This is a genomic window from Pseudomonas sp. P42, from assembly GCF_017973755.1.
Taxonomy (GTDB): domain Bacteria; phylum Pseudomonadota; class Gammaproteobacteria; order Pseudomonadales; family Pseudomonadaceae; genus Aquipseudomonas; species Aquipseudomonas iridis.
In genome coordinates, this window is the sequence record NZ_JACOPU010000001.1 from 970,276 (window position 1) to 1,026,533 (window position 56,258).

Annotated in this window: 54 protein-coding genes and 1 tRNA gene (2 of these 55 only partly in view); 39 read left to right on the plus strand and 16 right to left on the minus strand. The window is 59.9% G+C overall.

The window, feature by feature from the left end:
• The 5 genes in view from H8B20_RS04355 to H8B20_RS04375 are tightly spaced (at most 31 nt apart) and all read left to right on the plus strand, a layout consistent with a single transcriptional unit that may run on beyond the window.
• Nucleotides 1-939: the 3' portion of an ABC transporter permease gene (locus H8B20_RS04355; protein ID WP_042558684.1), read on the plus strand. The gene continues 39 nt to the left of window position 1, outside the view; 939 of the gene's 978 nt are visible here — the last part of the coding sequence; the start codon falls outside the window, past its left edge; the stop codon is at nt 937-939.
• A 3-nt stretch (nt 940-942) separates the two neighbouring features.
• On the plus strand, nt 943-1,962 hold the full coding sequence (locus H8B20_RS04360; protein WP_042558685.1) for a LacI family DNA-binding transcriptional regulator: 1,020 nt from the start codon (nt 943-945) through the stop codon (nt 1,960-1,962).
• A gap of 24 nt (nt 1,963-1,986) precedes the next feature.
• Nucleotides 1,987-2,904, plus strand: a complete 918-nt coding sequence (gene rbsK, locus H8B20_RS04365; protein WP_200614693.1) for a ribokinase — start codon at nt 1,987-1,989, stop codon at nt 2,902-2,904.
• Entirely contained in the window at nt 2,901-3,305 is a 405-nt protein-coding gene (gene rbsD, locus H8B20_RS04370) for a D-ribose pyranase (protein ID WP_210622444.1), read from the plus strand. The genes rbsK and rbsD overlap by 4 nt, the downstream gene beginning before the upstream one ends.
• 31 nt (nt 3,306-3,336) lie before the next feature.
• A complete protein-coding gene (locus H8B20_RS04375; RefSeq protein ID WP_150594720.1) occupies nt 3,337-4,365 on the plus strand; it encodes a nucleoside hydrolase in 1,029 nt (342 codons plus the stop codon).
• Between the two features lie 30 nt (nt 4,366-4,395).
• On the opposite strand, the gene H8B20_RS04380 is transcribed toward H8B20_RS04375, so the two are convergent.
• Nucleotides 4,396-4,602: a hypothetical protein gene (locus tag H8B20_RS04380; protein WP_042558689.1), complete on the minus strand. Its 207-nt coding sequence runs from the start codon at nt 4,600-4,602 to the stop codon at nt 4,396-4,398.
• 132 nt (nt 4,603-4,734) lie between these two features.
• Between H8B20_RS04380 and H8B20_RS04385 the strand changes: the two genes are divergently transcribed.
• Both H8B20_RS04385 and H8B20_RS04390 read left to right on the plus strand, forming a co-directional pair.
• Nucleotides 4,735-5,040 (plus strand): hypothetical protein, encoded by a 306-nt coding sequence (locus H8B20_RS04385; RefSeq protein ID WP_042562020.1) that lies wholly within the window; start codon nt 4,735-4,737, stop codon nt 5,038-5,040.
• A 165-nt stretch (nt 5,041-5,205) separates the two neighbouring features.
• Nucleotides 5,206-5,523 carry an I78 family peptidase inhibitor gene (locus H8B20_RS04390; protein ID WP_210622445.1) on the plus strand — a complete coding sequence of 106 codons (318 nt, stop codon included), beginning with the start codon at nt 5,206-5,208 and terminating at the stop codon, nt 5,521-5,523.
• A gap of 72 nt (nt 5,524-5,595) precedes the next feature.
• Here H8B20_RS04390 and H8B20_RS04395 read toward each other — a convergent pair whose 3' ends face one another.
• Nucleotides 5,596-5,808 carry a cold-shock protein gene (locus tag H8B20_RS04395; protein WP_007905882.1) on the minus strand — a complete coding sequence of 71 codons (213 nt, stop codon included), beginning with the start codon at nt 5,806-5,808 and terminating at the stop codon, nt 5,596-5,598.
• A gap of 287 nt (nt 5,809-6,095) precedes the next feature.
• The gene (locus tag H8B20_RS04400; protein ID WP_042558691.1) at nt 6,096-6,398 is read right to left on the minus strand and encodes a hypothetical protein; all 303 of its coding nucleotides are present in this window, start codon (nt 6,396-6,398) and stop codon (nt 6,096-6,098) included.
• 370 nt (nt 6,399-6,768) lie between these two features.
• Between H8B20_RS04400 and thrS the strand changes: the two genes are divergently transcribed.
• From thrS to H8B20_RS04450, 10 genes are all read left to right on the plus strand, one after another.
• Nucleotides 6,769-8,691 (plus strand): threonine--tRNA ligase, encoded by a 1,923-nt coding sequence (thrS, locus tag H8B20_RS04405; protein ID WP_210622446.1) that lies wholly within the window; start codon nt 6,769-6,771, stop codon nt 8,689-8,691.
• A complete protein-coding gene (infC, locus tag H8B20_RS04410) occupies nt 8,691-9,242 on the plus strand; it encodes a translation initiation factor IF-3 (protein WP_176469887.1) in 552 nt (183 codons plus the stop codon). The genes thrS and infC overlap by 1 nt, the downstream gene beginning before the upstream one ends.
• Nucleotides 9,243-9,301: 59 nt before the next feature.
• Nucleotides 9,302-9,496 (plus strand): 50S ribosomal protein L35, encoded by a 195-nt coding sequence (rpmI, locus tag H8B20_RS04415; RefSeq protein ID WP_002553160.1) that lies wholly within the window; start codon nt 9,302-9,304, stop codon nt 9,494-9,496.
• Between the two features lie 28 nt (nt 9,497-9,524).
• A complete protein-coding gene (gene rplT, locus H8B20_RS04420) occupies nt 9,525-9,881 on the plus strand; it encodes a 50S ribosomal protein L20 (protein WP_042558693.1) in 357 nt (118 codons plus the stop codon).
• A gap of 108 nt (nt 9,882-9,989) precedes the next feature.
• Entirely contained in the window at nt 9,990-11,006 is a 1,017-nt protein-coding gene (pheS, locus tag H8B20_RS04425) for a phenylalanine--tRNA ligase subunit alpha (RefSeq protein WP_003226365.1), read from the plus strand.
• 26 nt (nt 11,007-11,032) lie between these two features.
• Nucleotides 11,033-13,411, plus strand: coding sequence for a phenylalanine--tRNA ligase subunit beta (gene pheT / locus H8B20_RS04430; RefSeq protein ID WP_210622447.1), 2,379 nt, complete (start codon nt 11,033-11,035; stop codon nt 13,409-13,411).
• Between the two features lie 3 nt (nt 13,412-13,414).
• Complete coding sequence (gene ihfA / locus H8B20_RS04435; RefSeq protein WP_002553164.1) at nt 13,415-13,717, plus strand: integration host factor subunit alpha; 303 nt, start codon at nt 13,415-13,417, stop codon at nt 13,715-13,717.
• Nucleotides 13,698-14,054 (plus strand): MerR family transcriptional regulator, encoded by a 357-nt coding sequence (locus H8B20_RS04440; protein ID WP_003179985.1) that lies wholly within the window; start codon nt 13,698-13,700, stop codon nt 14,052-14,054. Before ihfA ends, H8B20_RS04440 begins: the two co-directional genes overlap by 20 nt.
• A gap of 89 nt (nt 14,055-14,143) precedes the next feature.
• Nucleotides 14,144-14,220, plus strand: a tRNA-Pro gene (locus H8B20_RS04445).
• Between the two features lie 112 nt (nt 14,221-14,332).
• Nucleotides 14,333-14,560, plus strand: coding sequence for a YceK/YidQ family lipoprotein (locus tag H8B20_RS04450; protein ID WP_215729189.1), 228 nt, complete (start codon nt 14,333-14,335; stop codon nt 14,558-14,560).
• 46 nt (nt 14,561-14,606) lie between these two features.
• On the opposite strand, the gene H8B20_RS04455 is transcribed toward H8B20_RS04450, so the two are convergent.
• Nucleotides 14,607-15,152: an NADAR family protein gene (locus H8B20_RS04455; protein ID WP_228732627.1), complete on the minus strand. Its 546-nt coding sequence runs from the start codon at nt 15,150-15,152 to the stop codon at nt 14,607-14,609.
• 202 nt (nt 15,153-15,354) lie between these two features.
• Nucleotides 15,355-15,633 (minus strand): hypothetical protein, encoded by a 279-nt coding sequence (locus tag H8B20_RS04460; RefSeq protein ID WP_042558709.1) that lies wholly within the window; start codon nt 15,631-15,633, stop codon nt 15,355-15,357.
• Between the two features lie 153 nt (nt 15,634-15,786).
• Here H8B20_RS04460 and H8B20_RS04465 point away from each other — a divergent pair, with 153 nt between their 5' ends.
• From H8B20_RS04465 to H8B20_RS04475, 3 genes are all read left to right on the plus strand, one after another.
• Nucleotides 15,787-16,116, plus strand: a complete 330-nt coding sequence (locus tag H8B20_RS04465) for a hypothetical protein (RefSeq protein ID WP_210622449.1) — start codon at nt 15,787-15,789, stop codon at nt 16,114-16,116.
• Nucleotides 16,117-16,196: 80 nt separating this feature from the next.
• The gene (locus H8B20_RS04470) at nt 16,197-16,649 is read left to right on the plus strand and encodes an anti-virulence regulator CigR family protein (protein WP_210622450.1); all 453 of its coding nucleotides are present in this window, start codon (nt 16,197-16,199) and stop codon (nt 16,647-16,649) included.
• 118 nt (nt 16,650-16,767) lie between these two features.
• A complete protein-coding gene (locus H8B20_RS04475; RefSeq protein WP_210622451.1) occupies nt 16,768-18,579 on the plus strand; it encodes an ABC transporter ATP-binding protein in 1,812 nt (603 codons plus the stop codon).
• On the opposite strand, the gene H8B20_RS04480 is transcribed toward H8B20_RS04475, so the two are convergent.
• The 3 genes from H8B20_RS04480 to H8B20_RS04490 form a co-directional block, all read right to left on the minus strand.
• Nucleotides 18,576-19,520 carry an alpha/beta hydrolase gene (locus H8B20_RS04480; protein WP_047300510.1) on the minus strand — a complete coding sequence of 315 codons (945 nt, stop codon included), beginning with the start codon at nt 19,518-19,520 and terminating at the stop codon, nt 18,576-18,578. The two genes, H8B20_RS04475 and H8B20_RS04480, sit on opposite strands and share 4 nt — an antisense overlap.
• 112 nt (nt 19,521-19,632) lie before the next feature.
• Nucleotides 19,633-20,631 carry an NAD(P)H-quinone oxidoreductase gene (locus tag H8B20_RS04485; RefSeq protein WP_210622452.1) on the minus strand — a complete coding sequence of 333 codons (999 nt, stop codon included), beginning with the start codon at nt 20,629-20,631 and terminating at the stop codon, nt 19,633-19,635.
• Nucleotides 20,632-20,692: 61 nt separating this feature from the next.
• The gene (locus H8B20_RS04490) at nt 20,693-21,883 is read right to left on the minus strand and encodes a YbfB/YjiJ family MFS transporter (protein WP_210622453.1); all 1,191 of its coding nucleotides are present in this window, start codon (nt 21,881-21,883) and stop codon (nt 20,693-20,695) included.
• A 110-nt stretch (nt 21,884-21,993) separates the two neighbouring features.
• Here H8B20_RS04490 and H8B20_RS04495 point away from each other — a divergent pair, with 110 nt between their 5' ends.
• Both H8B20_RS04495 and H8B20_RS04500 read left to right on the plus strand, forming a co-directional pair.
• Nucleotides 21,994-22,869, plus strand: a complete 876-nt coding sequence (locus H8B20_RS04495; protein WP_210622454.1) for a LysR family transcriptional regulator — start codon at nt 21,994-21,996, stop codon at nt 22,867-22,869.
• Nucleotides 22,870-23,120: 251 nt separating this feature from the next.
• Nucleotides 23,121-23,570, plus strand: coding sequence for a hypothetical protein (locus H8B20_RS04500; protein ID WP_210622455.1), 450 nt, complete (start codon nt 23,121-23,123; stop codon nt 23,568-23,570).
• Nucleotides 23,571-23,616: 46 nt separating this feature from the next.
• Here H8B20_RS04500 and H8B20_RS04505 read toward each other — a convergent pair whose 3' ends face one another.
• Nucleotides 23,617-24,339 (minus strand): pirin family protein, encoded by a 723-nt coding sequence (locus H8B20_RS04505; protein ID WP_115146722.1) that lies wholly within the window; start codon nt 24,337-24,339, stop codon nt 23,617-23,619.
• 220 nt (nt 24,340-24,559) lie between these two features.
• Here H8B20_RS04505 and H8B20_RS04510 point away from each other — a divergent pair, with 220 nt between their 5' ends.
• Nucleotides 24,560-25,510: a GlxA family transcriptional regulator gene (locus H8B20_RS04510; protein ID WP_210622456.1), complete on the plus strand. Its 951-nt coding sequence runs from the start codon at nt 24,560-24,562 to the stop codon at nt 25,508-25,510.
• A gap of 90 nt (nt 25,511-25,600) precedes the next feature.
• Nucleotides 25,601-27,070 carry an ATP-binding protein gene (locus tag H8B20_RS04515; RefSeq protein ID WP_210622457.1) on the plus strand — a complete coding sequence of 490 codons (1,470 nt, stop codon included), beginning with the start codon at nt 25,601-25,603 and terminating at the stop codon, nt 27,068-27,070.
• Here H8B20_RS04515 and H8B20_RS04520 read toward each other — a convergent pair.
• Nucleotides 27,035-29,959 (minus strand): ATP-binding protein, encoded by a 2,925-nt coding sequence (locus H8B20_RS04520; protein ID WP_210622458.1) that lies wholly within the window; start codon nt 29,957-29,959, stop codon nt 27,035-27,037. The two genes, H8B20_RS04515 and H8B20_RS04520, sit on opposite strands and share 36 nt — an antisense overlap.
• A 134-nt stretch (nt 29,960-30,093) precedes the next feature.
• The gene (locus tag H8B20_RS04525; RefSeq protein ID WP_042558722.1) at nt 30,094-30,525 is read right to left on the minus strand and encodes a helix-turn-helix domain-containing protein; all 432 of its coding nucleotides are present in this window, start codon (nt 30,523-30,525) and stop codon (nt 30,094-30,096) included.
• Between the two features lie 212 nt (nt 30,526-30,737).
• Between H8B20_RS04525 and H8B20_RS04530 the strand changes: the two genes are divergently transcribed.
• From H8B20_RS04530 to ycaC, 5 genes are all read left to right on the plus strand, one after another.
• Nucleotides 30,738-31,661 carry a LysR family transcriptional regulator gene (locus tag H8B20_RS04530; protein ID WP_047300519.1) on the plus strand — a complete coding sequence of 308 codons (924 nt, stop codon included), beginning with the start codon at nt 30,738-30,740 and terminating at the stop codon, nt 31,659-31,661.
• A 161-nt stretch (nt 31,662-31,822) separates the two neighbouring features.
• Nucleotides 31,823-32,239, plus strand: coding sequence for a DoxX family protein (locus tag H8B20_RS04535; protein ID WP_042558724.1), 417 nt, complete (start codon nt 31,823-31,825; stop codon nt 32,237-32,239).
• Entirely contained in the window at nt 32,232-32,858 is a 627-nt protein-coding gene (locus H8B20_RS04540; RefSeq protein ID WP_042558725.1) for an antibiotic biosynthesis monooxygenase, read from the plus strand. The genes H8B20_RS04535 and H8B20_RS04540 overlap by 8 nt, the downstream gene beginning before the upstream one ends.
• A gap of 31 nt (nt 32,859-32,889) precedes the next feature.
• Nucleotides 32,890-34,728, plus strand: a complete 1,839-nt coding sequence (locus H8B20_RS04545; RefSeq protein WP_210622459.1) for an amidohydrolase — start codon at nt 32,890-32,892, stop codon at nt 34,726-34,728.
• 71 nt (nt 34,729-34,799) lie between these two features.
• Entirely contained in the window at nt 34,800-35,423 is a 624-nt protein-coding gene (ycaC, locus tag H8B20_RS04550) for an isochorismate family cysteine hydrolase YcaC (RefSeq protein WP_042558727.1), read from the plus strand.
• A gap of 85 nt (nt 35,424-35,508) precedes the next feature.
• On the opposite strand, the gene H8B20_RS04555 is transcribed toward ycaC, so the two are convergent.
• Both H8B20_RS04555 and H8B20_RS04560 read right to left on the minus strand, forming a co-directional pair.
• Nucleotides 35,509-36,936, minus strand: a complete 1,428-nt coding sequence (locus H8B20_RS04555; protein ID WP_210622460.1) for a mechanosensitive ion channel family protein — start codon at nt 36,934-36,936, stop codon at nt 35,509-35,511.
• Between the two features lie 63 nt (nt 36,937-36,999).
• Nucleotides 37,000-38,016 carry an alpha/beta hydrolase gene (locus H8B20_RS04560; protein ID WP_210622461.1) on the minus strand — a complete coding sequence of 339 codons (1,017 nt, stop codon included), beginning with the start codon at nt 38,014-38,016 and terminating at the stop codon, nt 37,000-37,002.
• Nucleotides 38,017-38,148: 132 nt separating this feature from the next.
• Between H8B20_RS04560 and H8B20_RS04565 the strand changes: the two genes are divergently transcribed.
• On the plus strand, nt 38,149-39,048 hold the full coding sequence (locus H8B20_RS04565; protein WP_210622462.1) for a LysR family transcriptional regulator: 900 nt from the start codon (nt 38,149-38,151) through the stop codon (nt 39,046-39,048).
• A 71-nt stretch (nt 39,049-39,119) separates the two neighbouring features.
• Here the strand turns inward: H8B20_RS04565 and H8B20_RS04570 are convergent, their stop codons facing one another.
• From H8B20_RS04570 to gspG, 3 genes are all read right to left on the minus strand, one after another.
• Complete coding sequence (locus tag H8B20_RS04570) at nt 39,120-39,683, minus strand: hypothetical protein (RefSeq protein ID WP_210622463.1); 564 nt, start codon at nt 39,681-39,683, stop codon at nt 39,120-39,122.
• 75 nt (nt 39,684-39,758) lie between these two features.
• A complete protein-coding gene (locus H8B20_RS04575) occupies nt 39,759-40,946 on the minus strand; it encodes a type II secretion system F family protein (RefSeq protein ID WP_042558732.1) in 1,188 nt (395 codons plus the stop codon).
• Nucleotides 40,947-40,960: 14 nt separating this feature from the next.
• Nucleotides 40,961-41,389, minus strand: coding sequence for a type II secretion system major pseudopilin GspG (gspG, locus tag H8B20_RS04580; protein ID WP_042558733.1), 429 nt, complete (start codon nt 41,387-41,389; stop codon nt 40,961-40,963).
• A 207-nt stretch (nt 41,390-41,596) separates the two neighbouring features.
• On the opposite strand from gspG, the gene H8B20_RS04585 reads away from it, so the two are divergent.
• From H8B20_RS04585 to H8B20_RS04625, 9 genes are all read left to right on the plus strand, one after another.
• Nucleotides 41,597-42,205: a lytic transglycosylase domain-containing protein gene (locus H8B20_RS04585; protein ID WP_042558734.1), complete on the plus strand. Its 609-nt coding sequence runs from the start codon at nt 41,597-41,599 to the stop codon at nt 42,203-42,205.
• Nucleotides 42,206-42,407: 202 nt separating this feature from the next.
• Nucleotides 42,408-48,242: a manganese-oxidizing multicopper oxidase MnxG gene (mnxG, locus tag H8B20_RS04590; RefSeq protein WP_210622464.1), complete on the plus strand. Its 5,835-nt coding sequence runs from the start codon at nt 42,408-42,410 to the stop codon at nt 48,240-48,242.
• Nucleotides 48,243-48,462: 220 nt separating this feature from the next.
• The gene (locus tag H8B20_RS04595; RefSeq protein WP_210622465.1) at nt 48,463-50,385 is read left to right on the plus strand and encodes a YncE family protein; all 1,923 of its coding nucleotides are present in this window, start codon (nt 48,463-48,465) and stop codon (nt 50,383-50,385) included.
• A 13-nt stretch (nt 50,386-50,398) separates the two neighbouring features.
• Nucleotides 50,399-51,049: an SCO family protein gene (locus tag H8B20_RS04600; protein WP_047300530.1), complete on the plus strand. Its 651-nt coding sequence runs from the start codon at nt 50,399-50,401 to the stop codon at nt 51,047-51,049.
• Complete coding sequence (locus tag H8B20_RS04605) at nt 51,046-51,666, plus strand: SCO family protein (RefSeq protein WP_210622466.1); 621 nt, start codon at nt 51,046-51,048, stop codon at nt 51,664-51,666. The genes H8B20_RS04600 and H8B20_RS04605 overlap by 4 nt, the downstream gene beginning before the upstream one ends.
• 9 nt (nt 51,667-51,675) lie before the next feature.
• Entirely contained in the window at nt 51,676-53,226 is a 1,551-nt protein-coding gene (locus H8B20_RS04610) for a cytochrome c/ABC transporter substrate-binding protein (protein WP_210622467.1), read from the plus strand.
• Nucleotides 53,227-53,241: 15 nt separating this feature from the next.
• Nucleotides 53,242-54,003 (plus strand): SurA N-terminal domain-containing protein, encoded by a 762-nt coding sequence (locus H8B20_RS04615; RefSeq protein WP_210622468.1) that lies wholly within the window; start codon nt 53,242-53,244, stop codon nt 54,001-54,003.
• Nucleotides 54,004-54,223: 220 nt separating this feature from the next.
• Nucleotides 54,224-54,757 carry a response regulator gene (locus tag H8B20_RS04620; protein ID WP_042559804.1) on the plus strand — a complete coding sequence of 178 codons (534 nt, stop codon included), beginning with the start codon at nt 54,224-54,226 and terminating at the stop codon, nt 54,755-54,757.
• Between the two features lie 83 nt (nt 54,758-54,840).
• Nucleotides 54,841-56,258 carry the 5' portion of a GspE/PulE family protein gene (locus tag H8B20_RS04625; RefSeq protein WP_210622469.1) on the plus strand. 289 nt of this gene lie beyond the right edge of the window, so 1,418 of the gene's 1,707 nt are visible here — the first part of the coding sequence; the start codon lies at nt 54,841-54,843; its stop codon lies beyond the right edge, outside the window.

A 56,258-nucleotide genomic window follows, 5' to 3' on the forward strand; every position in this document is an offset into this window, starting at 1 on the left:
TTTTACGGACTGGGCACCTATCTGGGGCTGGCCGGTGCACTGCTGGCGATGATTGCGCTGTTCTCGGTCTTGAGCAGCCACTTTCTGTCCTATAACACTTTCAGTACGCTGGCCAACCAGATTCCCGACCTGATGGTGCTGGCCGTCGGCATGACCTTCGTGTTGATCATTGGCGGTATCGATCTGTCGGTGGGCTCGGTGCTGGCGCTCGCGGCATCAACGGTCAGCGTGGCCATGCTCGGTTGGGGTTGGAGCGTGTTGCCGGCGGCGTTGCTCGGTATGGCGGTCGCGGCATTGGCGGGCACCGTCACGGGTTCGATTACCGTGGCCTGGCGCATTCCTTCGTTCATCGTTTCTCTCGGTGTACTGGAAATGGCCCGTGGTCTGGCTTACCAGATGACCGGTTCGCGCACGGCTTATATTGGGGATTCGTTCGCCTGGTTGTCGAACCCGATCGCTTTCGGTATTTCTCCGTCGTTTATCATTGCCTTGCTGGTGATTTTTATTGCGCAGGCGGTTTTGACGCGCACGGTGTTCGGTCGTTACCTGATCGGTATCGGTACCAACGAGGAAGCGGTGCGGCTGGCGGGGATCAATCCAAAACCTTACAAAATTCTGGTGTTCAGCCTGATGGGCCTGCTGGCCGGTGTCGCCGCGCTGTTTCAGATTTCTCGACTGGAAGCAGCGGACCCTAATGCTGGCTCCGGTCTGGAGCTGCAAGTGATTGCCGCGGTGGTGATCGGCGGCACCAGCCTGATGGGTGGGCGCGGTTCGGTCATCAGCACTTTCTTTGGCGTCCTGATCATTTCCGTACTGGCGGCCGGTCTGGCGCAGATCGGTGCCAGCGAGCCGACCAAGCGCATCATCACCGGTGCGGTGATTGTGATCGCGGTCGTGCTCGATACCTATCGCAGCCAACGCGCCAGTCGGCGGGCTTGAAACATGGCGACAATCAAGGATGTGGCGGCGCTCGCGGGGATTTCCTACACGACCGTGTCTCACGTGGTGAACAACACACGACCGGTCAGTAAGGAGGTCCGGTTGAAAGTCGAGGCGGCCATCAAGAGTCTCGATTACGTGCCGAGTGCGGTGGCGCGCTCGCTGAAGGCCAAAACCACTGCAACCATTGGCTTGCTGGTGCCCAACAGTCTCAACCCGTACTTCGCCGAGTTGGCGCGGGGCATCGAGGATTACTGCGAGCGTAATGGCTACTGCGTGATCCTCTGCAACTCAGATGACAACCCGCAAAAGCAGCGCAGCTACTTGCGTGTCCTGTTGGAAAAGCGTGTCGACGGCTTGATCGTCGCGTCGGCCGGCGGTGACAGTGGTCTGGCGCAGGGGCTGGCCGGGGTAAAGACGCCAATGGTGATTGTCGACCGTGGACTGGATGGCGTGGATGCCGATCTGGTGCGCATCGACCATGAGTACGGCGCTTACCTCGCCACCCGTCATCTGTTGGAGCTTGGCCACCGCGATATCGCAACCATTGGCGGCCCTGCGAGCACCAGCGTGGCGCAAATGCGTCAGGCCGGTTTTTGCCGTGCGCTGAAAGAGGCGGGCATTGAAGTGTCGCCAGCGCGCATGCTTGAGAGCGATTTCACCAGCACCGGCGGTTATAACGCAGCGACGACGCTGCTTGCGAGCGACCCGCCGAGCGCGATTTTTGCCGGGAACGACATGATTGGCATCGGGGTGCTGCGAGCGGCGGCTGAACGCAAGGTGCGAGTGCCGAGCGAGCTGTCGGTGATCGGCTTTGACGATATCCAGATGAGCCGTTACGTGTACCCGGCCCTGACCACCGTCGGCCAGTCGATCCTGCAGTTGGGCGAGATGGCGGCTGAAGTACTGCTGCGAAGGATTGCTACCCCAGGCCTGGTCACTGATCAACGGATCGTGACCCCGAGTATTGTCTTGCGCGAATCGACTGCGCCGCTGTCCGGCGTGTTCACCGAGTACCGCTGAAACCGAATTGACGAGTAGTGATGTATGCCAGCAAATGTAGTGGTAATAGGCAGCCTGAACATGGATCTGGTCACCCGTGCGCCACGGCTGCCCCGTGGCGGTGAAACGCTGATCGGACATTCCTTTGCCACCGTCTCTGGTGGCAAGGGCGCCAACCAGGCGGTGGCTGCCGCGCGCCTTGGTGCGCAAGTGGCGATGGTTGGCTGTGTAGGCAGCGATGACTATGGCGTGCAGTTGCGCGAAGCGTTGCTGGCCGAGCAGATTGACTGTCAGGCGGTCAGCGTTGTCGAGGACTCCAGTGGCGTGGCGCTGATCGTGGTCGATGACAACAGTCAGAACGCGATCGTGATTGTCGCCGGTGCCAACGGCGCCATGACGCCGGCGGTGATCGACCGCTTCGATGCCGTGTTGCAGGCCGCCGACGTTATCATCTGCCAGCTTGAGATTCCGGATGCAACCGTGGGCCATGCGCTCAAGCGTGCGCGTGCGCTGGGCAAGACCGTTATCCTCAATCCTGCTCCTGCCAGCCGTCCATTGCCGGCAGACTGGTTCGCAGCCATCGACTACCTGATTCCCAACGAAAGTGAAGCCGCTGCCTTGAGCGGGCTGCCGGTTGATTCGCTGGAAACTGCAGAAAGCGCGGCAAGTCACCTGATCGCGATGGGCGCAGGAAAGGTCATTATCACCCTTGGTGCTGAGGGCTCGTTGTTCGCCAACGGCAAAGGTTTCGAGCATTTCCCGGCGCCGAAAGTGAAGGCGGTCGATACCACGGCAGCGGGGGACACTTTCGTCGGTGGTTTTGCCGCTGCCCTGGCCGCTGGCAAGTCCGAGGCCGAAGCGATCCGCTATGGGCAGATTGCCGCCGCTCTTTCGGTTACTCGCGCTGGCGCGCAGCCTTCCATTCCAACCATGTCCGACGTACAGGCCTTTAAACCCGCATGAAAAAGACTCCTTTGCTGAATGTCGCGCTGTCGCGACTGATCGCATCTCTGGGCCATGGCGACATGGTGGTGATTGGTGATGCCGGCTTGCCGGTGCCGCCGGGTGTCGAGCTGATCGACCTGGCGCTGACCCATGGTGTTCCGGACTTTGTCAGCACCCTGAAAGTCGTGTTAAGCGAGATGCAGGTAGAAAGCCATGCGTTGGCCAAGGAAATCTTCGACAAGCAACCGACTGCGTTGACTGCGCTCGACGAGTTGAATGAAGAAGGTGCACTGGGTCGTCGCGATCTGCTCAGTCATGAGCAATTCAAGGTTCTTAGCCGACAGGCACGGGCGGTTGTTCGTACAGGCGAATGTCAGCCGTACTGCAACATCGTTCTGGTGGCTGGTGTAACGTTCTAACTTTCGATTTCACATGCACAAGGAATGCGCCATGCAACGCTATGCTCAAAAACTGCACCAACTGCTCCGGAGTCTGCTGCTTTTGTCCCTGATATCTGCAACCGGCGCTCACGCGGCGGAAAAAATCGACCTGATTATCGACACCGATCCGGGTGCCGACGACGTGGTCGCCTTGCTGTTCGCGCTGGCCTCGCCAGACGAGCTGAATATCCGTGCGCTGACCACCGTGGCCGGCAACGTGCGCCTCGACAAGACTTCGCGTAACGCACGCCTGGCTCGCGAATGGGCGGGGCGCGAGGATGTACCCGTCTACGCTGGCGCGCCGAAGCCGCTGATGCGCACGCCGATCTACGCCGAGAACATCCATGGCAAGGAAGGCCTGTCGGGTGTCACTGTGCACGAACCGAAAAAAGGTCTGGCTGAAGGCAGTGCGGTCAATTACCTGATCGATACCCTCAAACAAGCCAAGCCACACAGCATCACCATCGCCATGCTTGGCCCGCAGACCAATCTTGCGCTGGCGTTGATTCAGGAGCCCGAGATTGTGCAGGGCATCAAGGAAGTGGTGATCATGGGTGGCGCGCACTTCAACGGCGGCAACATCACCCCGGTGGCAGAATTCAACCTGTTTGCCGATCCGCAAGCTGCTGAAGTGGTACTCAAGAGCGGCGTGAAGCTGACCTATCTGCCACTGGACGTCACCCACAAGATTCTTACCAGCGATGCGCGCTTGAAGCAGATTGCTGCGCTCAACAACAACGCGAGCAAAATTGTCGGCGACATCCTCAACGAGTACATCAAAGGGGATATGGAGCATTACGGCATTCCGGGTGGCCCGGTGCATGACGCTACTGTCGTGGCTTATCTGCTCAAGCCAGAACTGTTCACTGGTCGCTCGGTAAACGTCGTGGTTGATAGTCGTGAGGGGCCGACTTTCGGTCAGACCGTCGTCGATTGGTATGACGGTCTCAAGGCTCCGAAGAATGCATTCTGGGTGGAAAATGGCGACGCTCAAGGTTTCTTCGATCTGCTGACCGAACGCCTGAAACGCCTGAAGTAATACCCCGCCCGCAGGTGCCAGCCTGCGGGTTTATCCCCCCAGCGCGTGCTCGGTCTGTTCGATCGGGTACCGTTCGAAAATCTGCTTGATGAATTGCTGGGCCGCTTCAGTGCCCAGCTCTTTGACCAATAGATCGATACCAATAAGCGCCAACTCTTCAGTGGACCCCGGGCTGTAGGAGCTGTGTCCGTCTGCCCATTTGGCTTTGATGTCGGCGTCGATGCTTACACTGGTCATGATGAGGCTCGAAAAGTCGGGAAGTCTGTGCGCCGAGTTAACCATTTTGTCGGGCATTTGGCACTGCGACTTAGGCATGAGCGGAGTGCTATGCGACACTTGGTCTTTTCCGGCGAATCCAAGGACAGTGCTGTGCAGATCGATTTGAATACCCCTGACGGCCTTACGCTTGATGCTGTGCGTCGATTGCTGGCATCGGCCAGCGATGATGAACACACGCAGTTGCGAGTGACCAAGGGCGGTATGGCTTACATCTCTTCTGGTGTGACGGGCGGGCAGGACATCGATGGCTTGTTGTTTCGCCTGGAAACCTGGGCCAAGGGGTCGGGTTACGTTGGCAATGTCGCGGCCAGTGACGAAGTGTGGGTAATGCAGATTTTCAACGCGCTCAAGGACAACTGGCCGAATCCGCCATATGACTACATCGACGTTTACTGAGCTCGTTAATATTCAGTCACGATTGATTGATGAGTGGCCCGCGCCGCTCAGGCACACTCGGCGTTTTTCCGATTGTGTGGCCGGGTGATGGCATTTGTCATGAAACCAAACGCCGGATCGGCGGTCGCACGATCTCAGCTAACTATTTGAAAACAAGGAGGCTTCATGCCTTTGAAGTTCGCATCACTGGGTGCACTAATGGCCGTTGCCATGTTGGCCGGTTGCAGCACAACCTCCAGCGAGTCGGCAAAGGATCCTGTGGCGACCGAAGCCGGTCATAGCCGCTGTGAAGCAACGGCAGCGGAATTCGCCATTGGCAAGAAAGCTTCGCCCGCCCTGTTGGAGCAGGCCCGTGCCAAGGCCGGTGCGCAAAACGCCCGCTTCCTCAAGCCAGACGACATGATCACTCTGGAATACCGCTCTGATCGCTTGAACCTGAATACCGACAGCAGTCTCGTGGTTAATCGCGTCAACTGCGGCTGATAGCCGGCAGCTTTTGTTTCAGGCATAAAAAACCCCGTCACATGGACGGGGTTTTTTTAGTGCGCGTAGAAATTACTCTGCGCGAACCTGTGCAGCTTGCATACCCTTTTGGCCTTTCTCAGCCACGAAGGAAACGGTCTGGCCTTCTTTCAGGCTTTTGAAACCGTCGCTTTCGATAGCTTTGAAGTGTACGAACAGGTCGTCACCGCCACCTTGAGGAGTGATGAAGCCGAAGCCTTTTTCATCGTTGAACCACTTAACGGTGCCGGTTTGGCGATTAGACATGGTGTATCTCCAAGAAACATATATTTTTCAGTACTGTGCTGCTCAGGCCAACTGGGCACACCGGGATATCATAGTCGAAATGTTCGCTTTGTAACCCCCCGGACGTGCTGTTTGCCTACCCGTCGAGTTTTCTTTACTGCCTGTTTCGGCTCAAAGCCCCGGATTTAAAGGCTTTTGGTCGAAAGTAAAGACTATAAAAAAACCTGTAAAACCTGCATAAATCGGTCAGAAAAGCTCAAAAGCAGAGCAATTTCTCAGGTTTCAGACTGCTCAAAATGAATTTTTTGTCACTTTTTCGCCGGGGTGTTGGCCTTACATTTGGCAATCTGGCCCAGTGCTTTCTGTTGCAATTCAGGCGTTGCCTTGTTGTCCATCAAAGCCTGAATGTCGCTAGCGGGATAAGACTTGATGGCATCAGCGCCGCACGCGCAGTGAGCCTTCGCCGCTGCAGCGCCGATTTGAGGCGTTGCGGCCTGGGAGCATTGCGCCATGTATTTATCACGCTCGCCCTTTGGCCAGTCTGCGTGAGCGCTCAGCGGCAGCAGCAGAACAATAGGGGCGACTACCGCGAACAGGGTATTCAGACGCATGTGAGGATGCTCCTTGTGGGTCAATGTCTTGTTATCTGATGGCTGAATGGCCAATCAAGTTCAGCACTCTGGCATAAAACGGACGATTTGCCTCTCGGCAAGGCGAGAGTACATCGGCGACCGTTCATCTGTGCTAGCATGCCCGACTCGGGCGTTTGCAGGCTCCGGATGACCTCTAGTCCCGGCAGCGGCAGCGTACGAAAATCCCGATTTGAATCCCAGTCACTCTGGTTCGGTTTCCGGTTGGCCGCAAGGCTCCTGCCGCTGTAAGGCAGGCGTTCGTCATTGAATGGCCTGGATCGGATCTTGTACTGGCTCATCCCAACCCACGTGACCTTTGGTAGGGGTCACCACTAGGAGAGGAGGCGCCATGCCAACTATTACTCTTCCCGACGGCAGTCAACGTTCATTCGATCACCCGGTTTCCGTAGCCGAGGTCGCCGCATCCATTGGTGCTGGTCTTGCCAAGGCCACTGTGGCCGGCAAGGTCAATGGCCAACTGGTCGACGCCAGTGACATCATCGACAGCGATTCGACGCTGCAAATCATCACGCCAAAGGATGAAGAGGGGCTGGAGATCATTCGCCACTCTTGCGCCCACTTGGTAGGCCATGCGGTCAAGCAGCTGTATCCGACGGCTAAAATGGTCATTGGCCCGGTTATTGACGAAGGCTTCTATTACGACATCGCCTTCGAACGTCCTTTTACTCCGGACGACATGGCTGCCATCGAGCAGCGCATGCAGCAGTTGATCGAAAAAGATTACGACGTCATCAAGAAAGTCACTCCGCGCGCTGAAGTGATCGAAGTGTTCAAGGCTCGGGGCGAAGACTACAAGCTGCGCCTGGTCGAAGACATGCCGAACGAGCAAGTCATGGGTTTGTACTATCACGAAGAGTACGTCGACATGTGTCGCGGCCCTCACGTGCCGAACACACGTTTTCTGAAGTCTTTCAAGCTGACCAAGCTGTCCGGCGCTTACTGGCGCGGCGATGCCAAAAACGAGCAATTGCAGCGCGTTTACGGCACTGCATGGGCTGACAAGAAACAGTTGGCAGCCTACATCCAGCGTATCGAAGAAGCCGAAAAGCGCGATCACCGCAAGATCGGCAAGCGCCTGGGCCTTTTCCACACTCAGGAAGAGTCCCCGGGTATGGTGTTCTGGCACCCGAACGGCTGGACTCTGTACCAGGTGCTTGAGCAGTACATGCGCAAGGTGCAGCGTGACAACGGCTACCTTGAGATCAAGACGCCACAAGTCGTTGACCGCAGCCTGTGGGAGAAATCCGGGCATTGGGCCAACTACGCCGACAACATGTTCACCACTCAGTCGGAAAACCGTGACTACGCCATCAAGCCGATGAACTGCCCGTGCCACGTGCAGGTGTTCAATCAAGGCCTGAAAAGCTACCGCGAACTGCCGATGCGTCTGGCCGAATTCGGTGCTTGCCACCGTAACGAGCCATCGGGTGCGCTGCACGGCATCATGCGTGTGCGTGCGTTTACTCAGGACGATGCCCACATCTTCTGCACCGAAGAGCAGATGCAGGCCGAGTCTGCTGCGTTTATCAAGCTGACCATGGACGTTTATCGCGACTTCGGCTTCACCGATGTCGAAATGAAGCTGTCCACTCGTCCGGAAAAACGCGTTGGCTCCGACGAATTGTGGGATCGCGCAGAAGTCGCATTGGCCGCAGCCCTTGACAGTGCGGGTCTTGCGTACGATCTGCAGCCGGGTGAGGGCGCGTTCTACGGTCCAAAGATCGAGTTCTCGCTCAAAGATTGCCTTGGCCGTGTCTGGCAGTGTGGTACCCTGCAGCTCGATTTTAACCTGCCTATCCGTCTGGGAGCCGAATACGTCTCCGAAGACAACAGTCGCAAGCACCCGGTAATGTTGCACCGGGCGATCCTTGGATCCTTCGAACGATTCGTCGGAATCCTGATCGAGCACTACGAGGGTGCATTCCCTGCGTGGCTGGCTCCGACCCAGGCAGTGATCATGAACATCACTGACAAACAGGCCGATTTTGCCGCCGAGGTTGAAAAAACTCTCAACGAAAGCGGTTTTCGTGCCAAGTCTGACTTGAGAAATGAAAAGATCGGCTTTAAAATCCGTGAGCATACTTTGCTCAAGGTTCCCTATCTCTTGGTTATTGGGGATCGGGAAGTCGAGATGCAGACTGTCGCTGTGCGTACTCGTGAAGGTGCTGACCTGGGCTCGATGCCCGTCGCCCAGTTCGCTGAGTTTCTCGCGCAAGCGGTTTCCCGGCGTGGTCGCCCAGATTCGGAGTAATTACTATTAAGCGTGAAATGAGACAAGATAAACGAGCTGCACCGAAAGCCCCGATCAACGAGAATATCTCGGCACGCGAGGTTCGGTTAATTGGGGCTGAAGGTGAACAGCTTGGGATTGTGTCAATTGAAGACGCGCTTCTTAAGGCTGAAGAGGCCAAACTGGATTTGGTGGAAATTTCCGCCGATGCAGTACCCCCTGTTTGCAAACTGATGGACTACGGCAAATCGATCTTCGAGAAGAAGAAGCAGGTTGCCGCAGCCAAGAAAAACCAGAAGCAGATTCAGGTTAAAGAAATCAAGTTTCGTCCAGGGACGGAGGAAGGGGATTACCAGGTAAAACTGCGCAACCTGGTACGTTTCCTGAGTGATGGGGACAGGGCCAAGGTATCCTTGCGATTCCGCGGCCGTGAGATGGCCCACCAGGAGCTGGGGATGGAACTCCTCAAGCGAGTTGAAGGTGACTTGCTCGAGTACGGTTCGGTCGAACAGCATCCTAAGATGGAAGGACGCCAACTGATCATGGTCATCGCCCCGAAAAAGAAGAAGTAATCAATAGGGCACGGCAGGCCTTCTGATTATGTTTATCAACTGAATGCGGAGTACCGAACATGCCAAAGATGAAAACTAAAAGTGGTGCTGCTAAGCGGTTTCTGAAAACTGCTAACGGTATCAAGCACAAGCACGCTTTCAAGAGCCACATCCTGACTAAAATGTCGACCAAGCGTAAGCGTCAACTGCGCGGTAGCAGCTTGCTGCATCCGTCGGACGTCGCAAAAGTCGAGCGCATGCTGCGCCTTCGTTAATTTTAGTCAAGAATAGAGGAAGTAACTCATGGCTCGTGTAAAGCGTGGCGTCATGGCGCGTAAGCGCCACAAGAAAATTCTGAAACTTGCTAAAGGCTACTACGGTGCACGTTCGCGCGTATTCCGTGTTGCCAAGCAAGCGGTTATCAAGGCTGGCCAATACGCCTACCGTGACCGTCGTCAGAAAAAACGTCAGTTCCGCGCTCTGTGGATCGCTCGTATCAATGCTGGTGCTCGTGTTAACGGTCTGTCCTACAGCCGTTTCATCGCTGGCCTGAAAAAAGCGTCCATCGAGATCGACCGTAAGGTTCTGGCTGATCTGGCAGTGAACGAAAAAGCGGTGTTTGCTGCGATTGTCGAGAAAGCTAAAGCCACCTTGGCTTAAGTACCCCCGACAATCACCCGGCCTCACTTTCGTGGGGCAGGTGGTAAACGTCTTAAATAGGGGAAGAGCCTTCAAGCTCTTCCCCTATTTTGTATCTGGAGTCTGTACATGGAAAACCTGGATGCGCTGGTCTCTCAAGCACTAGAGGCTGTGCAAAGCGCTGAAGATATCAATGCCCTGGAGCAAATCCGGGTTCAATACCTTGGCAAAAAGGGTGAATTGACTCAGGTGATGAAGACCCTGGGGAATTTGCCGGCAGAAGAGCGTCCGCAAGTCGGCGCCCTGATCAACGTTGCCAAGGAACGTGTTACAGGCGTTCTCAATGCGCGCATGGCCCTGTTTGAAGAAGCCGAACTGGCTGCCAAGCTGTCTGCCGAGTCCATTGACGTGACGCTGCCGGGCCGAGGCCAGACCTCTGGTGGTCTGCATCCCGTTACCCGGACTCTGGAACGTGTTGAACAGTTCTTCACTCGCATCGGCTACGGCATTGCCGAAGGCCCTGAGGTCGAAGACGATTACCACAACTTTGAAGCGCTCAACATCCCAGGCCATCACCCGGCCCGGTCGATGCATGACACCTTCTATTTCAACGCCAACATGTTGCTGCGCACTCATACCTCGCCGGTACAGGTCCGCACCATGGAATCGAAGCAGCCGCCGATCCGCATTGTCTGCCCAGGCCGTGTGTACCGCAGCGACTCCGATATCACCCACTCGCCGATGTTCCACCAGGTCGAAGGCCTGCTGGTCGATCGCGACATCAATTTTGCCGATCTCAAAGGCACCATCGAAGAATTCCTGAGGGTGTTTTTCGAGAAAGAGCTGGCCGTACGTTTCCGTCCTTCGTACTTCCCGTTCACCGAGCCATCCGCTGAAGTCGACATGGAATGCGTGATGTGCAGCGGTAAAGGCTGCCGTGTCTGCAAGCAGACTGGCTGGCTGGAAGTGATGGGCTGCGGCATGGTTCATCCGAACGTGTTGCGTATGTCCGGCATCGACCCGGAAGAGTTCTCCGGCTTTGCCTTCGGCATGGGCGTCGAGCGTCTGGCCATGCTCCGTTACGGCGTGAACGACTTGCGTCTGTTCTTCGACAACGACTTGCGGTTCCTCGCGCAATTTCGCTAGTCGTAACGAATTCTTAGGAGAGCAGGATGAAATTCAGTGAACAATGGCTGCGTGGCTGGGTTAGCCCGCAGGTAGATCGTGACGAGCTGGTTGCTCGTCTGTCGATGGCCGGTCTTGAGGTCGATAGCGTTACGCCGGCCGCCGGCGTATTCAGTGGTGTGGTCGTGGGCGAGGTGTTGAGCACCGAGCAACACCCTGATGCCGACAAATTGCGCGTTTGCCAGGTCAGCAATGGCGCGGAAACCTTTCAGGTTGTTTGCGGTGCGCCAAACGTGCGCCCGGGCCTGAAGATTCCGTTCGCCATGATTGGTGCCGAGCTGCCGGGCGACTTCAAGATCAAGAAGGCCAAGCTGCGTGGCGTCGAGTCCAACGGCATGCTGTGCTCGCAAGCCGAATTGCAAGTCGGTGAAGGCAACGACGGCCTGATGGAGCTGCCGGCTGATGCCCCGGTGGGTGAAGATTTCCGTGTGTATCTGGATCTGGAAGACGCCAGCATCGAGGTCGATCTGACCCCTAACCGTGGCGACTGCCTGTCCCTGGCTGGTCTGGCCCGTGAAGTTGGTGCGCTGTATGCCGCTCCAGTCACCCGTCCAGCGGTGCTTGCCGTGCCAGCCGTGCACGACGAAGTGCGTTCGGTAGAAGTGCTGGCGCCGGCCGCATGCCCGCGTTATCTGGGGCGTGTGATCCGTAACGTCGACCTGTCCAAGCCAACGCCGCTGTGGATGGTTGAACGTCTGCGTCGCGCTGACGTGCGCAGCATCGATGCCGCCGTCGACATCACCAACTACGTGATGCTTGAGCTGGGTCAGCCGCTGCACGCATTCGATCTCGCCGAAATCAATGGCGGCATCCGCGTGCGCATGGCCGAAGAGGGCGAGAAGCTGGTGCTGCTCGATGGTCAGGAAGTCAGCCTGCGTAGCGATACGCTGGTGATCGCCGACCACACGCGTGCTCTGGCAATTGCCGGTGTGATGGGTGGCGAACACAGCGGTGTCTCTTCGACCACCCGCGATGTATTCCTTGAATCCGCGTTCTTTGATCAGATCGCCGTCGCTGGCAAGGCTCGTTCATACGGCCTGCACACCGACGCGTCGCATCGCTACGAGCGTGGCGTCGACTGGCAGCTGGCCCGTGAAGCCATGGAGCGTGCCACTGGCCTGCTGCTGGAAATCACTGGCGGTGAAGCCGGCCCGATCATCGAAACCGTCAGCGAGCAGCACCTGCCGTCGATCGCGCCGATCACCTTGCGTGCGCAGCGCATCACCCAGATGCTCGGCATGGAAATGGATTCGGCACAGGTCGAGCGTCTGCTCAGCGCCTTGGGGCTGAACATTACTGTTGATGGAGCAGGGCAGTGGCGCGTAGAAGTGCCAAGCCATCGCTTCGACATCAGCCTGGAAGTTGATCTGATCGAAGAGCTGGCCCGTCTGTACGGTTACAACCGTTTGCCGGTTCGTTACCCGCAAGCGCGTCTGGCGCCACAAGCCAAGGCTGAAGCGCGTAGCGATCTGCCGGAACTGCGCCGCTTGCTGGTCGCACGTGGTTATCAGGAAGCAATCACTTACAGCTTCATCGATCCAAGGCAGTTCGAACTGTTCAACCCGGGCGTCGAGCCGCTGTTGCTGGCCAACCCGATCTCCAACGACATGGCTGCCATGCGTTCTTCGTTGTGGCCAGGTCTGGTCAAGGCTCTGCAGCACAACCTGAACCGCCAGCAAGATCGCGTGCGACTGTTCGAAAGCGGGCTGCGTTTCGTCGGTCAGCTCGAAGGTCTGAAGCAAGAGCCGATGCTGTCCGGTGTTGTCTGCGGTAGCCGTCTGCCGGAAGGCTGGGCGCAAGGTCGCGACACCATAGATTTCTTCGACGTCAAGGCTGACGTGGAAGCAGTGCTGGGCTTCGCCGGTGCACTGGATTCGTTCACTTTCGCTCCGGGCAAACACCCAGCGCTGCACCCGGGTCAAACCGCGCGCATTGAACGGGAAGGGCGTGAAGTCGGTTTCATCGGCGCCATCCACCCGGAATTGTCGAAAGCGTTGGGTCTGGACCGTCCGGTCTTTGTTTTCGAACTGGTTCTGGCTGAAGTGGCACTCGGTAAAATGCCGAAATTCCACGAGTTGTCGCGCTTTCCTGAAGTGCGTCGTGACCTTGCACTGATCGCGCACAAAGACGTTGCAGCCTCGGCTGTACTGGACGTAATCCGTGAAAATGCAGGCGAATGGCTCACAGATCTCAGGCTGTTTGACGTATATCAGGGTAAAGGTATTGATCCTGATAGAAAAAGCCTTGCAGTTGGCTTGACCTGGCAGCATCCATCGCGCACTCTTAATGACGATGAGGTGAATTCGACGACGCAAAATATCCTCACCTCGCTCGAACAAAGGTTGAACGCCACGTTAAGGAAGTGACGTATGGGGGCTTTGACGAAAGCTGAGATGGCGGAACGTCTATATGAAGAGCTGGGCCTGAACAAGCGGGAAGCCAAGGAATTGGTGGAACTGTTTTTCGAGGAAATCAGGCACGCTCTTGAAGACAACGAGCAGGTCAAATTGTCCGGTTTCGGCAATTTCGACCTTCGGGACAAACGCCAGCGGCCTGGCCGCAACCCGAAAACGGGGGAAGAAATCCCGATCACGGCTCGCCGTGTGGTCACCTTTCGTCCAGGGCAGAAGTTGAAGGCCCGAGTTGAGGCTTATGCTGGAACCAAGTCATAACGACGAACTACCCGTCATCCCGGGCAAACGCTACTTCACCATCGGTGAAGTCAGCGAGCTGTGTGCCGTAAAGCCACACGTGCTGCGCTACTGGGAGCAGGAGTTTCCTCAGCTCAACCCCGTCAAACGCCGCGGAAACCGCCGGTATTATCAGCGACAGGACGTGCTGATGATCCGGCAGATCCGCGCGCTCCTTTACGATCAGGGGTTCACCATCGGCGGCGCACGCTTGCGTCTGTCCGGCGATGAAGCCAAAGACGACACCACCCAATACAAGCAAATGATCCGCCAGATGATCGCCGAACTCGAAGATGTGCTGGTGGTGCTCAAGAAATAAAAAGCTGTGTTTGAATACTTCCAGTTTTCAAATGCTTGCGATATATTCTTGAGCGTTCTTCGAGGTGAGGAACGAGATGCAGAACCAGTCGGGGCGTAGCGCAGTCCGGTAGCGCACTAGCATGGGGTGCTAGGGGTCGAGTGTTCGAATCACTCCGTCCCGACCATATTTCCTGAGTAAAATCAGAAACTTAAGCCGATCAATCAGATCGGCTTTTTTGTGCCTGCGCAAAACTGATCTGCGCCGTGAAGTAATAAGGACGTTACGTGTTTCGAACAATGATTCTTCTGGTTTTTATCGCCGGTTTAGGCGGATGTGCGGCAACCGCTATGCGAATGGATTACGACAAGCATCGCTGTCCCTACATTGGTGTGCGGTTTGATTGGTGGTTAGTGGGCACTTCCAAAGGGAAACTGATCCCGTTTTTACTAATCGATGCACCGTTTTCATTAGTGGTCGATACGGTATTTTTCCCCTTCGAATATCAATACAGCTGCAACCTGTGAGCTGCGTTGACTCGTCCGTCTCGAGATAAGTTCTGGCAGGAGGGAGTCATTGCCCATCGCGTACCTGCATTAACGCAAACCCCAAGAGATTCAAGCCCTGCCAAAGATTTGGATTATTAGCGTCCGCGTGATCCTGGGCGAGTCCAATGCCCCAAATGTTATCAACCGGGCTCGCTTCAACGATAATGCAAGAACCGGTGTCCTTGAGGAAATTGTTCAACTCCGGGTTTTGCGAAAACTTTGCTTTGTTCGCGCGCACAACAATCTCATATCGATGTTGCAGCCAATCCTGCTCGTTAAATCCGGAGATCTTGCGGCCCAGAGCTTTGGCTGCATTGGGGGTGGGGGCCTGAAGTATTTGGGCGCGAGTTTCCTGATCACCAAACAGAACTGCTTTCTCGGCCATCATGTAGTGTTCGGCGGTTGGGTAGCGTTGCCCATCAACAATGAATTCGGCGATATACCATTGGCTGAAGCATGACGCGGTAACGCCCTTTTTGCCGGGTTGGTGCCCCCAGAAAAAAGTAAATTCCATGTTCTCTGCGCAGTTGAATCGGGAGCGCAGGTCTTCGAGGTATTTAGAGTCGTGCAATGGGTCTTCCTTGGTGAAGAGGCGTCGAGATGAGCATTTAAGTTGTATGCGTAGCCCTGCAGGGCGCATCAATAGGCCCCTCTGATGACATCAGAGGCGGATTTAATAACAGCAGACAGCCGCTATTCAAGCTTAGGTGAAGCTTGATGCAAGGATCGTCGAGCCTTGGGTGGACAATCGCGAACAGCCCATTAAACGGACGCTACTGTTTTGGCTCTTTCTTCATGTCCTCCGAATCACTTGAAGTCGCAGCATCCTTTTCCGTTTCATGCGCCTGCGCGCCGGCATTACCTCCTGAAGACTCCTCGCCCTTTTTGTTCGCCTTATCATCATGTGCGCTCGAGCTCTTCGAGTGATTGACGCCCGGCAGGGCATTCGGTGGGGCGGCAGATTCAGCAGTGTTCTTCTCTGTTGCCGAGGCGCTCATCGGACCAATCATGAGCAGGCTGGCAAGCGATAGCAGCGCAATTTTCTTGTTCATCATCTAAGCCTTCACGCGAGGGGATGTACTGGTTTGGAGGTGCGAGAGAAGCAAAGGTGCAGGGTGCTGGACGAGTGGTAGGGCAAATTGCTGGCCCCCGAGTGCTATTTTCATCGTCAAACTGTCCTTTTTTCATAAGGTTAGGTTGGCTATATGCGGACGATTGTCATGACCGTTGCAACGCTTTCCCTGGCTGTCTTTGCTTCAGGACTCCAAGCGAAAGAGTTAAGCAAAGGCCATCGTTTTGCCTGTAACTGGGGGGCGGATATCGCTGCAGGCGCACAGCGATCCAAGCTGTCAGGCATCTCTTTGTATGGCGCGCGCAAGCAGTTGCAGGTGCGCAAATTCCAGCAGCCGTGGATGCGCATGACCGCGATGGGGATTACCGAACAAACCTATAACAGCACCTCTAAACTCAAGCCAGCGGCGGTCAAGCAGACCTACTATGAGCAATGTGTGCGCCACGAACTGGCTCAGCGTTAAGAACGAATCAGCGCGGCCAACGACTGTGGGGGGCCCGATCTACTATCCTGTGAATCACGCCATTGTCTGAGGGTACGGATATGTTCGGATCAACTCGATGCATTGCAGGTGTGATGTCGCTGGTTCTGGTCGCGGGCCCGATGGCCGCGCTCGCGGATCCCGGCAACGGTAAGGGGCAGGGCAATAGCAAAGGCAACCCGCACAGTGCACAAGAGGCAGGAAACAAAGGCAAAAACGCTGACCATGGGGATCGCAGCCATGGCCCGGCGATCGACCGCAGCCAGGTCATCGGCTTGGTCGGTGGATACCGTGATTATTGGCAACCCGGCCCTGCATTGCCCCCGGGAGTCCAGAAAAATCTCGCGCGTGGCAAACCGTTGCCTCCGGGTATTGCGAAGAAACTCGACAATCGTCTGCTCGACCACCTTCCGTACTACGACGGCTACCAATGGCAGCAAGCCGGTACGGATCTGATACTGGTTGCCCTCGCCACTGGCCTCATCTATGAAGTCCTCAACGGCGCGTTCGAGTAAGCGCTTGCAGCATCGAGCCCGACTTTTTCAGGTCGGGCTTTTTCTTGCCTCGAAGATTCGTAACGTCGGCGCTCGAGTACCATGACGCACTCTCATCCCTTGCCGAGCTCGATGCCCTATGCCTGTTTTATCGCGCGTCATTTCGTTACTCGACCAGGCGCAGCGTGCCTTGCGCCTGGTTTGGGGCACGTCGCGCAGTTTGTTTCTGGGACTGGTGCTGGCGACATTGGTTGCCGGTGTGTTGCCAGCGCTGGCGGCGTGGTTGGGTCAACGGATTGTCGATGCGGTGGTGACGGCGATGCAGTTGCATGCGCAGCAGGGCGATGCGCCGTTGTGGCCGGTGTTGCGTTACGTGCTGATGGAGGCCGGGGTGTTGGCGTTGATGTCCGCAACGCAACGGGCGCTGTCCGTGCAGCAGTCGCTGTTGCGGGTGCAGTTGGGGCAGAAGGTCAATACGTTGATTCTGGAGAAGGCGCAGACCCTGTCACTGGTGCAGTTCGAGAACTCCGAGTTCTACGACAAGCTGGTGCGCGTACGCCGCGAAGCCTCGACCCGGCCCCTGGCATTGGTCATGAAATCACTGGGGCTGGTCCAGAACCTGATCATGTTGATCAGCTTCGGTGTGCTGCTGGTGCATTTTTCACCGTGGGCGCTGGTCTTGCTGGTGATTGGCGCGCTACCGGTGTTCTTTGCGGAGGCGCACTTTTCCGGCGATGCCTTTCGGCTATTCACCCGTCGGGCGCCGGAGAGCCGCCAGCAAAGTTACATCGAAACCTTGCTGTCCCACGAGGCGTACATCAAGGAGGTCAAGCTGTTCGGGTTCGCGCCGCTGCTTTTACAACGGTACCGAGACACGTTCGCCAGACTGTACGCCGAAGATCGGCAATTGACGTTGCGTCGCGATGGCTGGGGCTTTGGTCTTGGATTGCTCGGCACGGCGGCGTTTTATGTGGCGTACGCCTGGGTTGTGATCGATGCCGTGCACGGCAATATCAGTCTGGGCCAGATGACCATGTATCTGGTGTTGTTCAAGCAGGGGCAGGGCGCGGTCAGCAGCAGCTTGAGTGCGATCAGTGGGCTGTACGAAGACGGCCTCTACCTGTCGAATCTTTACGAGTATCTCGCTGAGCCGGTGTTGGCCGATAGTGGTCATCTCACCGCTGGCGTGCGACAGGGCGATGGTCTGCGTTTTGAAAACGTCGGCTTCCGTTATCCGGGCGCTACCCGCGCGGCACTGGAGGGCATCGACCTGCATCTTGTACCCGGCAAAAGCATGGCGCTGGTGGGTGAAAATGGCTCAGGCAAGACCACACTGATCAAATTGCTGACGCGACTCTATCGGCCTGATCAGGGGCGCATTCTGCTCGATGGCAGCGATTTGCAGGATTGGGAGGAGACCACGTTACGTCGACGTATCGGGGTGATCTTCCAGGATTACATCCGTTACCAGTTCACCGTCGGTGAAAACATTGGGGTTGGCGACACTTCGGCATTCAGTGATGAACAGCGCTGGAAAGACGCTGCTGCCGAAGGCATGGCTGCGCGCTTCATTGAGGGGCTGGAACGCGGTTACGCCACACAATTGGGTCGCTGGTTTGCCGGCGGTCAGGAGTTGTCGGGTGGGCAGTGGCAAAAGATTGCTTTGTCGCGGGCGTACATGCGCCGTGAGGCCGATATCCTGATCCTCGACGAGCCGACCTCGGCCCTCGATCCGGCGGCGGAGGCGGCGGTGTTTGAGCATTTCAGCCAGCACACCGAAGGTCGCATGACGTTGCTGATCTCGCACCGATTTTCCAGTGTGCGCAATGCTGATCACATCATTGTGCTGGAACAGGGACGGATTCTGGAGCAGGGCGACCACGACGATTTGATTGAGACTGCCGGGCATTACGCGCAGCTCTTCGATTTACAGGCTCGCGGTTACCGTTAGGAGTCGCGTGCGCTGCGCAGCGGCGCTGGCCCCGCGACACGTGGCAAAGGTTTGGTCTGCATCAAGGCGTCGAGCGCCTTGCGATAATTCTGCCCGCCCAGCGCCATGCTGTTGTTGTGCGTAGCGCCGGGTACCAACAACAAGCGTTTGGGTTGTTGAGCAGCGTTGAACAGTTGCTCGCTGAAACGCGGCGGCACGAACGCATCGGCCATGCCATGCACCACCAGCAACGGCATGTGAATGTCAGCGATCTTGTCGATGGAATCGAATTTCTGCGACAGCAGCCAGCGCACCGGCAGCGAGGTGTTGGCCACGGCGGCAGCCACATCCGCCAGGGAGGTGAAGGTGGATTCGATCACCAAGCCGCGCACCGGAAGCGGCGTCTTGTCGCGCGCGGCGTCCTGGCCAAGTTCGGCGGCCAGATCAACCGCCACCGCACCACCCAGGGAGTGGCCGTAGATCAGGCGTTTGTTCGGATCCGGTTGCAGCAGTTTGAAGCGCTCCCACGCCACCCGCGCATCTTCGTAAACGCTGCCTTCGGACGGCAGATCCCCCTTGCTCTGGCCGAATCCGCGGTAATCGATGGCCAGTACCGAGTAGCCCGCCGCGCGCAATTGCTCGATGCGGAACAACTGCCCGGTGAGGTTCCAGCGCACGCCATGCAGATAGAGGATCGCCGGGGCGTTGGCTTTTTCCGCCGGCCACCACCAGGCATGAATGTTTTCCCCGGCCTTGAAGCTCTTGGGTTGCAGATCGAGTTCCTGCACGCTGCCCGGCAAACCGCGATACCAGCCGGCAGTCCCCGGCTCGATGCGAAACAGCAGTTTGCGCTCGGTATGTTCCAGCACGGCACAACTCGTCGGCACGCCGATAATCAAAGCGGCCATGCAGGCGAACGCCAAGCGGCGACGGCGCAGACGAGTCATGAAGGACAGGAACATTAAACGTTTCACCACGGCGCAGACAAAGAACGCTTTTTACCAGATGCCTCGGTCTGCGCGCGATATTTTCGACCACCGCCCGTACGCAACAATTACAAAATGCTGCAACGGCTCAATTCACCTTCAGCACGATCTTGCCGATATGATCGCCGGCCTCCATGTGCGCATGGGCCTGTGCCGCCTCTTCAAGTGCATAAACCTTGTCGATGATCGGCAGGCAGCGACCGGCACTCAGCACCGGCCAAACGTGCTCGCGCAACTGATCGGCAATGGCCGATTTCTCCGCCGCAGTGCGCGCGCGCAACAGCGACCCGGTGACCACCGCGCGTTTTCCCAGGATCGCCAGCAGATCGACGTCGTTTGCCTTGCCGCCACCAAGAAAGCCCAGCATCACCAATCGCCCGTCCATCGCCAGAGCGCTGACGTTACTGTTGAAGTAGGAGCCGCCCATGATGTCGAGAATCACATTCACACCCTGGCCAGCGGTTTTCTCGGCGATTACCGCAGCGAAATCCTCTTCGCGGTAGTTGATCGGTTGGCCGCCGAACTTGCTGATCGCTGCGCATTTTGCCGGACTACCGGCCGTGGCGAAGGCTTCGATGGCGAATTCGCGACAAAGCATCAGCGCCGTGGTGCCGATGCCGCTGGTACCGCCATGGATGAGCGCGCGTTGCCCTCGGCTGGCGCCGCCGAGACCGAACAGGTTTGCCCACACGGTAAAGAAGGTTTCCGGAATCGCGGCGGCCTGCACCCAGTCGAGTCCATCGGGAATGGGCAGGGTCTGGCCGGCTGGAACGCAGCAATATTCGGCGTAGCCGCCGCCATTAGTCAAAGCACACACGCGGTCGCCGAGGGCAAACAGGTTGACACCAGCGCCGAGTGCCACGACTTCGCCGGCCACCTCCAGGCCTGGGATCGGGTTCATTCCGGGCTTCATCGGGTACTTACCGGCGCGCTGCAAGGCATCCGGCCGGTTGATGCCGGCAGCGTGCACGCGGATCAGCACCTCGCCTTCGGCAGCCACCGGCAACGGCACGCGCTTGGGTTGCAGAACTTCAGGGCCACCGGGTTGGGTAATTTCGATTCGGGTCATTTCATTGGGTAACGTCATGTCGACTCCTGTGATTAAAGGTTCTGTAGATGGGAGCGTGGTTTAAAGGCAATGATTCCCTTCAGTGAGTGCAAACACGCGATTCAATGGAAGAGGGCAGCCACCTCATTGCCTGCTCCAGCAACAACGCCACTGCAATCGCGCCAGCGGCAATCGCGAACAACAACGTGTGATGTCCACCCGAGGCATTGAACATCGCCGAATAGGCAAACCCGGCCAGTGCCTGGAACGTGGCAAACGATACGGTGGCCCGGCTCCAGGCGATTTGCTGGCGATGATGTTCAGGAATCAATTCGTGCACGCGGGCCAGAGCCAGTGGCACGATGCCGGGCGGGAATGAACCGAGAATCATCGCCAGCGCTGCCAGGGCTATAAATGAGTGGACAGTCGCCAGCAGCCCGAGCGTGATCGCCTGCACCACCAGGACCACACGAATGCTCGTCCGCGCCCCCAACTTGTCCGCCAGAAAGCCATAAGTCACCGGTCCGACAATCGCGCCCAACCCGTACATCACCCATACCAGCGCGCCGACGCGGGCTCCGGCTCCGAGCCCGCGCGCCACGTAATCCACCAGAAACACCATGGCTGGCACCAGACCTGCGGCCATGAAGGCGTATTGCGCGAACAGCAAATACACGCCCGGTGGGGTTGGCTGAACCGCCGCGCGCTCTTGGGTCGCAACCGGATGCGGCAAGTCAGCAGGCCAGCCGAACCAGCTCACCGCGGTCAACAGCAACGACAATGCGCCCAGCCCTAGCCAGGTTGATTGAAGGCCCAGGCTCAACAGTGGCGGGACAATCGTCCCGGAGCCGGCAATCCCCAGGCCGATGCCAAGGAAGATCGCGCCGCTGGCCAGTCCTTTTCGGGCTGCCGGTACATGCGGCAACACCGTCGCTGCCACCAACACCATGATCGCGCCACCGGTAATTCCCGATAGCAACCGCCAACCAAAAAACCAACTCACCGACAACGGAAACGCACAGGCAAAAAATGCAGCGGTGACCAACAGCATCATCAGCCGTAACGCATTTTTATTGCCGAGGTAGCGTGCGATTGGCCGCCCGAGCAGGGCGCCGATCAGGTAGCCGACCAGATTGGCCGCGCCGAGATAGACCACATCGTGGGCGGAAAACCACTGCGCCTGAATCAGCGCGGGAATCAGCGGGGTGTAAGCAAAGCGTGCCAGACCGATGCTGACCAGACTGGCGCAGAGTCCGGCGAAGATTGCCGATGCTGAGGATGACGTACGCATGAGCGCGATCTCAAGAAGGTTTATGGCGCCCAGCATATCGGCTATGTTTGCTGCATTCGCGCAGCGAATTGGCTGCGCAGCGATGCAAATCTGCATCACAAGGGGGCAGGATGAATTGGGACGATGCACGGGTATTTCTCGCGGTTTGTCGTGAATCGACATTGCGTGGCGCGGCGCGGGTTCTGGGCGTGGATCAGGCCACCGTCGGGCGGCGGATCACGGCGCTGGAAAAGTCCCTCAGCGCGACGCTGTTCTTGCGTACTTCTGAGGGTTACGCGCTGACGGCTGTCGGCGAGGCGGCGCTCAAGAACGTGGAGAAAATGGAGCACTCGGCGCTGGAGCTGGAGCGGCAGATACAGGGGCTGGATGATCGCCTGACCGGTAACGTGCGGGTCAGCACCACCGACTCGCTGGCCATCGACTTTCTGATCCCGGCCATCGCCCGTCTGCACCAGCAGCATCCGGACGTACGCGTGCAACTTGATGCCTCGACGCAGATCCTCAGCCTGGCCAAGCGCGAGGCGGACATCGCCGTGCGTAATACCCGACCTGACAATCCGGACCTGATCGCACGGCGGATTGCCCGATGGCCGGTGGGGTTGTTCGCTTCACAGGCCTATATCGACACTCATGGCGTTCCTGTTCCCGGCGCGGCTTTCGAGGGGCATGACCTGGTGGTTTACCAGCCGTATCTGCAGAACAACAAGGACATGACGCTGGTTGCCGAGCCGCTGCATCGCGGGCGTATCGTCGCCAGTCTCAGTTCAAGCTTATTGGTGCGTCGCTCGATTGCGGCGGGTCTGGGGGTAGGAGAAATCCCGGTGTACATGGGCGAACACGATGGTTTGGTCAGGCTCTGGCCAGAGCGTAATCGTCCGCAGCCGTATGAAGTATGGCTGGTGACCCATGCGGATTTACGCCACACCGCACGGGTTCGGGCGGTGATCGAGCAGATTGTCGAAGGGTTTGCGCTGGAGAATGGGTGAGTGTCTGGCGTGTTTTGGAGAAGCTACGTTGCCCGACGAAACGGCCTACAACTTAGGCAGAATCCGCTGGCTTGCGGGCTTGGTTGATGGGCTCTATTGTTGCTGCAACTCACCGCGATAGACATCACGCTTGTGAGTGATCACCCAGGGATGGGTAACGGTAACCCAGGAAGGGGATCGGATTGAAAGCCAGTGAGTTACATCAATATCCAGTCAGTGAGACATCGAGCAAAGGTCGGAATACTCAAGTCATGAGCACGGTAAGCCGCGAAGAATTCAATGCGAGGATCGAGACCATTGAAACCAGAATGGACGCTCGAATCGATGGTGTACGCGCAGAAATCCGCTCGTTCCTTGCAATTCAGAATGAGCGGGACAAGACGCGAGATCAGACTCAAATTGAACGAGACAAGACTCAAGTTGAAAGAGACAAGCGTTACGACCTGATTTCGCAGGATATGCGAAAAATTTCCCGGGGAGCTGAGGAAGCCGCGAGGCAAGGGGCTACCGTCAAGGCTAATGTCTGGGCAGCCACTGTCGTCCAGTTGCTTGGAATCGTTGCCATCGTCGCAGGGGCCTACTACGCGAACCAAGCCAACATGTATGTCGCGATACAAACCACCCTGGCAGCGGTTCAAGCGGGCAAGGATATCCACGCACCGTCACCGCTGGCATTACCCTCACTTACACCACCGCCATAAAAACGGCTTTCATGAGAAGGCCGTTTTTTTTGGTCGTCAAGCAACCTCATGGCATCTGCGGCAACTCCTGCGGCCGCAAGTCGAACACCAGCACCTCGGCATCCACGCCATTGCTCAACGTCAGCGCTTGTTCTTCGCGAACCCGCACGCCGTCACCTTCCTGCAATCGCTGGCCGTTCAGTTCAACACTGCCGCGCGCCACATGCACGTAGGCGTAACGATTGGCGGGCAGTTCCAGCGTAGCGCTCTCTTTGCCATCGAATAGTCCGGCAAACACTCGCGCATCCTGGCGTACTTTCAGCGAACCGTTGCTGCCGTCAGGCGAAATGATCAATTGCAGCCGCCCGCGTTTTTTCTGGGTGCTGAAGTGCTCCTGCTGATAACGCGGTTTGGCGCCGCTGACTTCCGGCACGATCCAGATTTGCAGGAAGTGCACAGGTTTGGTTGCCGAATGGTTGAACTCACTGTGCGCCACACCACTGCCGGCGCTCATCAGTTGCACGTCGCCGGGGCGGATCACGGAACCGGTACCCAGAGTGTCTTTATGTTCCAGTGCGCCTTCGAGCACGTAGGAGAAGATCTCCATGTCGCGATGCGGATGCTGGCCGAAACCTTTGCCGGCGGCAACGCGGTCATCGTTGATTACCAGCAGGTCGGAAAAGCCCTGTTCACGCGGATCGCGATAGCTGGCAAAGGAAAAGGTGTGGAACGACTTCAACCAGCCATGATTGGCGAGGCCACGATCGGAGGCTTTGCGAAGAGTCAGCATAATGAAATCTCCTGGCGGGACGTGAATTCGTCCGAGTGAGGAGAAGCTTACTGTTAACCGTACGGTTCAATAAGTAGCTGAAAGCTGAAAGACTGTCGCAATCAGGTTGACAGTTTTGCCCGCCAGTTCACGCATTCTTTTGCGCCGTGCAGCGCGCGCTTGGCCATAATGCTCACCCTGACCTTCGCGTTTATTCTTTTTTGATCAGTGATGTAAAACCATGAAAACCGTGGCAATGGTGTTGTTCCCCGACTTTCTGCTGCTCGATATGGCCGGCCCGATGGAAGTGTTTTCGGTTGCCAATCGTTTTCTGGAAGCAGAATCACACTATCAACTGATTACCCTCGGAACAGAACGCGGCCCGCTGCGCGCCTCCAATGGCGTATGCGTGCACGCTGACCTGCTTATCGGTGACAACGACGAGCGCTATGACTTGCTGCTGGTGCCGGGTGGCCCGGGGGCCTATAACGAAAAATTCCCGACGCTGTTCGCCTGGTTACCCGGGGCCGTGCAGCGCGCCGAGCGTTTTGGCTCGATCTGCACCGGCGCTTTCGTGCTGGGCCATGCCGGATTGCTCGACGGTTATCGCGTGACCACGCACTGGAACTACACCGAACGCCTGATCAAGGGATTCCCGAAAGCCAATGTGACGACCGATCAGATTTACGTCGAAGACCGCAATCTGATTACCTCGGGCGGCGTTACTGCGGGTATCGATCTGGCGTTGGCCGTGGTCGCCCGGGATCATGGCAAGAAAATCGCTCAGGACGTGGCCAAAGTTTTACTGGTGGTGATGAAGCGGCAAGGCGGCCAAGCGCAGTTCAGCCCGTTGATGGCTGCTGTGGCTCCGCAGGAAACCCCCGTCACCCGGGTGCAGCACTATGTGCTGGAACACCTCGACGAGGTGTTTACCGTCGAGCGCATGGCGGGGCTGGCGAACATGAGTGCGCGGCATTTCGCCAGGGTGTTCGCCCGTGACGTCAACATGACGCCGATGGAGTTTCTGCAAAGTGCGCGTATCGACTGTGCACGTCATTTGCTCGAAACCAGCGATCTGCCGCTGAAAACCGTGGCCTATAAAAGCGGTTTCGGCAGCGTGCGGCACATGCGTTCGCTATTTGCTGAAAAACTCGGCCTGACCCCTGCGCAGTACCGCGAACAGTTCAGCTAGAGCGGTTCTGTCCGTCCAGGGCACCCGGATGTCCGTGCGACGTCCTGTGTAGCGGTTGTGCCGTCATCTGAGGCTGCCAAGATAGTTGGCATGGATAATTTCAACGATGTGAACACGGCGGCGGTGCTGCGTTTCGGCCCTTACGCGTTTCATTTGCGCCAGCGGCTGATCCTCGACGGGGATCGGCAATTGCGCATGGGCGGTCGCGCGCTGGACATTCTTCAGTTGCTGGTCGAGCGGGCGGGGCAGGTGGTCAGCAAGGAGCAATTGATTGCTCGGATCTGGCCAACGTCGGTAGTCGAAGAGATCAACTTACGCGTACACATTGCTGCACTGCGGCGGGCGTTGGGCGATGGTCAGGATGGTCAGCGTTATATCGTCACTGTGCCGCAACGCGGGTACAGCTTTATCGCCCCGGTGCATTACGACAGCGTGCCGCAAGCAGTCTTCGAAGGGCTGCAACCAGCGCAGCACAACTTGCCCGCGCGGCTGACCCCGGTCACCGGCCGCGATGCACTGATTGGGGGCATGGTGCGGCGCCTGCCGCTGTGTCGACTGATGACTGTCACCGGGCCTGCCGGTGTCGGCAAGACCACCGTAGCGCTGCGCGTGGCGGAGTTACTGCTGCAACACTTTCGTGATGGCGTGTGGTTGGTCGATCTGGCGCAGATCGATGTCGAAATCCCCTTGCTGGAATACCTGTTGCGCACCCTCGATGGCGATTTCGCCACGCTGTGCGCGCGTCATGCATTGCTGGTGCTGGACAATTGCGAACACCGGCGCGAGGCCTGTAAGGCAATGGTCGAGACGCTGCTGGACGCCGCGCCGCAACTGACGATTCTCGCGACCAGTCGCGAGATCTTGCAGGCCAGCCTGGAAACCGTTCAACCGTTATTACCGCTGACTTTTCCTAACAGTTCGGCAGTCGATTGTGTTGCGCAGGCCATGGGCTATCCGGCGGTGCAGCTATTTGTCAGCCGCGCCCGGGCTCGACAGCATGATTTCAGTTTGCGCGAACAGGATCTGCCCACCGTACGCGAGATCTGTCGTCAGCTCGATGGCCTGCCGCTGGCGATCGAACTGGCGGCTGCGCAGATCGGCGCACTGGCGTTGGTCGGATTGCACGCGCAGTTGGCCAACGGTCTGCAATTGCTCAACCACGGCCGGCGCACGGCGGTGCCTCGTCATCAATCCATGCAGGCCGCACTCGACTGGAGTTATCAACGCTTGAGCGAGCAGGAACAGCGCGTGCTGCAACGCTTGTCGGTGTTCAAACTGGCCTTCACTTTGGAGGCCGCTCAGGGCGTGATCATTTGCCCAATGCTGTCTGCGTCGCAGCTGGCGGCGATCATCGAACGGTTGGTGCATACGTCATTGTTGGCGGTGGAGCAGGGCGCTGGCGCGGGTAGATACCGGATGCTCAATACCACCCGGCGTTATGCCCGCGAGCAACTTGAGCGCAGTGGTGAAGGCATTGAACTGGAGCGTCGACATGCGCGCTTTATCAGTCGTGTGCGTCATGCGTCAGGGGAGCACGGGATCGCGCAATTCGTCGAGTAACTGGCGCACTTTCCGCAGGTCCGGCGTGGCATAGCCTTCGGTGAAACGTTGATAGATCGGCGTCAGCAGATCCAGCGCTTCGAGATGACGGGATTGACGTTGCCAGAGCTGGGCGAGCGAGGTGGCGCTGCGCAATTCCCAGGCCAAGGCACCTTGGGTGCGGGCGATGGACAGGGCTTGATGCAGGATGGCTTCTGCCTCCTGAACATTTGCGGTGACTGAGCTGGCCTCTTCGCGAGCAGGCTCGCTCCCACAGGGATTTGGGGGGTACGCAGAATTTGCGTTTAACACGAAACCATTGTGGGAGCGAGCCTGCTCACGAGGGCGTCCGCTCGGACGCCCTGAGTCATCAACCATTAACGCATTCGCCCGAGCCCGCAAAATCTCCGCCGTACTCCAACCCGCATCACCGGCCAGCGCCCGCGTCAGCAAATCATCATCAACAAATCGCTCATCCAGCGTCACCATGATTTCCCGCACCAGCCCGCTGCCATCCATCGGCAAGGGCATAGTGGTTTCGGCGTCGATCACCTGCGCGTAGTGCAGCGCCCAGCGATAAAACAACAGCACCGAATGCTTCTGCGATTGCTCAAGCAACAGATGCAACAGTGCCCGGGCGTTTTGCTTGTCACCGTTGTAATGGGCGATCAGGCAACTGGCCAGTGCCAGGGTGTAGCAAATCGAGGTGCCGTGATTGATCTGCACGGCAATGTCCAATGCCTGTCGTGCCGTGCGCCACGCTTGCTCGGGAAATCCTTGCAGCCACAGCACCCGGGCGAGCACGGTCAGTGAGGCGACACTCTGGTCGTATTGCACGCCAAAACCATGGGTAAAGCGGTTGAGATGACCGCTGTGCGCCATGCGCTCGAGCACTTGCTCGGCATGAATGCGCGCCTGTGGCTGGTCGCCGGCGTAATGCAGGGCCAGCACCCGCAAGCGGTGCGTGCTGAGCGACAGCAACGGGTCGTCCTGCGGGCCTAGGCGGTCGAATTGTTCGCTCTGCTCCAGCGCCATCCGGTAGCGCCCACAACTGAGGTTGACCGCCAGATGGCCGGAGATTGCGCGCAGTTGGCCGGCGATGTCAGCGTGTGCGTGGGCCAGTTGGCGGGCGTCGACAAAAGCGCCGATAGTCTCCGGGGTGGCGCCCCAGGTGTGATAGCAGGCACTGCCCAAGGCCAGTTTCAGGGCGATTTTCAGATGCGGGCAGGGGGCGCCAAGTTCATCCAGCAGGCGCAACGCCCGCCGCACGTAATCGCCATATTCCTTGAGTAGCGACAGCTCCTGCCACAACGGCGCCGAGGCTGCGGTCAGCTCAATGGCCAGATTATCCGGCCCGGCTCTGTTCAGGCTCCACTCCAGCGCTGCGCGCAAATCCTCCAGACCTCGGGCATAGCGCCCGATCCACAACGCAGTGGGGGTGTTTTCCCAGTGCGATTGCGCCTGATGCATCAGGGCCAGACAGCGTTCGGCGTGGCGCTGACGAGTCTCATCGAGTTCAGCCGCGACATCGAGTTTTTCCAGGGCATAGCGGCGTGTCGTATCGAGCAGGCGATAGAACACCTCTTCATCACCCACCTCGACACTGAGCAAGGATTTGGCCACCAATTGCGTGATCGAGGCGAACACCGCAGCGGGGTCGATCTGCTGCCCGGCGATGACGGCCGCCGCCGACTCCAGGGTAAACCCGCTGCGAAACACACCGAGTCGACGCAAGCAGGTTTGCTCGCAGCGATCGAGCAGGTTGAAACTCCAGTCCAGCGTGGCACGCAACGTCAGGTGGCGCTCAGCGCTACTCTGGTCACCCGCCGTCAAGGGTGGCAAACGGCCCTGCAAGTGCGTCAACAAGCCGTCCAGTCCCAGTTCGGCGACTTGCGCCGCCGCCAGTTCCAGCGCCAGTGGAATACCGTCCAGTCGGTGGCAAATCTCGATGGCTTGCGGCAACTGGGCATCGCTCAATTCAAAGCTTTCCTGCGCCTCGGTCGCCCGTTCGACAAACAGCTGCAACGCGGAAAAACCCAGCGCCTGGGCCCGGTCAAGTTCGACAGGCAATGGTGGGTAATCGAGGGTTTCCAGACGTTGCACAAATTCGCCTTCCGCTCGCAGGCTTTCGCGACTGGTGGCAAGAATATGCACCTGTGCCGCGCCGCGCAGAATGCTTTCACTGAGCGCTGCAACGGCGTCGATCAGGTGCTCGCAGTTGTCGAGCACCAGCAGCATCTGGCGCTGGCGCAAACCATTGACCAGACACACCAGCGGATCGCCATCGAGCAGCGACAGCTCGAGCAGGGCCGCCAGGTGCGAGCAAATCAGCTGTGGGTCGTTGAGCGGCGCCAGATCCACCAGTCGAATGCCGTCGCGGTAATGCCCGATCAACTGTTCAGCCACGCGCAAGGCCACCGTGGTTTTACCGATGCCGCCGGGGCCGACCAGGGTAATGCAACGTTGGCGTGGCAGCTGCGTCATCAACCGGTCGACCAGCGGCTGACGGCCAATCATCCGCGTGCGCCGCAGGGGCAGATTGTGCCGACTGTCGGCATCGCCCGCCGGTCGCTGTTCGATAGTCTCGTGCAGGATCGGCGCAACAAAACTGTAACCGCGTTGCGCCACGGTGACGATATAGCGCTGGCCAGCCTGACCGTCGCCCAAAGCCTTGCGCAGCGCTGCCATGTGCACCCGCAGGTTGATGTCTTCGACGACGCTGTCCGGCCACACTGCGGCCATCAATTGCTGCTTGCTCACCACCTCGCCGGCGTGGCCCAGCAGAGTCAGGAGAATGTCCATCGCTCGCCGCCCCAGTCGCAACGGCTGATCGCCCTCAAGCACCAGCCGTTGCCCGGGATGAATCCGATAGGGACCGAAACCGAGGGCCTGATTCGGGGGAAGACTCAACAGCTCACTCCTGGGATGCTGCGGCGGACAGAGCGAAATAGCGCTGGGCGCAAGCGCAGGCCGTCTATTCTGGGGTGTCCGGGCATAATCCTCAGGTTTTGCGATCAGTGCAACGGGTGACGCAGGAGCAACGGTCAAAACACGGCGCAGGGTGAGCGTTGTCTTTTGGGTTCACCCATGATCTGGCAGCGCCAGGCGAACGGGTTGATGCCTTCGCTGCGGGTGAACATATGGCAGAAATGCGCCTGATCGCAGAAACCGCATTCCAGGCTGATTTGCGTCAGACTCAGGTCGGTGTGCTGGATCAGCAGTTTGGCGCGAGCGATGCGTTGGGTGCGGATCCAGTCTTGCGGCGAGAGCCCGGTGCTGCATTTGAATGCCCGGGAGAAGTGGCTGCGTGACAGTGAACAGGCGTGGGCCAGTTCGGTGACTTCCAGGCTTTCGCCGAGGCGTTCGAGGATGAGTTGTTTGACGCGTCGTTCGCGTTGCGGGCTGAGTCCGCCGATCCCGCTTTTGCGCGGTTCGCAGGCAGGGGCGAGGGCGACGGTGGGGTGTAATTGAGCCATGGCCAATGTCCGTGTCGGTGGGGAAGGCACGGTCAGCGCTCTCCCTCAATCAAAAAAACAACGCTGCGCAGAGGCATTCATTGTTGAATGCGCTGCTGTGACTGACGAGTTAATCGTTGTTAATTTCGCGCTGGCACGGCGTTTACAGCGCCATTGATCGGCTAAAGTGCGTAGCACGTGCGTGTGGCTGGCCATAGAAGGAAACCGAGCCGATGAACCGTAATGATCTGCGTCGCGTCGACATGAACCTGTTGGTGATTTTCGAAGCGCTGATGTTCGAAAAGAACCTGACCCGCGTCGCCGAGAAACTGTTCATGGGCCAACCGGCGGTGAGCGCAGCGCTCGGGCGTCTGCGTGACCTGTTCGATGATCCGTTGCTGCTGCGCAACGGTCGCGGCATGGAACCGACCGCCCGCGCCCTGGCGATCCTCAAGGAGTTGCAACCGGCGATGGACGTCATTTCCGGGGCCGTCAGTCGCGCCAAGGAGTTTGAACCGGCGAGCAGTTGCGACGTGTTCCGTATCGGCCTGTCGGACGATGCCGAGTTCGGTCTGTTTCCACCGCTGTTGCGCCATTTGCAGCAAGAGGCGCCGGGCATCGTCGTGGTGGTGCGCCGTGCCAACTACTTGCTGATGCCGGCATTGCTGGCCTCCGGGGAAATCTCCGTCGGCGTCAGCTACACCACGGATCTGCCCGCCAACGCCAAACGCAAGAAACTGCGCGACATTCCCTGCAAAGTCCTGCGCGGCGATGATCGCCCGGGCCCGCTGACACTCGACGAATACTGCGAGCGTCCCCACGCAATGGTGTCGTTCTCGGGCGACTTGAGCGGCAACATCGACCTCGACCTGGCCAAGCTTGGCCGCTCGCGCCGCGTAGTTCTTGGCGTGCCGCAGTTCAGTGGCTTGCGCGCCTTGCTCGCCGGCACCGAAATGATCGCCACCGTGCCGGATTACGCCGCGTGTGCGCTGGTTGAAGGCTGTGGCCTGCGCGCCGAAGACCCGCCGTTCCCGATTGATGCCGCGCAATTGTCGATGGCCTGGAGCGGTGTGCATGACAATGATCCGGCCGAGAGATGGCTCAGGGCGCAGATCAGCCAGTTCATGTCGGCAGCGCTGGATATCCCCCCGGTCTGACGAAACGACCGTGAGAACTGTGGGAGCGAGCAGGCTCGCTCCCACAGAGATCTTTAGTGCACTTGAGATTTGGCTCGAACGACCAACTGAGCACACCTGTTCAATTTCCCCCCGCCCGGCATCGGCATCATTCAGGCCAATGACATTTCAAGGGTCGGGTCATGAACGCTTCACAATGCGATGAACGGTCGGGCGACGTCGGTTTGCTGTTCCTGAGGGTCAGCGGCGGGTTGTTTCTTCTTTGCGTGCACGGCATGCCCAAGCTGCTCGACTTCACCGCGCAACTGCAGCTGATCGAAGACCCGTTCCACCTTGGATCCCACCTTACCCTGATCCTGGCGATCTTCGCCGAAGTCCTCTGTCCACTACTGGTCGTCGCCGGGGTGCTGGCGCGATTGGCCTGCTTGCCTATTCTATTTGTGCTGCTGGTGGCGTTACTGCTCGTGCATCCGCAATGGACTGTGGCCGAAGGGCAGTTCGGCTGGCTGCTGTTAATCCTCTTTGCCACTGTATTCATCGCCGGCCCCGGACGGCTGGCGCTCAATACGCGTCTGCCCGGAGTGCTGCGTCATGCCTGAAGTCCTGAGTTCAACAGCACCGGGGTCCGGTGAGACCGTCACGCTGATCGTCAAGCATCGGGTCAAGGCCGGGTTTGAACAGCCCTATGAAGCCTGGCTGCGCAATATCGTTCGTGTGGCGGGGCAGCGGCAAGGGCACCTGGGCGTGGATGTTGTGCGCGGCAAGCTTGCGGGACTCGACGCGTATACCTGCGTTTTGCGGTTCTCTTCGACCCAGGCAATGCAGCTGTGGCTGGAGTCGCCGCAGCGCCAGGCGCTGATCGACGAAGCCACACCAATGCTGGCCGATGGCGACCAGACCGAAGTCGCCCCGATCAACGAATTCTGGTTCGCCCCGCTGGCCGATGCCGCCTCGCCGCCGCCGCGCTGGAAGCAGGCGGTGATCACGCTGTTGGTGATTCTGCCGCACACTTTGCTGGTGCCACTGATCTGGGGGCCGCTGCTCAAGCTGCATCCCTTACTTGCCAATTACGTGGTCGCCACGTTCCTGATCACCCTGACCATCGTGCTGTCGGTGGTGTACGTATTCATGCCCCGCGTGACCCGTTTGTTCGCGCCCTGGCTGGAAGCCGGTCAGGCCCATGCCCACGTCGATCCCACAGAACACCCGTCACGCTGAAGCCCATTCACTTTTTGTCGAAGGAACTGCGATGAGCGCCGATCTGATTCTGTTCAATGGCCAATTTCATACCGTAGACCGCACTAAGCCGCTGGCCAGCGCGGTGGCGATCAAGGACGGCCGCTTCGCGGTCGTCGGCAACGACACCCAGGCCATGGCCCTGCGCGGTCCGGGCACGCAAGTCGTCGATCTGCACGGCCGCTGCGTCATTCCCGGCCTCAACGACTCGCACTTGCACCTGATCCGTGGCGGTTTGAACTACAACCTCGAACTGCGCTGGGAAGGCGTGCCATCGCTGGCCGATGCGTTGCGCATGCTCAAGGAGCAAGCCGACTGCACGCCGACCCCGCAGTGGGTGCGCGTGGTGGGGGGCTGGAACGAATTCCAGTTCGCCGAAAAACGCATGCCGACCCTCGACGAAATCAACCAGGCCGCGCCGGACACCCCGGTGTTCATTCTGCATTTGTACGACCGCGCGCTGCTCAACCGCGCCGCATTGCGCGTGGCCGGCTACACCCGCGATACGCCGAACCCGCCGGGTGGCGAGATCGTCCGCGATGCCAACGGCAACCCGACCGGCATGCTGGTGGCGAAACCGAACGCGATGATTCTTTACTCGACGCTGGCCAAAGGGCCGAAGTTGCCGCTGGAATATCAGGTCAACTCGACCCGCCAGTTCATGCGCGAACTCAATCGCCTCGGCCTGACCAGTGCGATCGATGCCGGCGGCGGTTTCCAGAACTACCCGGACGATTATCAGGTGATCGAACAACTGGCCAAGGATGACCAGTTGACCGTGCGCATCGCCTACAACCTGTTCACCCAAAAGCCGAAAGAAGAACTGACCGATTTCCAGAACTGGACCGGCAGCGTGAAATTGCATCAGGGCGATGACTTCCTGCGGCACAACGGCGCCGGCGAAATGCTGGTGTTCTCGGCGGCGGATTTCGAAGACTTCCTCGAACCACGGCCGGACCTGCCGCAGACCATGGAGGAAGAGCTGGAGCCGGTGGTGCGCCACTTGGTTGAGCAGCGCTGGCCGTTCCGCTTGCACGCGACTTACAACGAATCCATCAGCCGAATGCTCGACGTGTTCGAGAAGGTCAACCGCGACATTCCGTTCAACGGCTTGCCGTGGTTCTTCGACCATGCGGAAACCATCACCCCGCAGAACATCGAACGGGTGAAAGCGTTGGGCGGCGGCATCGCGATTCAGGATCGCATGGCGTTCCAGGGCGAATACTTTGTCGACCGTTACGGCAAGCAAGCCGCCGAGGCGACTCCGCCGATCAAGCGCATGCTCGCCGAAGGTGTGCCGGTCGGCGCCGGTACCGATGCCACGCGCGTTTCCAGCTACAACCCGTGGACGTCGCTGTACTGGATGGTCAGCGGTCGCACCGTCGGTGGTCTGGCCTTGTACGAAGAAGGTCTGCCACGCACCACCGCGCTGGAATTGTTCACCCACGGCAGCGCCTGGTTCTCCTCGGAGCAGGGCAAGAAGGGCCAGATCAAGGTCGGCCAACTGGCGGATCTGGCGGCGCTGAGCGCGGACTTCTTCCATGTCGAGGAAGAAGCGATCAAGTGGATCGAATCGGTACTGACCGTGGTCGGCGGCAAGATTGTCTACGCCGCCGGCGACTTCCAGGACCTCGGGCCGGCCAGCGTGCCGGTGCTGCCGGACTGGTCGCCCGTGGTCAAAGTCCCGGGCCACTGGCGGCCGAATTCGCCGTTGCAGGCGCAAGTGCACCAGTGCAGCGGCCCATGTGGCGTGCACTCGCACAGCCATGAAAAAGCGCGTTTGTCGAATGCGCCGGTCAGTGACTTCGCCGGGTTCTGGGGCGCGTTCGGTTGTTCCTGTTTCGCCTTCTGATCTCTTTCAAATGCGTCGGCCACGCGGTCGGCGCTTCGCGCAACATCAATCGGTCCAGCAAGGAGTTTCCCATGAGCGTTCCTTACACACGTTTGAACAAAGACGATGCGGTTGTGTTGTTGGTCGATCATCAGACCGGCCTGATCTCGTTGGTGCAGGATTTCTCGCCGAACGAGTTCAAGAACAACGTGCTGGCGCTGGGCGACATCGCCAAGTTCTTCAAACTGCCGACCATCCTCACGACCAGTTTCGACGCCGGCCCCAACGGCCCGATCGTGCCGGAGCTGCTGGAGCAATTTCCGGACGCGCCGTTCATTCAACGTCCAGGCCAGATCAATGCCTGGGACAACGAAGACTTCGTCAAGGCGATCAAGGCAACGGGTCGCAAGCAATTGATCATTGCCGGTGTGGTGACTGACGTGTGCGTGGCATTCCCGACGCTGTCGGCGATTGCTGAAGGTTTTGAAGTGTTCGTGGTGACTGACTCTTCCGGCACCTTCAACACCACCGTGCAGCAAGCGGCTTGGGCGCGGATGTCGGCGGCCGGTGCGCAACTGATGAACTGGTTCTCGGTGGCGTGCGAGTTGCAGGGTGACTGGCGCAACGACATGGAAGGTCTGGCGAATCTGCTGTCGAATCGCCTGCCGAACTATCGCAACCTGATCAACAGCTATACCAAGTTCACCGCTAAGTAAGATCAAAAGATCGCAGCCTGGGGCAGCTCCTACAGGGGGAACGCAGTCCAATGCAGGAGCTGCCCCAGGCTGCGATCTTTTGCTTTCACCGCTTCTGCAACCACCCCAAAAACCCACCTTTCCTCACCGCCACCGGTTCAGCCATCAACGCGAGGCGACTGTTCTGCTGCCGCACCGCCTGCAACGTGTTCAACGCACGCCCGACCTCAGTGCGCTGCTCCATGCATTCGCGCGTGAGGGTCTTGTCGAGACGGTAGATGATCGAAGACGTCAGCGCCGTAAACGTCGCCTGCGACGGTGTGTCCGCCAGAATGCTTTGCTCACCCATCACTTCGCTCGGCCCCATGCGTCCGGCCTCGGTTTGCCGATCGCCATCCGGCACCGTCGCGCTGACCACGCCGGTAGCAATCACAAACAGACTGTCCGGCACTTCATTCAGGTCCAGCACGACTTGGCCGGCACTGTACTGCTGCGCGACCATCGATGCTGCCAGTCGGTCGCGTTCATCAGGGCTCAGCGAACGGAAGATCTTCACTTCATCGAGCAATGCGCGGGCGCGGGTCGTCGGCTCGATCACGCCGTCCGGGTGTCGCGAAATCCCGGCAGCCTCAAGATGCCGATGAGCAAGGTCGAACAGTTGATTGCGCACTTCGCTTTTCTTGCCCAGCTCGGCGATAAAACCACTGGCCACGTATTCGGACATCTCCTCACCGGCTTCTTTCAACACCACTTTCGGCGCCGGCGACAACAGCAGGCTGCTGCTGCCTTGCAGCGTGCGGTCGAGGGCATCGAGTACGCGGCGCGGGCGGATGTGGTTGGGCACTTTGATGCTGATCGACACGCCATGCATGTTGTCCGGGCGACTGAGGTTGACGATCTTGGCCTTGGCCGCCACCGAGTTCGGCACCACGGCCATGGTGCCGGCACTGGTCAGCAAGTGGGTGGCGCGCCAGTCGATGTCGAGCACTTTGCCTTCGACGCCATCGATCACCACGAAGTCGTCGACTTGATAGGGTTTTGTGGTGTTGAGCACGATCCCGCTGAACACATCAGCCAAGGTGCTTTGCAGCGCCAGACCGACGACGATGGCGACCACGCCGGACGTTGCGAGCAAGCCTTTGACCGGCAGCTCCAGCACGTAACCGGCCGCCGCGACAGTCGCGACCAGAAACACCAGCGCACCGATCACGTCCTGCAACAGGCGACCGCTGTGACCGATGCGGCGCATCAGCACCAGGCCAATCACCTCCGTCAGCACTCGCGCCGCGTACAGCCACCAGAGAATGCCCAACGCCGTCGCACCGAGCTGCGCCACCCGGTCATCGACGAACACCGGCGCCTGCAAAGGGCTGACACCGGCATTGATGACCAGCGCGCTAAACGCCAGAAACAGCGCCAGCCGCACCCCGACCCGTGGCGCACGATGGGTAAATGGCGTGAAGTGCCACAACACCGCGTCAGCCACCAGCAGCAGAGCACTCCAGGACAACAGGTGGGCGAAGAAAAAACTCATGAAGTGCACTCCCATGGGCACCAAAGAACTCGCCACACCGAGAGGTGTGGCGAGGGCCTGGACTCAGTTCAGATGCGTCTTGAGCTCAGCCGCTGCCTGACGCACGGCCGCTTTCACTTCCGGAATCTGACTCAGCGGATTGAGCAGACCAAAGTCATGAATCATCCCGTTGTAGCGCACCGAGGTCACCGGCACACCGGCCGCGTCGAGGTGCCGCGCATAACCTTCGCCTTCGTCACGCAGCACGTCGAACTCGGCAGTCTGCACCAGTGCGGCAGGCAGGCCTTTGAGCTGTTCGGCGCTGGCGTTGAGGGGCGAGGCATGGATCTGCGCGCTCTCGGCCGGGTTCGTGGTGTAGTTGTCCCAGAACCACTGCATCATGCCTTTGGTGAGGAAGTGGCCTTCGGCAAACTGCTGATACGAGCCGTCGTTGAATTGCGCGTTGGTTACCGGCCACATCAACAATTGAAAGCGCAGGGCCGGGGTTTTCTGTTCTTTAGCCATCAGCGCGACGACCGCGGCCATGTTGCCGCCGACGCTGTTGCCGGCCACTGCCAGACGCTTGCCGTCGACGTTGATGTCCTTGCCGTGCTCGGCCACCCATTTTGTTGCGGCGTAAGCCTGGTTGATCGCGGTCGGGTACTGCGCTTCTGGCGACGGCGTGTAATCGACGTACACCGCTACTGCGCCAGAACCCACCACCAGATCACGGATCAGGCGTTGGTGAGTCGGGTAATCGCCCAGCACCCAGCCGCCGCCGTGGAAGAACATGAACACCGGCAGTTCACCATTGACCTTGGCCGGACGGACCACTTTCAGGTTGATGGTCTGGCCGTCGACCTTGATCGCCTTGTCGCTGACTTCAACACCGGACAAATCAACTTTCACCGAAGCCTGAGCGCCGGTCAGCACTGCACGGGCGTCCTTCGGGCTGAGTTGCTCCAGCGGTTTGCCACCACCCGCGGCGAGGGCGTCGAGGAAGGCTTGGGTGTTGTGCTCGACACCGCTGGTCTCGGCGGCGAAAGCGTTGCCGATGGACAGGGCGAGGAGGGTGGCGGTCAGGGTCTTTTTAATGATCATGTTCAATTCCTTTTTCAACTGTGTTCGCGGTTGGCTTGTGGGTTGGTTTCAACACCGTGAACACAGATTAATAGGGTGCCGTGAAGTGAAAAAGCGGCTATAAAGCGTTTAACTGTCCACCAGAGAGTGACAATGAACCCGTTCGAAGACATGCGTATTTTTTGCCAGGTCATGGACTCCGGCAGCTTCACCGCGGCGGCCGATCAGTTGGGCCTGTCCAAGCAATTCGTCAGCCGCCGACTGATGCAGCTCGAAGAACGCCTCGGCGTGCGCTTGCTCAATCGCTCGACCCGGCGCCTCGACGTCACGCCGCTGGGCCAGAGCTATTACGAATCGGCGCTGCGCCTGCTCGGCGAAGTCGAACAGGTCGAACAAGGCATCGCCGGCCAGACCGCCGAGCCTCGCGGCACGATCCGTCTGAGCGCGCCGCTGTCGTTTGCCGTGGCGCACCTCGGTTGTCTGCTGCCGGTGTTTTTACAGCGCTACCGCGAGGTCACGGTGGAAGTGGATTTGAGCGACCGCCCCGTGGATCTGCTCGGCGAAGGTTACGACCTGGCGCTGCGCATCGGTGTGCTGGAAGACTCGACGCTGATCGCTCGGCGCATCGCCAGCATCGAGCGGGTGTACTGCGCCAGCCCTGCGTACCTGGCCGAACGCGGCACGCCGCTCAAACCGGAAGAGCTGCTCGGGCATGACTGCTTGCCGTATGGCCATGGGCGTTCAGTGCAGTGGCGGTTCAACGCGGGGCAGGGCAAACCGCTGCTGGTGAATGTCACCGGGCGCATGCGCGTCAACAACGGTGAATTGCTCAGGGATGCGGCGGTGCAGGGGATGGGGATTACCTATCTGCCGACGTTTATTGTTGGCGCGGCGTTGGAGGAGGGACGATTGGTGCCGGTGCTGGATGATCTGCGGCCAGAGCCGCTGACTTTATCGGCGGTGTATCCGCAACACCGTCAGGCCTCACGCCCGGTGCAGGCGCTGGTCGAGTTTCTGCGTGAACGGTTGAATCAGAGCAGCGTCGCCCTTTAAGCAGTATGCAAATCAACTGTAGGAGCTGCCTGCAGCAGCTCCTACAGGGATTGCGGTGTTTTCAGAATGGTTCAGTTAGTGCGTTTGTCATCGCCTGGTTCGCCGCCGACATGCACGCCGCGATCGTCGCCGGGTTCGCCCGCTGCATGCAAGCCGCGATCGTCACCGACTTCGCCGGCGCGATGGACACCGTGGTCATCACCGACTTCGCCGGCACGGTGTACACCGTGATCGTCGCCTGGCTCCGAGTGGGTGCCGCTGCGTCCCGAGGAGGATGCGGAACTGCCTGAGTGTCCGGCGCCCTGACCACCGCTGCCACTGTGACCGCCGCCGTCGCCATGGCCGCTGCCTCCACTGCCGCCATGTCCACCACCGTTACCACCTCCACCTCCACCTCCACTTCCGCCACCGCCACCGCCACCGCCACCACCGCTCCCGCCATGGCCGCCGCCTCCACTTCCGCCGCCACCGCTTCCTCCATGGCCTCCGCCACCGCCTCCACTACCACCGCCGCCACTCCCTCCGTCCTTCGCCTGAACACTGGAAATTCCCGACAGACTGTCTGGAATCATTACGGTAGACGCCGACAGAACTGCGCCGATGGCCATTGCGAGCATGAGCTTTTTAATGTGCATGTCGTTCTCCGTCTTGTTGCCTGGGGTGGGAACGTGGATGTGCGTTGTTGCGATTGATCCGACCCGTTCCCGCGGTCAGTGAATACTCGAAGCCAGTTCGAAAATCGGGATGTACATCAGGATCACGATCACCCCGATCAGCAGGCCGATGAACGTCATCAATAACGGTTCGAACAACCTCACGAACCATTCGATCCAGCGGCTGATTTCCTCGTCGTAGAAGTCGGCGCTGCGCTCCATCATTTGCCCGAGATTGCCGGACTGTTCGCCGGCGCGCAGCAGGCGCAGGGACACCGGCGTCACCAGGCGATTGAGTTCCAGCGCAGTGGACAGCGACTGTCCCTCGCGCACGCGTTCGCATGCCTGATCCAGCCGCGCCCGTGACGCTACAGTGAGCAAGCCGCGCACCATGCCCATGGCGGTCACCAGTGGAATCCCGCCTTGCAGCAGAATCCCCAGCGAACGGTAAAAACGCGCCAGTTCATACATGAAAATCCGTTGATGCACGGCGGGCAGCTTCTCCACCAGCCGATCCAGCCCACGGCGAAACGCCGGTTGTTTCTGCACCACGGCGAGGGCGACGACGATCGCCGCCAACCCGCCGAAAAATTCTAGTTGATGCGCGTGCAGAAACATGCCGCCGCTCATCAGAATCTGCGACAGCCACGGCAGGTTCGAGCCCAGTCCTTCGAACACCAGACTGAAGCGTGGCACCACGTAGCCCATCAAAAACAACACCACGCCACCGCCGACCACCAGCAACAGCAATGGGTAGATTGAAGCGCTGACGATCTTCTGCCGCACCTCGTCCATGCGTTGGCGGTAGCTGACGTAACGGCCCAACGCCTCGCCGACCGCACCGGTCTTCTCGCTGGACTGCACCAGCGCCACGTACAGCGGTGGAAACACTGCCGACAACTGACCGAGGGCCTGCGAGAAGGATTTGCCTTCATACAGCAGGCGTACCAGTTCACTCAGGGTTTTGCGCGCAGCGGGGGCGGTTTCTTTTTCAGCGAGGCTTTCCAGCGCATCGATCAACGGCAGGCCGGCATTGAGCAGGGTGGTCAGCTCCTGGCTGAAAAGCACCAGATTGAACGTTTCGCGCTGACGCAGGCGCAACGAACGCCAGTGTTTTTCGGCATGCAGGCTGAGCACGCGCAAGCCTTGATCCTCGGCAATGTGCCGCGCCTCGCTATGCCCCGGCGCCTCGATACTCAAGGAGACCACGCCCGCCTTGCCGACGGCTTTCAGATGAAATCGCATGGGCCGCGCTCCACTCACTGCCAGTTGGTCACTTCGGCGTTTTCGCCTTCACCGCCGGGTTGGCCGTCCTTGCCCATCGACAGCAAGTCGTACTCGCTGTTTTCGCCGGGGTAGCGGTAGGCGTAGCTGCGGCCCCATGGATCCTGCGGAAGTTTTTTCTGCAGGTACGGCCCCGTCCATTTCGCCTCGTCACTCGGCGCAGTCACCAAGGCCTGCAAGCCTTGTTCGGTGGACGGGTAGTGGCCGACTTCCAGGCGATACAGATCCAGTGCCTTGCTCAGGCCTTCGATCTGCGCCTTGGCCACTTTCACTTCCGAGCGGCCAAGTTGAGCGAAGTATTTCGGCGCGACGATCCCGGCCAACAGGCCGAGCACCACCAGCACCACGAGCAATTCGAGCAGGGTGAAACCGCGTTGGGCACGCGGACGAAAATGCAGCTTCATGATGACCTCCCGTGAGTGTCAGTCGAGTCGCCTGAAGGGCCTATGCAATTGCCATGCTCAGCCTCGATAAAAACTCGGTTGATGGCCGCAAGCCCTAGCATTACGGGCCTCTCGCGAGTCGGCACAGTGCTTGCGTATGGCTCAAACGTGATCGGCCATTGGGGCATTTCCCCCAATTTTTTCGGGGTCGGTCCGGGGAGGCCCGACATGAAATTTCTCACTGGCGGATTGCTCGGTTGTGTACTGCTGAGCGGTGCCGCGCAAGCCGATGTATTCATCTCCGTGGACGCCAAGGGCAGCTACGTTCTGTCCAATGTGCATCGCCCCGGACGCACTTACGAACGGGTGATTCACGAGGCGCAAGCGCCGCTGGTCAGCCTTGATCAGCAGCCGCAGATGATCGCCAATCAGCCTTACGCGGAGCTGGTCTCGGCGGCGGCCAAGGTCAATCAATTACCTGAAGCGCTGCTGCACGCGGTGATCAACGCCGAGTCGCGTTACAACCCCGGCGCCACCTCACCCAAAGGCGCGGGCGGGCTCATGCAATTGATGCCGGCCACCGCGCGGGAAATGGGTGTGACCGACGTCTACGACCCCAAGGCCAACATCCAGGGCGGAGCCAAATACCTCAAGCGTTTGATGACCCTGTTCGACAACGACATCACCCTCGCCGTGGCGGCTTACAACGCCGGGCCTGATGCAGTGCTCAGCCGTGGCCGGGTGATCCCGCCGTTCGCCGAAACCCAGCGTTACGTGCCCAGCGTTTTGCGCCAGTACCGGCGCTTGCAAGGGCTGGCAGTGGACGCGCCGTTGTAAAGGAAGTCCCCGGTTTCACCCACTATCGGGGCAATTCCCGCAGGCGCGAAAAGTGGGGAATCGGGTGGGGAATATCCCCCGGGCTCTTAAATGGTTTGAGTAGCTCATTGAAAAGCAACGGATTTTTTTGTGGCACGCGGATTGCTCCAAGGGTTTTGTCGAGAATCGTTCCCTGCGAGCATCCCTTTCGAGGTTTCTGATCATGGCCGGCCTTCATCCCGCTCCGTCCCTCATCAAACTGCTGCTGTTGCTTGCCTCGATGCTTGGCGTCGAAATGGTCAGCGCGGCGGTGCGCTGCGAGCGCAACCTGGTAGCTAACGTCGTGGCGTTCGATCAGCCGCTGATGTTCAACCGCCTCGGCGCGCAAAACGCCAACGGCATGATGTACGCGCTGCGCCGCGACGTGGTCGATGACCATGATGTATCGCTGGCCTTCGGCGGCGCGGCAGTACCGGGCAAAGTCTCGTTGCGCGCCGACAAGCGTCCACGGCCACTGGTGTTGCGCGTAGCCGCCGGGGATTGCCTGACGATCAATCTGCAAAACCTGCTCGACTATCAGGCCAACCCGAACAAACACTTCGAAAACGAGGGCGAGGAAGGCGCAGAGGGCGCGCCGAACGCCAATGCCGGCGAACAGTTCAAGGTCGATGAGCAGGTCGCCGACCGCCACGTCGGGTTCCAGGTCAACGCCCTGCAAGCGGTGAACAGCATCGACGACATTTCTTCGTACACCGGCCGCAACGCCAATAGCCTGGTGGTGCCGGGAGCCAGCCGTTCCTATACGTTGTATGCCGAGCGCGAAGGCGCGTTTGCCGTCAGCAGCCGTGGCGCCACCTTCGGTGGCGAGGGCGCGGCGGGTAACGTTGCCAATGGCCTGTTTGGCCAGGTGGTCGTGGTGCCGAAGGGCGGCCGCACTTACCGCAACACGCTGACTGAAGAAGAAATGCGTCTGGCGACTTCGGGGCGCACGCCGGCCGGTCATCCGATCGTCGATTACCAGGCGCGCTACCCGCAGCGCGAACCGTGGCTGCGCGAAGGCAAGGCCGGCACACCGATCATCAATATGGTCGATGGCAACGAAATCATCTCCAGCGAAAGCGATGCCATCGTGATGGGCAGCAACGCTGACGGCAGCTTTCCAGCCAGCACCTATCCGCTGGAGTCCGTGGGCAAACGCAATCCGGCGATCCCCAATCGACTGGAGCCGTTCCGCGATTTTGCCTCGCAGTTCCAGGACGAAACGGCGGCGACTCAAGCCTTTCCTGCCTACTGGGCCGACCCGGTGATGGCGCATGTGCTGGAGCCGACCCGCGACTCGTTCATGATCAACTACGGCTCAGGCGGCATGGGCGCCGAAGTGGTCGCCAACCGGTTGGGCGTGGGACCGATGCACGACTGCCTGTCCTGCGCCTACGAAGAATTCTTCCTCAGCTCGCACACCGTCGGTGACGTGGCGATGCTGGTCGACGTACCGGCCAACGCCGGGCTCGAAAACATCGCGCCGGGGCAGATCCCGCGCGCCGATCAGATTGGCGTCAAGGCAACCATGGCGCTGTATCCGTCCGAACCGTCCAACGTCAACCACAGCTACATCGGTGACTTCGTCAAATTCCGCAACACCCATAACGGTCACGAACAGCACATCTTCCACCTGCATGGCCACCAGTGGCTGTTCAATCCCAATGACGACAACTCCGATTACGTCGACGCCCAAGGCATCGGCCCGGGCGCCGGTTACACCTATGAAATCGCCAACGGTGGTTCGGGCAATCGCAATCGGGTAGCCGGTGATGCGATCTATCACTGCCACTTCTACCCGCATTTTGCCCAAGGCATGTGGGCCATGTGGCGCGTGCACGACGTCTTCGAAGAAGGCACTCGCCTGGAAGTTTCGCAGCAAGGTGAAGACGGCTATCACAGCGAACCGTTCGCCTTGCGCAGCGGCAAACCGGCAGCGGGTGCACGCGCCTTGCCGGACGGTGAAATCATTGCCGGCACGCCGATCCCGGCCATTGTGCCGCTGCCCGGCAAAGCCATGGCGCCGATGCCCGGCAAAGTGGTGGTGGTGCCGAAAATCGGCGAAACCCTGGTTGCCGGCAACGACGATGACGAAGAAGAGACCGATGACGACGGCGAACATCACGGCGGCAACGCGGCTGGCCAAGCCATCGGCTCGCTGGCGCTGGTGGATCGCAGCGAAGCCAACCGCAACGCTGACGGCACGTTGAAAAACCCTGGCTACCCATTCTGGATCGGCGGCATGGAAAGTTCGGTCGGCCAACGCCCACCCACTCCACCGCTGGACATGCTCGACGCCGCCACCGCACAAGCACTCAAGGCCAGCGGCAAAGCGCTGTGGGCCAACCTCGACCCTGCGCAATCGGGCGGCTGGGATGGCGGTTTGCAGCGCCATACGCTGGACGGCGTAGCTGCCGGTGGCGAGGCGAACACCGTGACCACCTCGCTGGATTTCTCCAAGGAAGTCACCCGCGCCAAGCCGATTTATCTGCCGGAAGAAGGCACCGAAGTCGAGCAGTCGGCGATGGCCTTCCACGCGCAAAAGGATCACCCAAGCTTTGCCTTGCTGCCCGGCAACCAGGTGGTGGCCAAGGCTTTCCGTACCAACGGTGCCTTGCCGATGGCGGGTGCGCCGTACTACGAACCGTGCATGGATGATCGGGCCAAACGCCTGACCAGCAGCGCCGGCACCGGTGAATTCAACAGCGGCGAACGCATCGACGGCATGTCTTTCACCGGCGCTTCGACCTTCACCGCCGACCGTCCGCGCATCTACAAAGCGGCGAATATTCAATTTGACGCGGTGTACAACAAGGTTGGCTATCACTTTCCGCAGGCGCGCATTCTGGCGCTGTGGGAAGACGCCTGGCCGGTGATCACCAAGCAGCGTCCGCCAGAGCCACTGGTGATGCGCATGAACACCTTCGACTGCGTGCAATACCAGCAAACCAACCTGGTGCCGGCCACTTATGAGATGGACGACTATCAGGTGCGCACGCCAACCGACGTGATCGGCCAGCACATTCACCTGCCCAAATGGGACCTGACCTCGGCCGACGGCTCGTCCAATGGCTGGAACTACGAAGACGGCGTGCTCTCGCCGGGTGCCGTGCAGGAGCGCATCCACGCGATCCGCGAGTTCAACCAGTGCGAAGGCACCGACCCGCGCGATGGCACACAGGCGTGCCCGAAAGCCAAGGCGCACCCGTTCTTCGGTCAGTACGGGCGCAGCGACTGGATGGGCGCACGCACGGCGATGCAACGCTGGTTCGTCGACCCGGTGGTCAATGCCAAAGGTGTCGATCGCGGCCTTGGCACCATCTTCACCCACGACCACCTCGGCCCATCGACGCACCAACAGATCGGGCTGTATGCCACCGTGCTCGCGGAACCGGCCGGTTCTACCTGGTTCCACGCCGAAACCGGTGAACCTCTGTACAGCGGCGCGCGTCAGGACGGCGGGCCGACTTCGTGGCAAGCGGTGATCAACACCGGCGACCTCGACGGCGACGGCAAGAACGACAGCTTCCGCGAGTTCTTCCTCGAATACAGCGACTTCCAGCACGCCTATGAAGCTGGCGTGTATGTAGGCGCCGGGCCGAACGGCGTGCCGAATGCGCAAAGCTTCCCGGCCACGGCCGACAGCTTCCGCTACGCGATCAACCCGCCGGTGCGCAACAACGCCAGCACCTTGCTCGACGGCATAGTGGAAGTGCAGGGCGGTCAGGTCCCGGGCTGCCCGAGCCGGCCGTGCCCACAGGCAATCTCGGTGGATGACCCAGGCATGTTCGTCGTCAACTATCGCAACGAGCCGCTGGCCCTGCGCGTCTACGACCCGAACAAACTCGGCCCGGACGGCAAGCGCGGCATGCAGGCTGACGGCCTCGGCGGTGATCTTTCGTTCGCCATGCACAGCCGCACTGATCGGGCGATTCCGGCGATGAACCTGGCGCCGAACCTGATCACTTCCGCCACCGGCCCAACCGGCGGCACCACGCTGTTCCCGCCGCACATCAACAAGGGCGGCGCGGAACCTGGCGATCCGTTCACGCCGATGCTGCGCACTTACACCGGCGACAACGTGCGGCTGCGGGTGCATGCCGGCGGTCACGAGGAGGAACACAACGTCACCCTGCACGGCGTGAAGTGGCTGCAAAGCGGTTCCGGCTTCGGCAGCAGCTCCAACTCGGGCTGGCGCGCCTCGCAGATGATCGGCATCTCCGAGCAGATGGGCTTCATTGCGCCCGTGTCGATGCTGTCCAGTTCGGCGGCCACCACCGGGGATTATCTGTACTCGATGGACGCCTCGATCGAAGGCTATTGGAGCGGCATCTGGGGCGTGATGCGCAACTACACAGCGCAGCGCAGTGACCTGTTCGCCTTGCCGAACAATGCTAAACCGACGGGGATGCGTAACACCGTGGCGTTCGACGGCAGTTGCCCGCGAATCAGCGCCAACCCTAACGGTATCGGCACCCGGCCAACCGTGCAGCGCAACTATGAAGTAGTCGCGGCACTCGCCAACGACATCCTCGGCAACTCGCTGGGCCTGACCATCGGCGACCCTGAAGGTCTCGGCCAGCATGTTGGCGGGCCATTGAAAGCGGCGGGCGGCACTCTGGTCCTGAACTCGCGGACCGTGAGCATTCCGCAGGTCACGGTGACCGATCCGGAGGATGGCGAAACCATCACCATCGGCGGCCAGAGCGGGCCGTTGCATGATCCGACCGCGATTCTGTATGTGCGCAAATCCGACCTCGACGCGACCACCGGCAAGCTCAAACCCGGTATTCCGGTCGAACCGCTGGTGCTGCGCGCAGCCGCCGGTGACTGCATCAACATCACCCTGGAAAACCGTCTGCCGAGCATGATGCCCGACCTGACCCAGACCGCGGTGATGCAAGGCATGGTCAAACGCGACCGCAACAGCGGCCTCGGCTCGACCACCTTCAGCAACAACCTGATGCGGCCGTCCAGCCACGTTGGTCTGCATGCGCAACTGCTGGCCTATGACATCACCAAATCCGACGGCGTCAACGTCGGCGCCAACCCGATCCAGACCGTGCCACCGCGGGTCGGCAACAGCGGCGCGTACCCGACTCGTACTTATCAGTACTACGCCGGGCACCTGGAGCGTGAAGGCAAACCAGTGACGCAGTTGGGCCGCAGTGTCGACAACATCAACGCCACGGCCATCGAGTTTGGTGGTCTGAATATCACGCCGGCGGACGTGATCAAGCAATCGCAAAAAGGCCTGGGCGGCGCGATGAGCATCCTGCCGATCGGCTCTACCTGGGTCGACGATGCGCGCAAGGCCAATGCCACGGTCACCGCGCCTGGGCAAGCCGTCTACCGCGATTTTGCGATGGTCTGGCACAAGGCGTTGAACACTCGCTGGGCCAATGGCCGGCCGGTGGAGGGCATTGCTGCCGAGGGCTTCGGTGTGCCGACCGATCCGCAGGACAACTCGAGCATGGCCATCAACTACAAGACCGAGCCGATGTGGTATCGCTTTGGCCTCGCCCCGGATGCACCGTTCGGACATGCCGATGGTGCCGGTTATGGCGACATGCTCAACGCACACATGGCTTACAGCAACGCGCTGGTCGGCGGTGATCCGCAAACGCCGGTGCTTTACGCCAAACCGGGGCAACCGTTCCGTACACACATTCTGATGCCAACCGGTGGCAGCCGCGGCAGCACCTTCCAGATGGATGGGCACGTGTGGTCGGTCAACCCGTTCCTGGCCGAGAAGAGTGATGTCGGCGGCTATCCGACGGGGACGCCGGGCGTGGGGTCGGTGCGGTTCGGTTACAACCCGATGTCGATGTACATCGGCGCCCGTGAGAGCGTTCTGCCGGCGGCGCACTTCAGCTCGATGATCCCGAGCGCCGGGGGCAGCAACGCGATACCGGGTGACTACCTGTTCCGCGACTACGGCGCCTACGGCAACACCTCGGGCCTCTGGGGACTATTGCGTGTGACCAACGAGCCAGAACCGGCACCGCCCGCGCAGTAGCTGGACGGTGACGCAGATGCCGCCATCGCTGGCAAGCCAGCTCCCACAGGTTCAGTGGATGGCAGGGATAGTGCGGGATGAACGCACTTATTGTGGGAGCTGGCTTGCCAGCGATTGGGATCGACGCGGCTTTGGATGGTGAAGCAGATGCCGCCATCGCTGGCAAGCCAGCTCCCACAGGGGACGGCGGTGTTTTGCAAGTAGAGTCAGGGGAGAGGATATGAACGGGATCATCAATTTCATCGGTGTTTGTGCGCTGGCCATCGCAGGCGCTTTGCTGACGCTTGGCGAGGTTGCGCTGGCGCAGACCGAGCCCGGCCAGACCCTGGCCCGCGACGGCGTGTCGATTGCGTTCAATCTCCAGCCGCTGGCCAGCGACGGCAAGTTGCGCGAGGGCGAGTTTGCCGACGTGCAGTTCCGCGTCACCGACAGCGCATCGGGCCAGCCGTTGTCCGGTGTGGCACCGGGGGCGTGGATCGATGCGCAGGCGCTGGCTGCTGATCAGGCCCAGGGTCGCGACAAGAGTTGCAAAGCGCGGGTCGGGGTGTACCTCAAATCGAACATCGGCGCGCGGCCACTACTGGACCTCAACAGCTATTTCCTGCTGGTGATGAACCGCGATGCCAGTGTGGCGGTGGTAGACCCGTCAGTATCGGTCGGCGGCATCACCAGCACCCTGGCGCGCATCGAACTCAAGCAATCGCCGATGGATTGGGTCACGCCCAAAGACAACAAACGCGTATTCGTCTCGATGCCAGCGGCGGGCGAAGTGGCGGTGATCGACAGCGAACAATTCAAAGTCATTGACTCGATCAGCGCCGGCAGCCAACCGGTGCGCGTGGCGCTGCAACCGGATGAGCGCCTGTTGTGGGTCGGCAACAATGCCGCCAAACCCGACGAATCCGGCATCACCGTGATCGATGCGCAAAGCCTGAAACCGCTCAAGCACTTGGCGACCGGCCTCGGTCACCACGAAATAACCTTCAGCAAGGACAGCCGTTTTGCCTTTGTCAGCAATCGCGACGACGGCACCCTGAGCGTGGTCGATGTCGCCAGCCTGAGCATCGTCGGGCAAATCAAGACCGGCTCCGGCCCGCTGTCGGTCGCGTACTCGCCATTGTCCGGCGCGGTGTATGTGGCCGATGGCAAGGACGGCACGGTGACGGTGGTCGACAGTGCCAGCCACAACGTGCGCCGCGTGATCAAATTGCAACAAGGCCTCGGCCCGATGGGTTTCAGCGCCGACGGGCGTTTCGGTGTCGTGCTCAACACCGTGGAAAACCGTGCGACGGTGATTGATGCCTCCACCGATGCAGCGATCCACGACCTAGATGTGTCCGCCGAACCCTACCAAGTGGTGTTCACCAAGGCCTACGCCTACGTGCGCGGATTGGCCTCGCCAAAAGTCACCATGATCAACCTGGCCTCGCTCGGTGAGGGCCGCCAGCCGATCAGCCAAGGCTTCGAAGCCGGCCCGCAACCGCCGCGCATGGCCGGGGACTTGCCGCTCGCCTCAAGCCTCGCGGTGTCGCGCGATGACAACGCGGTGTTTGTGGTCAATCCGGTGGACAACACCACCTATTTCTACGCCGAAGGCATGAACGCGCCGATGTCCGGTTACCCCAATCGCGGGCAGATCGCTCGTGCCGCCATGGTCATCGACCGCAGCCTGCGCGAGGTCTCGCCGGGGCTGTACAGCGCGCGAGTGAAACTGCCGGCGACGGGGCGTTTCGACGTGGCATTCCTGCTCAATCAACCGAACATCATCCATTGCTTCACCGCGCAGATCGAGCCAGACGGTGCGCCGGAAAAACATGTCGGCGCGCCCAAGGTCGAGTTCCTTCTGGACAAGACCGCCGTAGCGCTCAACGACCCCTACGTGGTGCGGTTTCGCATCGTCCAGGGCAAGCAGAAAATCCAGCGCAGCGGCGTCAAGGATGTGCAGTTGCGCTACTTCCTGGCGCCGACTTCACACCCCCGCGAAGTGGCCGCGCACGAAGTCGCCGATGGCGTGTACGAAGCGCCGGTGACCCTCGACCGCAGCGGCGCCTGGTATCTGCATGTGCGCGCCGCATCGCTCGGTGCCGGGTTCGATGACAAAACATTTGCCAGTGTTCGGGTAACCCCCGGCCAGAATCAGTGAAGAGGACATCGCCATGAAACACATCACTTCCCGTGGCTTGCTCAGCCTGTGTCTGCTGGCCGTCAGCGTCCAGCAAGTCCTGGCGCATTCGGCGGATGAACACGCCGGCCACACCGCGCCCGCCAGCAACACGCAGGAACACGCCCAGGTGAAATTCGCCAACGTGCCACTGCTCGACCAAAACGGTAAAACCGTGCGTCTGGAGCAAGATCTGGTGCAGGACAAAATCGTCGTCATCAGCTTCATCTACACCAGTTGCACCACGGTCTGCCCGGTGGTCTCGTCGATTATGGGCAAGGTGCAGAAACAGCTCGGCGCGCGGGTTGGCAATGAAGTGCAGCTGGTGTCGATCAGCATCGATCCGCAACGCGACGACCCCAAGCGCTTGCAGGATTACGCCCGCGCGTTCCAGAAAGGCCCGGGCTGGAGCTGGCTGACCGGTTCGCCACAATCGATCAATGAAACCCTCAAGGGTTTGGGCAGTTTCAGCGGCGACCTGAAGAACCATCAGCCGCTGATCCTCGTCGGCGACGGCAACAGCCGTCACTGGATGCGCTACTACGGCTTCACCGACCCGACAGTGCTGGCCAAGGAAGTCGAGAAACTCAGCGGCCAGCGCACTCATGCCAAACACACCGCTATCGCCATGGAGCAACAGCCATGAAAATGCTCGACTGGATCTCTCTGACCGTGTGTTTCTGGGTGTTCAGCAATGTCGCGTTCGCCCACGAGGAGCATGCAACCGAGCCGCCAGCCGCGGTTGCCGCCGCACCCGCCAAGGGGACCCACGACGCGCAAGCCTGGTTCACCGATACGCCGCTGCAAAATCAGCACGGCGAAACCCTGCGTTTTTACAGTGATGCACTGCAAAACCGTGTGGTGCTGCTCAACGTGATTTTCACCAGTTGCAACGACGCCTGCCCTTTGATCACGCGCAAGCTCAAGGAAGTCCGCGAGCTGCTCGGGGACAAGGCCGACGACATCACCTTCATTTCCCTTACCAGTGATCCGCTGCGCGACACGCCGGCGGTGCTCAAGGCTTACACCTTGAAGCAGGGTTGCGATGACCCTCATTGGCTTTTTCTCACCGGCGACAAGGCGCAGATGGACCTGGTGCTGAGCCGTATCGGCCAGATCGTGCCGACGCCTGAGCAACATTCCACACAGTTGATCGTCGGCGATGTCGCCAACAAACGCTGGAGCAAGATTCGCCCCGATGCTCCGGCCGCCGCCATTGCCCAGCGCCTGCAGTTGCTGACAATGCCCGTGGCCGGTCGCTGAGCCCGCGCCATGAATAGCGCCCATGTCCTCGCCCTGATCCTGCTCGCGAGCGTCAGCCTCGGCGCGGCGGCATTGCCGCTGACACCGGAGGAGGCGGCCGGCAAACGCCTGTACCGTGAAGGCCTGTCGGCCAGCGGTGAAGCGATCATGGCGCGGGTCGGCGCGGCGGATATGTTGCTGCCGGCCACCAGTCTGCCGTGCGCCAATTGTCATGGCGCCGATGGCCTCGGCCGGCCCGAAGGCGGAGTGCGTCCGCCTGAGTTGAGTTGGTCGCGGCTGACCAGCACTTACGGTCAGCAACAGGTCAACGGCCGCAACTATCCGGCCTACAACGATGCAAGCCTTGCGACAGTCATTCAGCAGGGCCGCGACCCCGGCAACAACCGCCTCGACCCGAGCATGCCGCGCTTTGTGCTGTCGATGAAGGATCAGCGCAATCTCACCGCCTACCTCAAACGCCTTGCCGATGAACGCGACCCCGGCCTCGATGCCGAGACCCTGCATCTGGGCACTTTGTTGCCCGGCCAGGGGCCATTGGCCGAGGAGGGCGCGACGGTCGCAGCGGTGCTCAACGGCAGTGTGGCGCGGATCAATGAGGCTGGCGGGATTCATGGCCGGCAATTGCGCCTGACCATCGCCGATCCTGGCGCTGATCGCGCCAGTGCCGAACAAGCGCTTAAACGGCTGATCGACGATGAACAAGTGTTCGCTCTGATCGCGCCGATGGCCCCGGCATTGGGCAGCGAACTGGCCCAGCGGCTGGAACAGGCTGGCGTGCCGCTGATCGGCACGTTGTCGTTGCTCGGAGCTGTGCAGGCCAGTCCACAAATTTTCGAGCCGTTGCCGGGCTTGCGTGAACAGCTGATCGCTCTGGCCGATTACGCGACCGCCAGCCTGCGCGTGTTGCAAGGGCCGACACTCATCGCTTATCCCGACGACCCTGCGCAGGCGCAGACAGCCAAAGTGCTTGGCGAGTATCTGCACAGGAACGGCTGGCAGAACGTCCAGGTTCAGACCTACGACCCGACAGGTGACAGGTTGCCGCTGGGCTCGCGCTCGGTGTTCTACCTGGGCAGCGGCGGCGGCTTCAGCCATTTGGCGGCGGGTTTGCAGCGTGCCGGGCAGGTGCCGTATCTGTTCGCGGCGTCGAGCCAGGTGGCCGGGGATCTGTTGCAAGTGCCGGAAGGATTTTCACGGCGGGTGTTCCTTGCCTATCCCTTCGTTCCCAGCGACTGGACCCAGACCGGGCGCATGGCCCTGACGCTGTTGCGCGAGCATCAAGGCCTCGGCGCCCAGCATGCGGTGCTGCAAGTCGGTGCTTACGCTTCGATGCTGCTGCTCGGCGAAGGCATGAAGCAGGCCGGCCGTGACGCCAGCCGCGAGAAACTGGTGGCAGCGCTGGAAGGCCTGCACGACTTCGACACCGGCCTGACCCCACGCATCAGCTTCGGCCCCGGACGACGTCTGGGATTGAGCGGCGCACATGTGGTCACCGTGGACCTGCCCGATCAGCGTTTCTATCTGGTTGCACCCTACAAACCGATTGTCGCCAGCCCCTGAATGGAGGCTCTGCTCATGAAGCTCAAGATGCTGTTATTAGTGCTGACATGCTGGTTGCCGATGGCGTTCGCCAGTAATGGTCCGGCGGCTGCGCGGGTCAATGGCGAAGAGATTTCCGAGTTTCGTCTTGAGCGATTTTTTGCCGAATACCTCGAGGATCAGGGCCGCGCAGTGGCGAGCATTCGCAGCCCCAGGGCCTATAAACAGCTGCGTCAGGCCGCACTCGATGCGCTGATCGACAAGGAACTGCTTTGGCAGGAATCGCGCAAGCGCGGCCTGACAATCGATGACCAAAGGGTGCAGCAGCAAGTCGAGCAAACCCGCCAGGCCATCGGCGGCAACGAGCGATTCATTCGGCGCTTGCAGAATGCCGGTTTCGATGAAGCCTCGTTCACCGAGTACACCCGCCGTGAGCTGGCCGCGCAGCAAATGTTCGCCCAACTGATCCGCGCGAACACTTTGCAACCGCGGCACCTGCTGGTTCGGGTCGAGCCGCAAGCGGATGCCGCCACGGATGCGGCGGCGCGTCTACGCTTGATGAAGATGCGCGCTTCTATCATTGATGGCGCGATCTTCGCCAGCGATGCGGTACGTTCGCCATTCGGCTGGCATTTGATCTATGTGGCGAACCACTCGGAGGTGGGCGATGTCCCAGATTTGCAGGGACTTGATTCGGCTCGGGCGCAGCTCGCCCGGCAGCAACAGGCCCAGGCTCGTCGCCAGGTGCTCGCGCAATTACGGGCGCAGAACAGGATTGAACGAACTGACGACGATTGAAGGTTCCCCCCAACAGTGGGGAATGGCTTCGATGCCCATTCAGGTGCTTCCCCGTTTCTGGGGGACGGGGTACCGGGACGAGCGGGTATTGTCATTAAATTCAAGGACATGAAGACTTAAATTTACCGGCACTCAGCCTGGCATGAACTGTGCGTTAGCCACTGTAAGGCGCACTTCAGCGGGTTCAGTTTTCGGACTTGCAGGTTTCAAGGAGTCGACCTTGGTTAACAAAGTACTGGTTGTCGAAGACGAACAGCTGCTTGCACAGAACCTGCAGGATTATCTGTCGGCGCAAGGGCTGGATGTCCGGATTGCACATGACGGAGCGACGGGTATCGGCCTGGCCGAGACGTTCGCTCCCCAAGTGTTGGTGTTCGATTACCGCTTGCCCGATATGGAAGGCTTTGAGGTGCTCGACGCGGTCCGCCAGAACAGGACGTGCCATTTTGTGCTGATAACGGGTCACCCGACCGCTGAAGTCTGTGAGCGGGCGCGGCAACTGGACGTCAGCCACATCCTGTTCAAACCGTTTCCATTGGCGGAACTGGCCCGAGCTGTCTGCGACCTTCTGGGCATCCAGCGCGAAGCGAAACCCGGTGCGAGCCCTTCGGAGGGCTTCGTCGAACGACGCCAGAGCAGGACCGAGAGCTTCCCGTTGCAGTTGTACGATGGCAGTTGGGTGCTGGCGGATCGCCGAAGAAACAGGTTGGCGACCCTGGCACCGGACGACGATCAAATGCTCACCGGGGAGTAATGGCGCGATAGACGTTCCGGCACTCGCCGCAATTGCCTCCCGCGCCGTCAGGGCCTCAAGCCCCGGGTGTTGGAGAGCAAACCATGGATCGTCTGTCCGTTGTCGTCGAACCGCAGGTTGCGCAAAGCGTTGCATCCAGTTTTTCAAGTGAACAACTGTCCCAGGCCCGGGCGCGGGCCGCCAGTTCCGGCGAACGCGTGCTGGATGCGCTCGGCGTGCTCTGCGAACTGGCGCCGATGCCATTCATTGCTTGCCTCGGCGCGACCCTGCATTACCCGGTGCTCGACACCGACAGCCTGTTTGCCGCGACACCGGTATTTGACCGGGTCACCCTCGCACAATGCCTCAAGCGTGAATTCATCCTGCTGCGCCACAACGACGAAGTGATCGGTGTGTTCGCCGACCCCTTCGACCCCGCGCGGCTGGCCTGGATCGACGACTGCCTGCACGGCGCGCCGCTGTATCTGGTGCACGCCGACGACCTCAAGGCCTATCTGGCCCGTCACGAAGAAAGCTTCCACGCCGTCGAATCGCTGAACGCCCAGGGCGACACCCATAACGAAATCGACACCCTGCAAAGCCTGTCCCTGACCAGCATCAGCGAAGACGCCAGCAGCGTGGTGAAACTGGTCAACTCGACCCTCTACGACGCGCTGAAAATGCACGCCAGTGACATCCATCTCGGCACCACCGGCCACGGTCTGGTGATCAAGTACCGCATCGACGGCGTGCTCAACAACATCAGCAAGGTTCAGGGCGCCGAGTTCGCCGAGCAGGTGATCTCGCGGGTCAAAGTCATGGCTGAACTGGATATTGGCGAGAAGCGCGTGCCGCAGGACGGCCGTTTCAAGATCGGCATCAGTGGCCGGCAGATCGACTTTCGCGTGTCGATCATGCCGAGCATCTTTGGCGAGGACGCGGTGTTGCGGGTGCTCGACAAACAGGATCTGGCCGACAAGGTCTGCGGCGTGCAATTGCAGGCGCTGGGCTTTGAAGACGAAACGCTGCGCCAGCTCCGTCGTCTCGCCGCCGAACCCTACGGCATGGTGCTGGTGACCGGCCCCACCGGCAGCGGCAAAACCACCACGCTGTACGCGATGATCACCGAGATCAACCACGGTGTGGACAAGATCATCACCATCGAAGACCCGGTCGAATACCAGTTGCCCGGCGTCCTGCAGATTCCGGTCAACGAGAAAAAAGGCCTGACCTTCGCCCGTGGTCTGCGCTCGATCCTGCGTCACGACCCCGACAAGATCATGGTCGGTGAAATCCGCGACCCGGACACCGCACAGATTGCCGTGCAATCGGCACTCACCGGCCACCTGGTGTTCACCACCATCCACGCCAACAACGTGTTCGACGTGATTGGCCGCTTCACCCAAATGGAAATCGACCCCTACAGCCTGGTCTCGGCGCTCAACGCGATTCTTGCGCAACGCCTGATTCGACTGGTGTGCGCCAGTTGCAGCACGCCGGTCAACCCCAGCGATGAAGAACT

What these genes read in the sequence shown, in the direction of transcription:
- H8B20_RS04360 (WP_042558685.1), top strand. Translation starts at nt 943, where the DNA reads ATGGCGACAATCAAGGATGTGGCGGCGCTCGCGGGGATTTCCTACACG.
- rbsK (WP_200614693.1), top strand. Translation starts at nt 1,987, where the DNA reads ATGCCAGCAAATGTAGTGGTAATAGGCAGCCTGAACATGGATCTGGTC.
- rbsD (WP_210622444.1), top strand. Translation starts at nt 2,901, where the DNA reads ATGAAAAAGACTCCTTTGCTGAATGTCGCGCTGTCGCGACTGATCGCA.
- H8B20_RS04375 (WP_150594720.1), top strand. Translation starts at nt 3,337, where the DNA reads ATGCAACGCTATGCTCAAAAACTGCACCAACTGCTCCGGAGTCTGCTG.
- H8B20_RS04380 (WP_042558689.1), bottom strand. Translation starts at nt 4,602, where the DNA reads ATGACCAGTGTAAGCATCGACGCCGACATCAAAGCCAAATGGGCAGAC.
- H8B20_RS04390 (WP_210622445.1), top strand. Translation starts at nt 5,206, where the DNA reads ATGCCTTTGAAGTTCGCATCACTGGGTGCACTAATGGCCGTTGCCATG.
- H8B20_RS04395 (WP_007905882.1), bottom strand. Translation starts at nt 5,808, where the DNA reads ATGTCTAATCGCCAAACCGGCACCGTTAAGTGGTTCAACGATGAAAAA.
- H8B20_RS04400 (WP_042558691.1), bottom strand. Translation starts at nt 6,398, where the DNA reads ATGCGTCTGAATACCCTGTTCGCGGTAGTCGCCCCTATTGTTCTGCTG.
- thrS (WP_210622446.1), top strand. Translation starts at nt 6,769, where the DNA reads ATGCCAACTATTACTCTTCCCGACGGCAGTCAACGTTCATTCGATCAC.
- rpmI (WP_002553160.1), top strand. Translation starts at nt 9,302, where the DNA reads ATGCCAAAGATGAAAACTAAAAGTGGTGCTGCTAAGCGGTTTCTGAAA.
- rplT (WP_042558693.1), top strand. Translation starts at nt 9,525, where the DNA reads ATGGCTCGTGTAAAGCGTGGCGTCATGGCGCGTAAGCGCCACAAGAAA.
- pheS (WP_003226365.1), top strand. Translation starts at nt 9,990, where the DNA reads ATGGAAAACCTGGATGCGCTGGTCTCTCAAGCACTAGAGGCTGTGCAA.
- pheT (WP_210622447.1), top strand. Translation starts at nt 11,033, where the DNA reads ATGAAATTCAGTGAACAATGGCTGCGTGGCTGGGTTAGCCCGCAGGTA.
- ihfA (WP_002553164.1), top strand. Translation starts at nt 13,415, where the DNA reads ATGGGGGCTTTGACGAAAGCTGAGATGGCGGAACGTCTATATGAAGAG.
- H8B20_RS04440 (WP_003179985.1), top strand. Translation starts at nt 13,698, where the DNA reads ATGCTGGAACCAAGTCATAACGACGAACTACCCGTCATCCCGGGCAAA.
- H8B20_RS04450 (WP_215729189.1), top strand. Translation starts at nt 14,333, where the DNA reads ATGATTCTTCTGGTTTTTATCGCCGGTTTAGGCGGATGTGCGGCAACC.
- H8B20_RS04460 (WP_042558709.1), bottom strand. Translation starts at nt 15,633, where the DNA reads ATGAACAAGAAAATTGCGCTGCTATCGCTTGCCAGCCTGCTCATGATT.
- H8B20_RS04465 (WP_210622449.1), top strand. Translation starts at nt 15,787, where the DNA reads ATGCGGACGATTGTCATGACCGTTGCAACGCTTTCCCTGGCTGTCTTT.
- H8B20_RS04470 (WP_210622450.1), top strand. Translation starts at nt 16,197, where the DNA reads ATGTTCGGATCAACTCGATGCATTGCAGGTGTGATGTCGCTGGTTCTG.
- H8B20_RS04475 (WP_210622451.1), top strand. Translation starts at nt 16,768, where the DNA reads ATGCCTGTTTTATCGCGCGTCATTTCGTTACTCGACCAGGCGCAGCGT.
- H8B20_RS04480 (WP_047300510.1), bottom strand. Translation starts at nt 19,520, where the DNA reads ATGTTCCTGTCCTTCATGACTCGTCTGCGCCGTCGCCGCTTGGCGTTC.
- H8B20_RS04485 (WP_210622452.1), bottom strand. Translation starts at nt 20,631, where the DNA reads ATGACGTTACCCAATGAAATGACCCGAATCGAAATTACCCAACCCGGT.
- H8B20_RS04490 (WP_210622453.1), bottom strand. Translation starts at nt 21,883, where the DNA reads ATGCGTACGTCATCCTCAGCATCGGCAATCTTCGCCGGACTCTGCGCC.
- H8B20_RS04495 (WP_210622454.1), top strand. Translation starts at nt 21,994, where the DNA reads ATGAATTGGGACGATGCACGGGTATTTCTCGCGGTTTGTCGTGAATCG.
- H8B20_RS04500 (WP_210622455.1), top strand. Translation starts at nt 23,121, where the DNA reads ATGAGCACGGTAAGCCGCGAAGAATTCAATGCGAGGATCGAGACCATT.
- H8B20_RS04505 (WP_115146722.1), bottom strand. Translation starts at nt 24,339, where the DNA reads ATGCTGACTCTTCGCAAAGCCTCCGATCGTGGCCTCGCCAATCATGGC.
- H8B20_RS04510 (WP_210622456.1), top strand. Translation starts at nt 24,560, where the DNA reads ATGAAAACCGTGGCAATGGTGTTGTTCCCCGACTTTCTGCTGCTCGAT.
- H8B20_RS04515 (WP_210622457.1), top strand. Translation starts at nt 25,601, where the DNA reads ATGGATAATTTCAACGATGTGAACACGGCGGCGGTGCTGCGTTTCGGC.
- H8B20_RS04525 (WP_042558722.1), bottom strand. Translation starts at nt 30,525, where the DNA reads ATGGCTCAATTACACCCCACCGTCGCCCTCGCCCCTGCCTGCGAACCG.
- H8B20_RS04530 (WP_047300519.1), top strand. Translation starts at nt 30,738, where the DNA reads ATGAACCGTAATGATCTGCGTCGCGTCGACATGAACCTGTTGGTGATT.
- H8B20_RS04535 (WP_042558724.1), top strand. Translation starts at nt 31,823, where the DNA reads ATGAACGCTTCACAATGCGATGAACGGTCGGGCGACGTCGGTTTGCTG.
- H8B20_RS04540 (WP_042558725.1), top strand. Translation starts at nt 32,232, where the DNA reads ATGCCTGAAGTCCTGAGTTCAACAGCACCGGGGTCCGGTGAGACCGTC.
- H8B20_RS04545 (WP_210622459.1), top strand. Translation starts at nt 32,890, where the DNA reads ATGAGCGCCGATCTGATTCTGTTCAATGGCCAATTTCATACCGTAGAC.
- ycaC (WP_042558727.1), top strand. Translation starts at nt 34,800, where the DNA reads ATGAGCGTTCCTTACACACGTTTGAACAAAGACGATGCGGTTGTGTTG.
- H8B20_RS04555 (WP_210622460.1), bottom strand. Translation starts at nt 36,936, where the DNA reads ATGAGTTTTTTCTTCGCCCACCTGTTGTCCTGGAGTGCTCTGCTGCTG.
- H8B20_RS04560 (WP_210622461.1), bottom strand. Translation starts at nt 38,016, where the DNA reads ATGATCATTAAAAAGACCCTGACCGCCACCCTCCTCGCCCTGTCCATC.
- H8B20_RS04565 (WP_210622462.1), top strand. Translation starts at nt 38,149, where the DNA reads ATGAACCCGTTCGAAGACATGCGTATTTTTTGCCAGGTCATGGACTCC.
- H8B20_RS04570 (WP_210622463.1), bottom strand. Translation starts at nt 39,683, where the DNA reads ATGCACATTAAAAAGCTCATGCTCGCAATGGCCATCGGCGCAGTTCTG.
- H8B20_RS04575 (WP_042558732.1), bottom strand. Translation starts at nt 40,946, where the DNA reads ATGCGATTTCATCTGAAAGCCGTCGGCAAGGCGGGCGTGGTCTCCTTG.
- gspG (WP_042558733.1), bottom strand. Translation starts at nt 41,389, where the DNA reads ATGAAGCTGCATTTTCGTCCGCGTGCCCAACGCGGTTTCACCCTGCTC.
- H8B20_RS04585 (WP_042558734.1), top strand. Translation starts at nt 41,597, where the DNA reads ATGAAATTTCTCACTGGCGGATTGCTCGGTTGTGTACTGCTGAGCGGT.
- mnxG (WP_210622464.1), top strand. Translation starts at nt 42,408, where the DNA reads ATGGCCGGCCTTCATCCCGCTCCGTCCCTCATCAAACTGCTGCTGTTG.
- H8B20_RS04595 (WP_210622465.1), top strand. Translation starts at nt 48,463, where the DNA reads ATGAACGGGATCATCAATTTCATCGGTGTTTGTGCGCTGGCCATCGCA.
- H8B20_RS04600 (WP_047300530.1), top strand. Translation starts at nt 50,399, where the DNA reads ATGAAACACATCACTTCCCGTGGCTTGCTCAGCCTGTGTCTGCTGGCC.
- H8B20_RS04605 (WP_210622466.1), top strand. Translation starts at nt 51,046, where the DNA reads ATGAAAATGCTCGACTGGATCTCTCTGACCGTGTGTTTCTGGGTGTTC.
- H8B20_RS04610 (WP_210622467.1), top strand. Translation starts at nt 51,676, where the DNA reads ATGAATAGCGCCCATGTCCTCGCCCTGATCCTGCTCGCGAGCGTCAGC.
- H8B20_RS04615 (WP_210622468.1), top strand. Translation starts at nt 53,242, where the DNA reads ATGAAGCTCAAGATGCTGTTATTAGTGCTGACATGCTGGTTGCCGATG.